General features: G+C 46.5%; 39 protein-coding genes, 3 pseudogenes and 1 riboswitch. Of the genes and pseudogenes, 26 read left to right on the top strand and 16 right to left on the bottom strand.

The genetic code is table 11. The annotated features are described in order from the left end of the window. Nucleotides 1–143: 143 nt before the first annotated feature. Nucleotides 144–332, top strand: a complete 189-nt coding sequence (locus FU659_RS26315; RefSeq protein ID WP_147950292.1) for a hypothetical protein — start codon at nt 144–146, stop codon at nt 330–332. Between the two features lie 231 nt (nt 333–563). Here FU659_RS26315 and FU659_RS26310 read toward each other — a convergent pair whose 3' ends face one another. Beyond that, complete coding sequence (locus FU659_RS26310) at nt 564–1,697, bottom strand: DNA alkylation repair protein (RefSeq protein WP_147950291.1); 1,134 nt, start codon at nt 1,695–1,697, stop codon at nt 564–566. Between the two features lie 248 nt (nt 1,698–1,945). Next, a riboswitch (TPP riboswitch) is annotated at nt 1,946–2,056 on the top strand. Nucleotides 2,057–2,259: 203 nt separating this feature from the next. Between FU659_RS26310 and FU659_RS26305 the strand changes: the two genes are divergently transcribed. From FU659_RS26305 to FU659_RS26295, 3 genes are read left to right on the top strand one after another with little or no spacing between them, the layout of a single operon-like run. Continuing rightward, a complete protein-coding gene (locus FU659_RS26305; RefSeq protein ID WP_147950290.1) occupies nt 2,260–2,856 on the top strand; it encodes an ECF transporter S component in 597 nt (198 codons plus the stop codon). A 4-nt stretch (nt 2,857–2,860) separates the two neighbouring features. Continuing rightward, nucleotides 2,861–4,342 (top strand): ABC transporter ATP-binding protein, encoded by a 1,482-nt coding sequence (locus FU659_RS26300; protein WP_147950289.1) that lies wholly within the window; start codon nt 2,861–2,863, stop codon nt 4,340–4,342. Next, nucleotides 4,333–5,127, top strand: a complete 795-nt coding sequence (locus FU659_RS26295; protein WP_147950288.1) for an energy-coupling factor transporter transmembrane component T family protein — start codon at nt 4,333–4,335, stop codon at nt 5,125–5,127. The genes FU659_RS26300 and FU659_RS26295 overlap by 10 nt, the downstream gene beginning before the upstream one ends. Before the next feature lie 76 nt (nt 5,128–5,203). On the opposite strand, the gene FU659_RS26290 is transcribed toward FU659_RS26295, so the two are convergent. From FU659_RS26290 to FU659_RS26280, 3 genes are all read right to left on the bottom strand, one after another. Next, the gene (locus FU659_RS26290) at nt 5,204–5,599 is read right to left on the bottom strand and encodes a YuzC family spore coat inner layer protein (RefSeq protein ID WP_147950287.1); all 396 of its coding nucleotides are present in this window, start codon (nt 5,597–5,599) and stop codon (nt 5,204–5,206) included. A 148-nt stretch (nt 5,600–5,747) separates the two neighbouring features. Beyond that, on the bottom strand, nt 5,748–5,999 hold the full coding sequence (locus FU659_RS26285) for a hypothetical protein (RefSeq protein ID WP_147950286.1): 252 nt from the start codon (nt 5,997–5,999) through the stop codon (nt 5,748–5,750). Between the two features lie 157 nt (nt 6,000–6,156). Next, the gene (locus tag FU659_RS26280) at nt 6,157–7,395 is read right to left on the bottom strand and encodes an S-layer homology domain-containing protein (RefSeq protein ID WP_187274409.1); all 1,239 of its coding nucleotides are present in this window, start codon (nt 7,393–7,395) and stop codon (nt 6,157–6,159) included. Between the two features lie 559 nt (nt 7,396–7,954). On the opposite strand from FU659_RS26280, the gene FU659_RS26275 reads away from it, so the two are divergent. Next, the gene (locus FU659_RS26275) at nt 7,955–8,530 is read left to right on the top strand and encodes a nitroreductase family protein (protein WP_147950284.1); all 576 of its coding nucleotides are present in this window, start codon (nt 7,955–7,957) and stop codon (nt 8,528–8,530) included. Between the two features lie 62 nt (nt 8,531–8,592). Here FU659_RS26275 and FU659_RS26270 read toward each other — a convergent pair whose 3' ends face one another. The 5 genes from FU659_RS26270 to FU659_RS26250 form a co-directional block, all read right to left on the bottom strand. Further along, entirely contained in the window at nt 8,593–9,504 is a 912-nt protein-coding gene (locus FU659_RS26270; RefSeq protein ID WP_147950283.1) for a pseudouridine-5'-phosphate glycosidase, read from the bottom strand. Between the two features lie 8 nt (nt 9,505–9,512). Beyond that, nucleotides 9,513–10,607, bottom strand: coding sequence for a carbohydrate kinase (locus FU659_RS26265; RefSeq protein WP_147950282.1), 1,095 nt, complete (start codon nt 10,605–10,607; stop codon nt 9,513–9,515). Between the two features lie 153 nt (nt 10,608–10,760). Further along, a complete protein-coding gene (locus tag FU659_RS26260; RefSeq protein WP_147950281.1) occupies nt 10,761–11,159 on the bottom strand; it encodes a hypothetical protein in 399 nt (132 codons plus the stop codon). Between the two features lie 163 nt (nt 11,160–11,322). Beyond that, entirely contained in the window at nt 11,323–13,929 is a 2,607-nt protein-coding gene (locus FU659_RS26255) for an Ig-like domain-containing protein (RefSeq protein ID WP_147950280.1), read from the bottom strand. Between the two features lie 158 nt (nt 13,930–14,087). Beyond that, nucleotides 14,088–15,377, bottom strand: a complete 1,290-nt coding sequence (locus FU659_RS26250) for a glycoside hydrolase family 18 protein (RefSeq protein ID WP_147950279.1) — start codon at nt 15,375–15,377, stop codon at nt 14,088–14,090. A 222-nt stretch (nt 15,378–15,599) separates the two neighbouring features. Here FU659_RS26250 and FU659_RS26245 point away from each other — a divergent pair, with 222 nt between their 5' ends. From FU659_RS26245 to FU659_RS26225, 6 genes and pseudogenes are all read left to right on the top strand, one after another. Then, nucleotides 15,600–16,373 (top strand): hypothetical protein, encoded by a 774-nt coding sequence (locus tag FU659_RS26245; protein ID WP_261808063.1) that lies wholly within the window; start codon nt 15,600–15,602, stop codon nt 16,371–16,373. 11 nt (nt 16,374–16,384) lie between these two features. Next, nucleotides 16,385–16,837 carry a hypothetical protein gene (locus FU659_RS26240; RefSeq protein ID WP_147950277.1) on the top strand — a complete coding sequence of 151 codons (453 nt, stop codon included), beginning with the start codon at nt 16,385–16,387 and terminating at the stop codon, nt 16,835–16,837. A 157-nt stretch (nt 16,838–16,994) separates the two neighbouring features. Beyond that, nucleotides 16,995–17,195, top strand: a pseudogene (locus FU659_RS38420) (YiaA/YiaB family inner membrane protein); the annotation flags it as partial. Nucleotides 17,196–17,237: 42 nt separating this feature from the next. After that, nucleotides 17,238–17,444, top strand: coding sequence for a YiaA/YiaB family inner membrane protein (locus tag FU659_RS26235; RefSeq protein ID WP_397356586.1), 207 nt, complete (start codon nt 17,238–17,240; stop codon nt 17,442–17,444). 964 nt (nt 17,445–18,408) lie between these two features. Further along, nucleotides 18,409–18,714, top strand: a complete 306-nt coding sequence (locus FU659_RS26230; RefSeq protein WP_147950275.1) for a CBO0543 family protein — start codon at nt 18,409–18,411, stop codon at nt 18,712–18,714. Between the two features lie 180 nt (nt 18,715–18,894). Continuing rightward, nucleotides 18,895–19,368, top strand: coding sequence for a CBO0543 family protein (locus FU659_RS26225; protein WP_147950274.1), 474 nt, complete (start codon nt 18,895–18,897; stop codon nt 19,366–19,368). A gap of 83 nt (nt 19,369–19,451) precedes the next feature. Here FU659_RS26225 and xylA read toward each other — a convergent pair whose 3' ends face one another. Continuing rightward, nucleotides 19,452–20,771: a xylose isomerase gene (xylA, locus tag FU659_RS26220; protein WP_147950273.1), complete on the bottom strand. Its 1,320-nt coding sequence runs from the start codon at nt 20,769–20,771 to the stop codon at nt 19,452–19,454. Nucleotides 20,772–20,987: 216 nt separating this feature from the next. Here xylA and FU659_RS26215 point away from each other — a divergent pair, with 216 nt between their 5' ends. From FU659_RS26215 to FU659_RS26205, 4 genes are all read left to right on the top strand, one after another. Continuing rightward, a complete protein-coding gene (locus FU659_RS26215; protein WP_147950272.1) occupies nt 20,988–22,166 on the top strand; it encodes an ROK family transcriptional regulator in 1,179 nt (392 codons plus the stop codon). Nucleotides 22,167–22,336: 170 nt separating this feature from the next. Then, nucleotides 22,337–22,831, top strand: a complete 495-nt coding sequence (locus FU659_RS26210) for a hypothetical protein (protein ID WP_147950271.1) — start codon at nt 22,337–22,339, stop codon at nt 22,829–22,831. A gap of 458 nt (nt 22,832–23,289) precedes the next feature. Continuing rightward, the gene (locus FU659_RS35825; protein ID WP_187274408.1) at nt 23,290–23,583 is read left to right on the top strand and encodes a hypothetical protein; all 294 of its coding nucleotides are present in this window, start codon (nt 23,290–23,292) and stop codon (nt 23,581–23,583) included. 55 nt (nt 23,584–23,638) lie between these two features. Further along, nucleotides 23,639–24,178, top strand: a complete 540-nt coding sequence (locus FU659_RS26205) for a Crp/Fnr family transcriptional regulator (protein ID WP_147950270.1) — start codon at nt 23,639–23,641, stop codon at nt 24,176–24,178. A gap of 16 nt (nt 24,179–24,194) precedes the next feature. Here the strand turns inward: FU659_RS26205 and hmpA are convergent. Continuing rightward, nucleotides 24,195–25,411, bottom strand: a pseudogene (gene hmpA, locus FU659_RS26200) (NO-inducible flavohemoprotein). Nucleotides 25,412–25,440: 29 nt separating this feature from the next. On the opposite strand from hmpA, the gene FU659_RS26195 reads away from it, so the two are divergent. From FU659_RS26195 to FU659_RS26175, 5 genes are all read left to right on the top strand, one after another. Further along, nucleotides 25,441–27,558 (top strand): dihydroorotate dehydrogenase, encoded by a 2,118-nt coding sequence (locus tag FU659_RS26195; RefSeq protein WP_261808064.1) that lies wholly within the window; start codon nt 25,441–25,443, stop codon nt 27,556–27,558. A 16-nt stretch (nt 27,559–27,574) separates the two neighbouring features. After that, the gene (locus tag FU659_RS26190) at nt 27,575–28,312 is read left to right on the top strand and encodes a metallophosphoesterase family protein (RefSeq protein ID WP_147950269.1); all 738 of its coding nucleotides are present in this window, start codon (nt 27,575–27,577) and stop codon (nt 28,310–28,312) included. Between the two features lie 150 nt (nt 28,313–28,462). Next, nucleotides 28,463–29,491, top strand: coding sequence for an agmatine deiminase family protein (locus FU659_RS26185; protein ID WP_147950268.1), 1,029 nt, complete (start codon nt 28,463–28,465; stop codon nt 29,489–29,491). A 15-nt stretch (nt 29,492–29,506) separates the two neighbouring features. Continuing rightward, complete coding sequence (gene aguB / locus FU659_RS26180; protein WP_147950267.1) at nt 29,507–30,382, top strand: N-carbamoylputrescine amidase; 876 nt, start codon at nt 29,507–29,509, stop codon at nt 30,380–30,382. Between the two features lie 228 nt (nt 30,383–30,610). Continuing rightward, nucleotides 30,611–31,042 (top strand): YkvA family protein, encoded by a 432-nt coding sequence (locus tag FU659_RS26175; RefSeq protein ID WP_147950266.1) that lies wholly within the window; start codon nt 30,611–30,613, stop codon nt 31,040–31,042. 937 nt (nt 31,043–31,979) lie between these two features. Here FU659_RS26175 and FU659_RS26170 read toward each other — a convergent pair. Next, nucleotides 31,980–33,050 carry a branched-chain amino acid aminotransferase gene (locus FU659_RS26170; RefSeq protein ID WP_147950265.1) on the bottom strand — a complete coding sequence of 357 codons (1,071 nt, stop codon included), beginning with the start codon at nt 33,048–33,050 and terminating at the stop codon, nt 31,980–31,982. 132 nt (nt 33,051–33,182) lie between these two features. Here FU659_RS26170 and FU659_RS26165 point away from each other — a divergent pair, with 132 nt between their 5' ends. The 6 genes from FU659_RS26165 to FU659_RS26140 all read left to right on the top strand — a co-directional run bounded on the left by FU659_RS26165 (nt 33,183) and on the right by FU659_RS26140 (nt 39,100). Beyond that, nucleotides 33,183–34,064, top strand: coding sequence for a LysR family transcriptional regulator (locus tag FU659_RS26165; protein ID WP_147950264.1), 882 nt, complete (start codon nt 33,183–33,185; stop codon nt 34,062–34,064). Nucleotides 34,065–34,207: 143 nt separating this feature from the next. Continuing rightward, the gene (locus tag FU659_RS26160; RefSeq protein WP_261808062.1) at nt 34,208–35,353 is read left to right on the top strand and encodes a S1C family serine protease; all 1,146 of its coding nucleotides are present in this window, start codon (nt 34,208–34,210) and stop codon (nt 35,351–35,353) included. A gap of 16 nt (nt 35,354–35,369) precedes the next feature. Beyond that, nucleotides 35,370–36,482 (top strand): copper amine oxidase N-terminal domain-containing protein, encoded by a 1,113-nt coding sequence (locus tag FU659_RS26155; protein ID WP_147950263.1) that lies wholly within the window; start codon nt 35,370–35,372, stop codon nt 36,480–36,482. Next, nucleotides 36,479–37,267: a hypothetical protein gene (locus FU659_RS26150; RefSeq protein ID WP_147950262.1), complete on the top strand. Its 789-nt coding sequence runs from the start codon at nt 36,479–36,481 to the stop codon at nt 37,265–37,267. The genes FU659_RS26155 and FU659_RS26150 overlap by 4 nt, the downstream gene beginning before the upstream one ends. Nucleotides 37,268–37,501: 234 nt before the next feature. Continuing rightward, nucleotides 37,502–38,098, top strand: coding sequence for a TetR/AcrR family transcriptional regulator (locus FU659_RS26145; RefSeq protein ID WP_187274407.1), 597 nt, complete (start codon nt 37,502–37,504; stop codon nt 38,096–38,098). A 33-nt stretch (nt 38,099–38,131) separates the two neighbouring features. Further along, nucleotides 38,132–39,100 (top strand): TRM11 family SAM-dependent methyltransferase, encoded by a 969-nt coding sequence (locus tag FU659_RS26140; protein WP_147950260.1) that lies wholly within the window; start codon nt 38,132–38,134, stop codon nt 39,098–39,100. A gap of 2 nt (nt 39,101–39,102) precedes the next feature. Here FU659_RS26140 and FU659_RS26135 read toward each other — a convergent pair whose 3' ends face one another. The 4 genes and pseudogenes from FU659_RS26135 to FU659_RS26125 all read right to left on the bottom strand — a co-directional run bounded on the left by FU659_RS26135 (nt 39,103) and on the right by FU659_RS26125 (nt 41,487). Beyond that, entirely contained in the window at nt 39,103–39,711 is a 609-nt protein-coding gene (locus tag FU659_RS26135) for a DUF3298 and DUF4163 domain-containing protein (protein WP_147950259.1), read from the bottom strand. 209 nt (nt 39,712–39,920) lie between these two features. Next, nucleotides 39,921–40,082, bottom strand: a complete 162-nt coding sequence (locus FU659_RS35820; RefSeq protein ID WP_187274406.1) for a hypothetical protein — start codon at nt 40,080–40,082, stop codon at nt 39,921–39,923. 218 nt (nt 40,083–40,300) lie between these two features. Next, nucleotides 40,301–41,191 (bottom strand): annotated as a pseudogene (locus FU659_RS26130) (IS3 family transposase); the annotation flags it as partial. Beyond that, nucleotides 41,176–41,487, bottom strand: coding sequence for a transposase (locus FU659_RS26125; RefSeq protein WP_147950257.1), 312 nt, complete (start codon nt 41,485–41,487; stop codon nt 41,176–41,178). The pseudogene FU659_RS26130 and the gene FU659_RS26125, both read right to left, overlap by 16 nt. Nucleotides 41,488–41,719 lie beyond the last annotated feature (232 nt).

Raw genomic sequence — 41,719 nt, 5'->3', positions numbered from 1 at the left:
GGGAGAAAACCAGTTAAAGTATTGAATTTTTCGTAGTATTTGATCTATTCGCAACAGTAGTTTTGGGGACTGAGATATCTACAATGAATCGACAGCCTCCTAAGGTTCGTTAGCGTAGACAACACAATTATGGAGTTGCGTAAATGTTCGATTGGCTTTTGTTGTGGATACTTAAGCAAGCGACGGTTGCTTATTGTTCGTTAGCGCCGGGGATGGAAGGTTATGTAGAAAATGAGCGAGATCTGTGGTCGTATCTCTCGGGTGAGACGATATTAGCGGGAATAAGAACATCTAACTTGCTTATGTATTTATTGGATAAAAACGGTGAATAAGATAGCTTCAGGCTATGTATTACATGGTACAAAATGGTGAAAAACCTAGCCTTGGCTAGGTTTTTCTTAGTAGAAGTATATGTCTATACACTTGCTTCGCATCTACCTAAACAAACTCGTTCGTCCCTAAAGGACGACGAAGTCGTTTATCCTTAACATTATAGAAAGTACTGGCTTTCAGGAGAGGACTGAGGGGTTACCCCTTTCTAAATTTCTCGCTGTGCAGGTTTTTTAGCTTTGTTTATTGTCGGCTAGATGTTTTTCCTCTTCGAGAAGGACAGTCGTGCTGGCAATCTCCCGTCCGTTCACGAGCAGAACGATCCGATGCTCGCCCGGGTAATGTAGGCGGGTTGTCAGATCCGCCCATCGGTGGGTTCGGGTGCCGGTCAGGTATGAGCCGCCCGACACAGTTTTGTCGGATAACAGAAATAACTTGCGCGATGTTTGCATCCTGGCCTTTACGAAATAGATCCCGTATTCGATGCGAATACGTACCGGTTCGCCTTCCCGGATTTGAAGCTCATAGGCGAGTTCGCAGCTGCCGCCAATCGGCAGTACGGGCGGGTCAGCTGAAATGGAGGAGAAAGTCGTTAGCGGCATCTCATCGACTGACTCCGCATAGCCGAATAGAGCCAGCACCTCTGGATCAGCCTTGCGGATCAATGTACGGCAAGCATGCCGAACGATCCAGTCCGTGTCCGGATGAACACCCTTCCAGCGAATAGCTGTATCCAGTACGACCGAGGGATGATCTTTGGCGATATCGTTCAGGTTGTTGGCAACGCTCTTGCGTACATACAGCGAGGGGTCATTTTTCAATAGTTCCAGCACCGGCAGCAGCGGAGATGGGTCACGTTTGAAGATGGGGAGCGCCTGTCCCCAAGGCAGACGTGGACGGCAGCCCTCGCTTGCAAGCCGGCGAACATGCTCAGAGGGACTCCCTGCCCAAGCTGTCATTTGGGGCATAGCTCGCTCCGGATCACGCAGCAGGAAAGATCGGATAGCGAATTCCGCGGACGATTTTGACGTAAACCGCTCCAATGCCTGCATGGAAAGCTCCCAGTGTTCCTGAGCCTGACCGTGTACCTCCACAAAGTCAGGAAAAAACAAGTAGGGGAACCCGACGCAAGTCCCATCAATCGCAAATAATACGTTCAGTGAATCTTCGTAACGCGGAGGCAAATGCTTTCCGAGTACGGTAGAAATTCGTCGAATTCGTTCTTTTAAAGCAAGCTCGTCCCAATTGTCGTCCATGGTTGCGGCGATGAAATCTTCTGTATCGAAAGCGTCATATACCTTATGCACTTTCTCACCGAATTGGCGCAGAAATGTCTGGTGAAACATATCTTTTAAAGGCTCTGCCATTGTCTAACTCCTCCGAATGACGATCTTAACAGATCGTGCTTTTTTATTCTCTAACAAACCGATTTCTGAACCGGCAAATGATAATATCAATAGCTCTGTATGACTATTATTTGCTTGTTTCAACAGCTTATCATAACGAATATGCCATCTGTATGTCATATTTATTTTGGCGAAAATAAAATGTGAGGGGAGTCAAATGTTTCCTTGCGCAAATGACTAGGTTGGTGTATATTTCTCGTGAGAACCGAATAAACCATACCGGGAGCTTGAGTAGTCAGGCTGAGAGTGCGGGATATACCGCTGACCGTTCGATCTGATCTAGATAATGCTAGCGCAGAGAATGATTGTACACGATTTTTGTGTGCTTATGTCAACGTACAAGCCGCAGGGGACTTTTTTGTCTTTGCGGCTTTTTTGTATCTTTAGAGACCTTGGGTAATGCCAGCATAGAGAATGACGTGCGCTTCGCACTAAGCTTATGCCTGCCGCTACCCGGTGGCTTTTTTTCGAGTTTGCCTATCTCATTCCAAATCGTATCCAAAGAAAGGGAGTCGAAGAACAGATGGCACAAAAGGAAACAGCTTCTAAAGGATTGAAACTCACCGATATTTTGATCACAATCGTAATCGCTGCGGTGTTTGGCGTGATTTATCGCATATGGGGGCCGATGTACGACATCCTGAAGCCAATCGGTCTTCATGCGGAACAATTGAGCTACGGCATGTGGTTCATGGCGGCAACATTCGCCTTCCTCGTTATTCGTAAACCGGGGGTTGCTCTGCTGGCAGAGGTAGCCGCGGCTACGATTGAGGCGCTATTTGGCGGATCATGGGGTGTTTCCACCCTCGTTTATGGCATTTTACAAGGCTTAGGCGCTGAGATTATTTTTGCTTTATTTTTATATCGTCGTGTGAATGTGGGCGTGACGGTCTTAGCGGCTCTTGCCTCTGCCATTTTATCGCTATTCGTGGACCAATATTACGGATATATTGATCAACTGACATTGTGGAATTATTTTTTGTTTATCGGATTGCGTCTTTTGGGAAGCGCGCTGATTGCAGGTGTTTTCGCTTACTATTTAACGGGTGCCCTTGCCCGTACAGGTGTGTTGAATCTCGTACGTCCGGTGTCGAAGAAGGACTACGAAGCATTGGGGTAAAGCCATGAAAACAAGTGAAGGAATCGGCGTTACGAATCTTAGATGTAAATATCCCGGAGAAGATGCCCCCCTGTTATTTCAGGGGGTTTCCCTTTCTATCAAGCCGGGCGAGAAGGTTCTGCTGCTTGGACCCAGCGGCTGCGGGAAATCGACGCTGCTGCAAATCTTAAGCGGTATCGTGCCAGACATCGTGGAGCTTCCGCTGAAAGCAGATGACATTCGTACACCCAGCCGCTGGGGTTATGTTTTTCAAGATCCGGACACACAGTTTTGTATGCCTTATGTAGATGAGGAAATAGCTTTCGTCTTAGAAAATTTGCAAATTCCTCGCGGTGAGATGCCAGCCCTTATTCAGCACTATTTGGAGATGGTAGGGCTTCACTTGGCAGATACCCATACGCAGATTGCGCAGCTGTCGCAGGGAATGAAGCAGCGGCTGGCTATTGCAAGTGTTCTTGCGTTAGAGCCGGAAGTGCTATTCCTCGATGAGCCAACGGCGCTGCTCGATGAAGAGGGCACAAAGCTAGTCTGGGACACCATACGAAAGATTAGCAGCGATAAAACACTCGTTATTGTAGAGCATAAAATACAGGGTATTCTTACCTTGATTGACCGTCTTATTGTCATTGCGCCGGATGGAAGTCTGCTTGCCGACGGTAAACCGCAGGAAGTGTTCGAAGATTACAAGAAGCACCTGATGGACTATGGGATCTGGTATCCAGGTGTGTGGGAAGACGCTGAAGCTCCAGTAGATGCTTTTTCTGTGAGTCTCTCATCCCTTCCAATCATGACCTTTCAGGATTTCGCCGGCATGCGGGGAGGGAAGATCAAGACCTTTGTCGATAACTTGAGCGTCCATCCCGGCGACTGGATTACTGTTGTCGGGGCTAACGGGGCGGGGAAAAGCTCGCTGCTGCTAGCCATCATGCGTCTGATCCCTACACAAGGTGCCTGCTGGATAGAAGGCGTGAAAGGATATAAGGTAGAGCAGCTCGCGGAGCGTGTTGCCTTCGTGTTCCAGAACCCTGAATTCCAGTTTGTGACCCATTCGGTAGAAGATGAACTGGCCTACTCCTTGCCAGGCATCGAACAGGCCAGTGCAGGACAGCGCGCAGCCATCGAAGAGCTGCTTAGTCTGTATAACCTGCAAGCATTGCGCAATAAACACCCATTTCAATTGTCGATGGGCCAGAAGCGCAGGCTGAGTGTTGCGTCCGCGATGGTCCGTGAACCCAGTATCCTGCTGCTGGATGAGCCTACTTTTGGGTTGGATGCACACGGGACGATGAGTATGCTTGAGCAGTTGGCACAGCTGCAGGCTAAGGGGACGGTTATTATCATGGTCACACACGATCCTGAGATTGTGAGCCGATACGCAACGCGTGTATGGCAGGTCGAAGCGGGGCGGGTTTCCGAAAGGGAACCCAAGCCGTTTTCCACAGAAGCTGAACATGCCGCGGAAGGAGACTCCTTGGTATGCAAGTAGTATTCGCCTATCGTGAAACTTGGCTGCACCGCGTGAATCCGGTTGTGAAGCTTGTCCTGTCCGTTCTACTGTTCATCCTCGTCGTATTTACACACGACATCAACACGATGTTATATTTAACCGTAGGGGCGTTACTGCCATTAGCGCTGTTTTCGGGTCATCCCTTGAAAAGGCTGCTGCTCTATGCATCGCCTTTTCTGCTCATCTTTATATCGTCATCGACGGGGATGATGATGTTTGGCAATGGACATACGACTTGGTTCCAGCTTGGCTTTATTCGGGTCACAGAGGAAAGCTTTTACCGCGGTATTCATTTGGGCTTGAGGGGTCTCCAAGTCGCAGCAGTTGGGCTGCTGTTCAGTTTAACGACACGACCGGTCGCTTTATTTTATGCGATGATGCAGCAGTGGAAAATCCCGCCTAAGTACGCTTATAGCTTTCTTGCGGCATTACGAATGCTTCCAATCATGCTCGAAGAGTTTCAGACGCTTCGCCATGCCTTGAAGGTACGCGGTAAAAAGAAACGCAACCCACTTACAGGCTGGTACACGACTCTTCGCATGTTTGCGATTCCCTTGCTGGCGCAAAGTATCCGTCGTGCACACCGGACAGCTGTGGCGATGGAAGCGAAGCGTTTTTCCTCTCAAAAACAGCGCACTTATTATTACGTCATGACGTATTCAAGCTTGGATATCATCTATACCTTATTCATTGTTTTCCTTGTAATCTTCTCGTATGTATTAGGCGAAACATGGCCGATCTTGCAAGCAACGGATGTACGGTAAGGGAATAACGATTAGAAAAAGCAATCTCTATCAACGAAAGTTGGTTTAGATTGCTTTTTTGTCTATGCAGGCCATCTTACTCTCCCCATTGAAGGGACATGGTTAATGTACAGCAAGGTTTTCCTTCCGCATGAGGATTGATGGTGAATTGAACACTGCTGGGGGTATAGCGTGTTGCCACAACCGACTCCAGACCAAAAGAACGGACAATATGATCGACTTCCTTTTGATTGCCGTTCTGCGCGTTGGCCATTAATTGCTGCGCGATTTGAGCATTGCCCAGCTTGTTGAGCACGAGCGAAGCATCATGGAGCAGCTTGGGATAAGCAGTTATAGAGTGTGACAGGATCTTCGTATTCACAGGAGGGTAATCCCGAGGCCATAACGGATAGGGCTCATAATAATAAAAAGAAGAGATATATCTTGGATAATCAGAAGTAGGATAGGTGAAATAGGAAGGGATGCCATACATAGGAGGAAGCCCCTTTCATGATATTGAGCACTAGCAATATATGTGAAATGCGGGCTATTGTGCATAGGAGAATGGGAAAAAGCCCCCAATCCCACTTATCCAGTGGGGCTTGAAGGCTTCGTGCCGCAGGAACGGCTATTATCGTAAATTATTGTTTTACATTCACGTAGCTTGTCACTTTTTCGCTGCCCGGCGTAGCAGCCGTTAGCTCAAATGATTTTACATTCCCTGTTACTTTAACAATACCAGCGGAATTAACCGAAACGGTTCCAACCGCCCCATTTGCAGGATCCCCTACAACCTCATTGATTAAGAAAAGTGTGCCTAATGCAAAGTTATAGGACTGGATTTCATCTTTTTTATAAGTGATCCCATAGTTATCGGTGATCGCAAGATCCATTTCATTATAAGCATCAAAAGAAACGTCATTCGTTGCAGCATTTAACTTTGATCAAACGTTATGTTGCCTGCTTTTATTTCTTTTACAGCCATTGCATCGTTTTTCACGGTGACGCTCACGTGCAATTGCTTGGCTTCACCATTTCCAATTTGAACCATCAGACTAATGTCGGCGTTCCGGCTTTATTGCCAATGACATAAGCGCGATGGTCTGCAGAAATACTCGCTTTGACAATGCTTGCATCTGAAGAATGAATCGATTGCACAATACCCGGAGTGGCAATGGTTTGACCGGAACTATCGGTTACTTTCACTTCAATTTCTTTCCCGAGCTTACTGAGCGTTGGATCTTCCGCAGTTTCTTTCGTTACCTGTCCGTTTGCTCCTGTTGCAGAGCCTGTCAAGCCGCTATCCATGACATTAGCCAATGTGTAAGTCCCATTAATCGTAATTTTCCCCGCACTTGTCTCTGCACTTGTCTCTGTGCTTGGAGCAGCTATTGTCAGTTTGCCCGTAGCTGTCTTGATCAAGGAAGCATCCAGCCCTGCAAGAGTAACCGTGTAATCACCCGCGGTTAATGCTGTAGTTGCTGTTAACGTTGCAGATTGAGTATCACTAGCCCATTCTGTCTTAGTAGGAATGACCTCTGTGCCTTTATTCAAGGTGAGAGTTGCTGCACTGGTATTCACGGGAGTGTTCAAAGTCACTTGGACCTTAAGAGAATCAGATGTGGCTTTAACGCTATTTATGGATACGAGTGTTTTTTTCGAAATGATTTGTAAAGGTGTATAAGAGCTCTGAACGAGGTCAGCACGGTTGGCAATTTGGTCCCCAGTTTTACCGGCAGCATGAATGCCTAGTTCTGTTGCCTGTTTCACAGCGTCCGTATACCAAGGAGAACCAGTCATACTAACCTTTTTCCCTAATCCTTTAAGCAGAACGGTATCCAGTTGACCTAAAGTGACCGAGTCGCCAGGAGCAAAAGTAGTGTCTGTTACCCCATCAATCAGTCCCGCTTTCTTTGCGGCTTCAATATAAGGAATCGCCCAGCCATTGGCTGCATCGTTAGCATGAACATCCGAGAAACTAGACACCTTGATCGTAGGGTCTACGGTCACTCCATAAAGGAGAGTAGCGACTTTGGCGAATTGCGCGCGTGTCATATTTTCTGTGATGCCAAAGGAGTTATCCGATACACCTTCGAAAATACCAGCTGCGATCATAGTATCAATTTTACCTTTAAGCGCTGCATCGACAGTAGCGAGATCCGTGTAATCCGCTGATGTCTTGGGTGTGGCTGCCAAAGCAGAATGAGTAAGTGTAACAGATGCAAATAGTGAGAAAGCCATAGCAGATATGGCAACCATGGAAAGCTTATTCGATTTCTTGGAATTCATAAATACCTCCTGGTATGTGGGATTTATAGCAATAATTTTCCTGTGAAAAGGGTCTATCATCTAGCAAAATAATCATACGTCTTTCAATTGCTATAACTATACCTTGCCTCAAGGAGTACGTCATTGTCAAATTCTTGACAATCCTTGCAAGAAAGCACCAAGTTAAATAGATCTATCAACTGGCTTCTAATGAGAATGATAACCAACCTCATGCACTAATTAATAGTGAGAATGATTATTATTTTCATTTACTAACTTTAAATATATAACTTTACAAATGTAAGTGAATTGGGTATAATACAGCTAACAAAACAAATAGTAAAGGAGGTTGAGACCATGGGTAAATGTGCATGCGGAAACACTCAAAACACAGAAGGAAATTGCGACGGTTCACACGCTAAAAAAGACAAATAATGCTTGAACATAGATGAGAAGGATTTCACGAATATAGATTCGTGAAATCCTTTTTTGTATTTGTTTGGATAAGATATTTGCGAAAGCCAAGTTCGTCGTGGCACAATAGAGGGATAGACTGGGTTACGAATGGGAGAGATGGTTCATGGAAATCATGGAAGCGATTCGCAGTAGACGCAGCATAGGGAAAGTGAAGCCGGATGCTGTGGATCATACGCTGATTGAACAAATACTTGAAGCGGGTATATGGGCGCCTAATCACTGTCATACAGAGCCATGGCGATTCTGGGTGCTCACAGGGGAAGGCAGAAGACTTCTGGGACGCGGATATGCCGAAGTCGCTATAGCGGAGGCATCTAGTACGCTGTCTGATGATGAACTTGCACAACTAAGATTTGCCCAAGAGAAGAAGGCATTCCGTGCCCCAGTCGTTATTGCGGTAGGGGTAGTACCTTCCCAAACAGCAATCGTACCGGAAATTGAAGAATATGCAGCTGTTCATGCTGCTGTCCAAAATATGATGCTTGTCGCTCACGCGCAAGGCTTAGGTACGATTTGGCGCACCGGTGCACCGACCTACCATGCGAAGATGCGGGAGGTCTTCAGCCTTAATCCGCGGGAGGAGCTGGTCGGGTTCATCTACATCGGATATCCGGATGTAGATCCCCCTAAATCAGCGCGGACGCCTTTCCAGCAGAAGACAGAGTGGGTAACGGAATAACAATAACCAACGACAAAAAAGACTGTTTTTCACCTTGGTGAAAAACAGTCTTTTTTAATAAATTATTTTTTTAATGCAACCGCAATTTGTGCAGCAACTTCTGCGTTGTGGTAGACAAGTGCGATATTGGTTTCCAAGCTGCGACCTTCTGTCAGCTGTTTAATGCGAGCCAACAAGAACGGAGTTACCTTTTTACCGGTTACGTTCTGGTCTTTCGCTTCAGCCAACGCCTGCTGAATCACGCCCTCGATTTCGCTGTGCTCCATTGCCGCTTCGGCAGGAACCGGGTTAGCGATCAGCGCGCCGCCTGCAAGGCCAAGCTCCCATTTCGTGCGAAGCACGTCCGCTACTTCAGCAGCTTCTTCCAAGCGGAAGTCAACACCATAGCCGCTTTCGCGTGCATAGAAGGAAGGGAACTCGCTCGTTTTGTAGCCGACAACAGGCACGCCGTGCGTTTCCAGGAATTCAAGCGTACGGCCGATGTCCAAGATAGACTTCGCGCCCGCGCAAACGACGGCAACGTTCGTTTGTGCAAGCTCCGTTAGGTCAGCGGAGACGTCCATCGTCACTTCGCCTTCGCGGTGTACACCGCCGATGCCGCCCGTAGCGAACACTTCAATACCGGCTAGTGCTGCGCCGATCATGGTTGCAGATACAGTGGTTGCTCCAATTTTGCCGGAGGAGAGAATGTAGGGGAAGTCGCGACGGCTTACTTTTTCAACATGACTGATCGTCGCGAAAGCTTCCAACTCCTGCTCATTTAATCCAATCTTGATTTTACCATCCATGATTCCGATTGTAGCCGGTACCGCGCCATTGTCGCGAATGATTTGCTCAACTTTTTTAGCCATTTCAATATTTTGCGGGTAAGGCATACCGTGGGAAATAATTGTTGTTTCTAAAGCAACGACTGGTTTGTTATTGGCAAGGGCATCTTTCACTTCGTCTGTAAATGTTAGGTAGGATGTGTTCATGATAAGGGCTAGTCTCCTTTAATCGTTATGGTTTGTTTCAAGCGTTCCTCGGTCAACTCACTTGCGACAGATTGAGCGGTTTGCAAAGTAATATGCGATGCTGCGAGACCATACGAACAGGCCTCCATATAGGAAGAATCGTGCAGAATTCCATAGGCCAGACCAGCGACGAAAGCATCACCCGCGCCTGTTACATCGACGACATTGGTTGGAAGCGGTGAAAAAAACTGGCTGCCTTCTTCTCCTTGATACATAACACCCTTACTGCCAAGCGTAATGAACACGTGCTTCACGCCACGCGCCTGAATGGCTTCGGCAAGCTTGCCATAGTCATGCGTAGTGTCAATTTCAACCCCAGCAAGCTGGCAGGCTTCCTCTAGATTTGGGAATATAGCTGTAACACCCGCTAACTCTTGAGGGAGCTTCTTGGATTTTTCCGAAGAAACAGGATCGATAAATAATGGAACGGCCTCTTCGTGACAGCGTCTCACCAAGTCTTTCAGTGTGTCAGCTGGTAAGTTTGTATCCGCGATAACCAACTTGGAAGCGGCGATATGAGACCATTTGTCCATGAGTAGAGCTGGCGTGCATTTATTATAAATTTCCATGTTGGCAAAAGCGAGAAACATCTCGCCTGTGTCATCGAGCAGCGCGGTATAGGTGCCTGTTTTCTCGCCCTGAAGGACGATGGACTGACTGACATCTACACCGCGTTTCCGTGTCTCTTCAAGTACCCATTGGCCAGCTTTGTCATCACCTACGACGGTTAGCAGCGTAGCCCGACATGAAATGCCAGCAAGTGTCTCGGCTATGTTGCGGGCAACACCGCCGCAGGATTCAGAGACAGTAACCGGGTTCGAAGAGGCAAGACGAATAGCCTGTTTGCTGACGGCCTTACTGTCCAGGTTCGCTCCGCCTATGCACATGACGGTGCTTTCATCGGATGTGACATAAGCACGACCGCGTATCGTCCCCTTCTTCGTCAGAACGGCAATATAGCCGGCGACAGCTGATCGAGAGATACCGATGATGGTGGCCATCTCATGTTGCGATATGAACGGATTTTGACGTATGAGCGCTAAGATTTGCTGTTCGCGATCCATGTGCAACTCCTTTCCATCTAAGAACTACTCTTAGTCTAATACATTTTAAAACAAAAGTCTATATCATAAACATTTGTTTGGAAACATGTGGATAAACGAAAAAGAGCCTGTCCACGAGGGAAGAACAGAACTCCTTTTACATTAACATCCCAGTTAGTTAGCATGTGAATGTTTGGTGAAACCAAGTATGCCGAGCAAGCCAAGCAGCCCGAGGTAATTCCACTTGGATGGAGGCTTTGCAGACACCAAATCGGCGTCACTCACATTAACAGAAAATGATTTCAGAGACGTCGGAGGCGTTAGTCCATACGCAGCCGCATAGCTATTCATGTCCGATGGGCTATTTACCACAGAATCTGCACCGGGCATACCGAAGGGATTCGTATGGAAAAAAGTTGGCGAGCCTTGTTTAGCAGCTTCCCAGTTCTCCTTTTGAGAAATCGCTTGTCGGACATTTTGATGTGCGTCGTAATCATGAACTTCGAGCGATAGGGCTAATAGGCCCAGCAAAAGCAAAGATAGCGAACCTATTTTAATAAAGCGAGAATACATGATCCATACCTCCAGGTACAGGTGTGTATTGTGTATTGGTGCAAGTGCAGATAAAAATATCGTTTCCTGCTTCGCATCGGATTATGTATGTGTAACAGAGCAACCAACAGCAAAAGCCGCTGCTCCCTAACAGGGGAACAACGGCTTGCCAATTCAGTTCTATTTATTTGGTAACTGTTACAAGCACAGTCGTCTTCATGTTGGAATACGAGATAGTAATTCGAGCCGAACCTTTGCCCGTAGCTTTAATGACGCCGTCTTTTACATCTGCAATCATAATGTTTGAAGAGGTCCATAATGCCGGTATGGTCACGTTTTCCTCGGAACCGTCTGTATAGGTAGCCAATGCTTCAACTGAGGCGGTTTTGCCTTCTTGAAGGTCGACTTTTACGACGTCTGTTTTCAAATATTTCAGTGAATCAATTTCGATCGGAATAGCGATCATTTTGCCTCCGAACGAACCTGATAATGTCGTTTTACCTGAGGCAGTAGCGGTAAAGAGTCCGTTTACGACAGTTCCCAGCTTGTAGGATTGGACTTTCCAAGTGGCTGCTTCTGTGACATCTTTGATCGTGCCATCGGCCAAAGTTGCTGTTAATTTTACTTGCACTTTATCGCCGCTTTTCGTGACAATGAAGGATTTATCAGCGGCCAATGTTTGAATAACTCCGATTTCTACTGAAATCGAGACGCTTTTTCCGCCATAGAGGGCGGTGATGGATGTTTTGCCTCGGGAAACACCTGTGACTACCCCTTTGGTAACTAGAGCGATGGTTGGGCTGTTGGATTTCCACTCCGCTTCGCTTGTAACGTCACGTTTAGCGCCATCCGAGTCGACGGCTGTCAATGAGATGGATCTCGTTTCATTTAAATCAAACACAAGACTTGTCACGTTCGCCGATAGATCGCTTGCCATATCAATCTGAACAGGAATAGAAATGGTTTTCGTATCTAATTGTGCCGTGATGGTTGTTTCACCGGAGGCAAGAGCCTTTACTTTGCCTGCTTCAACAGTAACATACTTGGTGTTACCGCTTGTCCAGATCACATCGGAGGTAACCTCTTTGGACGTATCATCTGTGTATAAAGCAGTTGCGTTTAGTGTGACGGAAGCCCCTTTTTTCAATACTAGCTTGTCTACTGCCTGCTTGTCCTGATTAACCGTTAAGCTTTTCAAAACGCCAACGGATACTTGAATGACAGCGGTACGTGTACCGTATTTTGCAGTTATCGTTGCTGCGCCAGTGTCTGTTCCCGAGATATACCCGTTATGCACGTCAGCAATATCTTTGGAGCTGGTGGTCCATTCTGCTTTGGAAGACACATCGGCTTCGCTTCCGTCTTTGAAGATAGCCGTCAGTACGACATTTTTAGAACCGCCTATTTGTAAATTAACTATTTTATCGCTTGGTTTGATAATGTTGGGAATATCAACTTCTACTTTTATAGTAGTCGTTTTGCCCCCGTAAGTTGCCGTAACTTTTGCGATACCTGCTTTATATGCCTTGACGTTGCCTTTGGAAACATAAACGATCGCTTCGTCATCTACTGTCCATACCGCGCTATCCTTCACATTCACAGTCGTGCCATCAGAATAGGTTGCCCATAGAGCAAGCTGCTGCTCTGCGCCAGCTTTCAAAGAAAGCGAATCGGAATCCACAACTAAGCGACGGGGAACTTCAACATCAACCATGGTTGAAACAGTTTTGTCTCCATATTTAGCTGTGATGGTCGCTTCGCCGATGCTTGTGGCAATCAGTTTGCCTTTGGATACGCTAACTACTTTCTCATCGGAAGAAGCCCATTCAGCAAGCCCGGAAACGTCTTTCGTCGTATTATCCGCATAGGTTGCTGTCAGCTTCAACTCACCTGAAGCATCTTTCTTTAGGAGTACATTTTGTTTGTCCAAATCTAGCTTAACCGCACTGTCAACATCGACCACAATCGTTGTTGTTTTCGTACCATAACTGGCAGTGAGGGTCGTTTTACCTACGCTGTAGCCTTTGATTGTGCCTTTGATCGCATCGGCGACTTTATCCTTTTCGGAAGTCCATACCGCTTTTTCCGATACATCGGAAACGGTACCGTCCGGGTAAGTAGCGAGCAATTTAATTTTTTCTGTTCCATTAAGAAGCAAAGATATTTCTGATTTCTCGGCGTCGATCCGTCTGACTACTTCGACGTCCACGTAAAGTTTAAGCGATTGATTCATATATTTGACTGTTATTGTTGCACTGCCCGGATTTTGTCCTTTGACTAAACCATTGGTCACGGATACGATGGAACTGTCATCGATCGTATAATCCGCTTTGCTTGTAACGGTTTCGGATGTTCCGTCATCATAATAAGCTGTGATGGTAAGCTGTTCTGTCGTATCAAGCCGCAAATCCAAAGAAAGCTTATTGCTTGTTAATGATTTGACCTTCTTGGTCACAGTGACATTCACGATTTCGGTTTTACCCATATAGGTGGCTGTGATAACGGCTTTACCTTCTTTTTTAGCTGTTACAACACCTGCATACACGGATGCGGTGTCTGTTGTTCCAGAATTCCAATCGGTTTTGACCGTTGCATTCTCCGTTGTTCCACTTACGAAGATAGCTGTTGCTGTCAGATTCGCTGTATCGCCAACTTGCAGAACAAGTTCATTTTTGTTTAGGACGAGTTTGGATATTTCATCAGCTGCATACGCGCTTCCGGCTACTAAAGATTGACTGGCTAAGATAAAAATGAATAAGAATGATAGCCACTTGGTGTACCTAGATTTCATGTGTAATTACCTCCACGTTTTTATCCTTATCTAAGCTGAAATGAAAATACTGGGACTCTACTATTATCGGCTCTCAGCGATCCAAAGTGAATAGTTGGCGCAATAAATACCCGAATTCACCTCGTGGATGATAAATTCGGGTAGTTGAAGCAAGAGTCTTAAGAGCGTTTTACGACTTTAAAGTTATCTTCTAACAACAGCCAATTTTGCGGGAACTTCAAACCGAGCTTCCAATAACTGATTCCACGCAAGCCAAGCTCCTTCAACAAGCGGAACTTCGCTTGGATAGAGCGAGCATCCTCGAACCAGACTGTATGCTCCTTGCCGGCATGATCCCAGTAGTTGAAATGCGGCGCTTGGGCTGTATGATCGTACAGGATTTGCGCGGAGTATCTGCGGGCGAGTTCAATAGCTGCTTGGGGAGAGACCGCTTTGGCAAAAGCGCCTCCTTTGACATAAGGCAGCGTCCAATCGTAGCCATATAAATTCTGACCCATCATAATCTTCGAGGCCGGCATCTCGGTAAGGGCGTACTCCAGCACTTTACGGACGGGACCAATGGGGGAGACAGCCATCGGAGGGCCACCGCTGTAGCCCCATTCGTACGTCATGATGATAACGAAGTCAGCGATTTGGCCATGCGCTTTGTAATCGTGCGCAGTATACCACTCGCCGGCTTGCGCCGCGCTTGTTTTGGGTGCGAGTGCGGTGGAGATTAGGAAGCCTTCCTTGTGGATTCGATCGGCCGCTTTTCGCAGGAAGCGTGTATAGGCATCACGGTCTGCCGGGAGCAGGTGCTCAATGTCGAAATGAATATCTCGAAAGCCATATTGTTTGGCTGTACGAATAATCTCCTCCAACAGACGGTTCTGTACCGCGGTATCCGATAGGATAATATGACCGAGATCGGCACTGAACTGAGCATGTTCCAAATTGGTCACAACCATCATGAGCGTAACGCCTTGCGTCGCGGTGATTCCTCCGAGATTATCAAGTGGAGGCGCCTGAAGTGTGCCATCTCGTTGGATGCGGAAGCTAAAAGGGGCTAAGTAGGTGAGATGCGGAGCAGCTTCACGGGCAGCTTGAGCCAGTTCTGGAGATACATCCTCACCCCGAGGCTCCAAATAAGCATTTACTTCTGCTTGCGTACGCGGCATTGGCGGAATGTGAATCCGAAAGCCGACAGGCAGAGGCTGGTAAAGCCCAATACCATTGAAAGAGGCTAATTTCTGCTGATCGACACCGATTTTGCTTGCGATAAGATAGAGACTATCACCAGGCTGAACCCAATAATAAGAGCCAGCAATCGGAATGACCAGTGCCTGTCCGATGACGAGTGTTTGACTGGGGGTCATTTCATTGGCAGTGGCAATCGTGCCTAGGGACACGCCATACATGTGTGAGATCCGATACAACGTTTGCCCTTTTTGGACAACGTGAATTTGCATGAGGGTTCCTCCTTATAACGAATATGCATTTTCTTTACCTTATTCGGTTCAGGTGGAATAGGTGCATGCCTATTTATGTTTGTAGCGACCTGTTGGAGCTTCGCTTCGTCTTTTGATAGATCTTTTCCTTGTCTCTCATATTTTTCTTAGTAGATGTATATCCTACAGCAGAGTGAAGATAATAGGGGAACTGGAAAACTTTTCATAAGGATGCTGAGCGCTATGATTCAAAAGCCGCGTCGTCTACTGGCCTATCTCAGTTTATTAGGCACTACGCAATTGCATTTGCGAAATCCCCTTATTATCGCTTGGTGGTCAGCTGCTTTCCCCGGATTTGGCCATCTGCTGTTATCCAAATATTTGCGTGGCTTTATACTCATTGGCTGGGAGATGCTCATCAATTCGCAAATGCACCTAAACGAAGCGATGGTGTACACCTTCATCGGTCAATTTGAGCGTGCAAATGAAATTATTAATCTACAGTGGATGTCATTCTACGCGCCCGTATATCTATTTTCTATTTATGATAGTTATCGCACCTCCGTAGATATGAACCATCAATATATATTGGCCAAAAGAGAAAAAGCACCCATTGATGTGCTGACTCTGGGAAGCATGGAAGTGAATTATCTGGATAAACGTTCGCCTTGGCTTGCTATCGCATGGTCTCTTTTGATGCCGGGAATAGGACAACTGTATACACATCGTATTATTAATGCTTTCTTTTTGATGGCGACCTGGATTGTGCTTTCTTATTTAGCGCATTTGCTTGAAGGCATTCAATTCTTATTTTTTTGCGACTGGAGTCAGGCAGCGAGCGTTTTGGAGATGAGGTGGCTGCTCTTCTTGCCGTCCATTTATGGTTTTGCCGTCTATGATGCTAATGTAAGCACGGTTGAGTATAACAAGCTATTTGATCATGAGCAGATCTCGATGCTGCAAAAGGGTTATCAGCCTTCCCGTTTCAAATTTCCCACATCTCCGCTTCGAAAATGAGGGCGATTAACATGCATGTAATTTCATCCTTTGAACATTCTATTTATTTGGAATTGGCAATCACGGCTTTGGAAGAGCTTGGTGTTCAGAAGGAGCGTATCTATGCGGTTCCTTTGCGTCAGCGCACAAGAAAGCCAGCCATGTTTGACAGTATCCATCACTCGGACGGAATCAGTTTGTTTGATGGGGGTGTCGCACTGGCTACAGCTTTAACAGTCGTAGGCTCTTCCTATGGGTTCATTCTCAAAGGTGGGCCCATTTTATGGGGGATTATCGGCGCGATAACAGGATTTTTCATAGGATATCTGATTGATTTTATATGGAAAAAGAAGCGTCGACGTAAGTCAGTACGAGGCACAAGAACGGAAGTGGTTGTGCTCGTATCATGTGCCAGAGAAGAAGTAAGGCAAATAGAGGCTATTCTGTGGGAGCATTTTGCCTTTGGAGTTGCAGTATGCGAGTAAGTCCAGGAAGTCCCGGCTTGTCGTTGGCTCGAATAGCAGATACCTTCAGCAGGTACTATCGGTAAATAGTACTATTTGAATAAGGAAGTATCTTCTATACTAAGAACAACAGCAAGTTAATAACGCGTTGCGAGCAGCAACCGAGGGGGCCTTTTACATGATAAATCGGAAACGAAATACAGCAGCTTTCACTTTTATGGCTTGGGCATCATTCATTGGAGCTTTTCTGGCTATGTTTATAGGGATCTACACCTTGGAAGAATCATTAAGTGTTAAAGGCTATTTCGCTGTATGTGCGCTGTTCCTGACGATGTCCGCTTTCGTTCTTCAGAAGGTCATCCGTGATAATTTAGAGGATGGCAGCGGAAATCGTCCGCGGAACACATCCGCGTTTACCTTTTTGGCATGGAGCTCCTTTGCTTTGGCACTTCTGGGGATGTTCATCGGCATTATTAATTTAGAGCAATTGCTGTCTGTGAAAGGTTACTATGCGGTCACCGCCTTGTTCTTGACAATGTCCTCCTTTGTCCTCCAAAAAACGGTACGGGACAACAATGATGACGAACCCTTACTACCGAATAGTGAAGCTAAATTTGAAGAACTTTAAAAGCTTTTAGCTTACGATAAAATAAGCAGCCCGATCCTCGTTAGAGGGCGGGCTGCTTTTGCGCGTGCGCCCATAAGATTGATTGAACGCACTGACGCCAATGCTGATCGATGGTAGTGGCTTGAGGACTGTCCGCTTTTCTTTACATTGACCGTTTGACTGCAAAGATAGCTGAGAAAGACTTCAAGCGGACACCGCTAGTTACTCTTTTAATGGAGAAGCTCTGGGTATCCAGAAAGTCTCGGCTGTCTAAGATTTCCCTGTAAATGATGCGGGGAGATGGTTAGCTTCTGAGCATGTTATCCAACTCCGAACGTGCTTTTGGCGTCAGGTTCGGCTTTCAACATGTGGAGAGTCTCCTTTTTTTGACGGGGACTTCTAACGAACTCAGCAAACCTTATTTGATCAAAATACAAAGAGTTATCGTTTTAACGAACTCCAGACGTGTTATTTCAAGTAAAAGTGCCACATTTCACTCATCAATGACTCCATAGCGTCGCTTCAGTTCGTTAGATGAATGGACAAGCTAATTTCTCCTAGATAAACACTATACGGTTCGTTAGCGGAGACAGCCTCAGTCAAGGACCACCCGAGGACTCACCCAAGGAGCCACCCGAGGAGTCACCCAAGGACCCGCCCACGGCAATTTTCGCGCTATCTCCTCCTGTCCAACATGTTTACAAAGCTCTGAGTAGCCGAGTCACCATTCCATTGGAACTGACCAGCACGTTCTCGGCAGCTTGAGAAAATTAAACCTATCACTATTCGCCAGCTATTCTCCCGACCTCGAAAAACAGCAAATGAGAATTGCTGGAACGCAAGCTGGTATCCTCAGCGGTGAAGCGGATGATATCAAACTTACCTGACGGTTTTTTAACCTATGCTTGCCAGAAGGGATAATCAACGGCAAACGGGGCATATTGGGAAATAGTGTTTGTATGTACGAAAGAAAGGAGGATCATTCATGACCGTTGATCGAACCATTTTAATTACGGTTTGGGTGGTCTGTCTCATCATCATTCCCCTCACGGTTCCTAAAAAACGAGCACGTGAAGCAGCCCTGCTCTTTCTTTGCAATCAAACGATTACATGGACGCTTAGTGTCTTGTTCGTGGAAATGAATCTATATGTAAACCCTATACGTGAATTTCCGTTTGCAACGGGGAGCAATTTTACGAATAACTATCTGTTCTTTCCACTCTTATCGGTGATTTTCAATCTGTATTATCCAAAAACAAGCCATTTATCATTAAATTGCTTTACCATATAGGTTTTGTGCTATTCTCTGGATTGTATATGCTAACGCTTGAAACCTACACCAATCTTATCAAGTACGTTCACTTCAATATTTATGCCCATATGGTTTTGGTTCTGGTGGGGATAAGTATCACGCGGAAATATAGAGATTGGTTTTACCGGAAGTCGGACACGAAAGGATAGGTATATCGCTATGATTGTAAGCTGGGAGCGAATAATCCTTATCGCTGTATGGGTGATCGCTATTGCTGCTTTTTTCTTCATACCAAAACGTCATAGACGCGAAGCTCAAGTTATCTTCTTATTCCAACAGTTTTTAAGCTGGATATTAGGGCTTATCGTTGTACAAAATGGCTGGCTTCAATATCCGGTAAGAGAACTTCATGAAAATCGGACGAGCTTTACGTTTGAATTTATGGGTTATCCCATTATTGCTGTTTACATGAACCTGTATTATCCTGTCAAAAAAAGTGCATGGGTCCGCTTTTTATATATGATGGCTTATCCCGCGGCTATTACCGTTATTGAAGTCATGATTGAAGTTCATACGGAGTTAATCGAATACATGACTTGGACCTGGTATTGGTCGTTTCTAAGCATCTGGGCAACTCTGTATATTTCTTTTTTATTTTATCGGTGGTTTTTTCGAAGTGAATTCGTGAAGTAGATGCGAAGCAAAAGTTATACACATATACTTTATCTACTCAAAAAGCCCGTTCAACCAATGGCTGAAGCGGGCTTGCCTAGCAATTAAGCATTAATTAGATATCGGTTAACAGTTGCTTTAATTAATTCTAAACGACCGGATTGGTTCACAATGTTGTTACTGTTCTCGAGGGCATAAGCTTCAAGGCTCTTAAAGTCTGCTTTGCCGGAGACGATATCAGCGCCGATACCGGATTTGAATGAGGCGTAGCGTGTATCGAGAATGTTCTCGAATACGCGATCTTCAATCAATTTGGCTGCTACTTGCAGACCACGAGCGAAAGAATCCATACCCGCGATATGAGCATACACCACATCTATCGGTTCGAAGGAAGAACGACGAACTTTTGCGTCGAAGTTTACGCCTCCGCGGCCGATCCCACCTTCGTTAAGCAGGATTTCATACATAGCAAGAGTTGTTGCGTAGAGGTCGGTTGGGAATTCATCGGTATCCCAGCCGAGCAGCAGGTCACCTTGGTTAGCATCGATGGAGCCAAGAATGCCATTGATACGGGCTACACGAAGCTCATGTTCGAACGTGTGACCAGCCAGTGTAGCATGGTTCGCTTCAAGGTTTAATTTGAAATGCGGCAGCAGATCGTATTTCTGTAAGAATGAAAGTGTGGTTGCAGCGTCAAAGTCATATTGGTGCTTGGATGGCTCTTTTGGCTTAGGTTCGATCAGGAATTGTCCGTCAAAGCCGATTTCTTTGGCATAGTCCACAGCTAAGTGGAGGAAGCGGGCTAAGTTGTCGAGTTCCAAGCCAAGATCTGTATTCAGAAGAGTCTCGTAGCCTTCACGGCCGCCCCAGAAAACGTAGTTTTCAGCGCCAAGCTCTTTGGCATGATCAAGCGCTTTTTTCACTTGTGCTGCGGCATAAGCGAATACATCCGCGTTATTCGTCGTAGCTGCGCCGTGTACAAAGCGCGGGTTTGTAAACATGTTGGCGGTGTTCCAAAGCAATTTTTTGCCGCTGGATTGCATGTTTTGTTTGATGAGCGCAACGATTTCGTCAAGGTTCCTATTCGTTTCTTGCAGGGTGCTGCCTTCAGGAGCAATATCCCGATCATGGAAAGCAAAGTAGTCGACGTCAAGAATGTTTAGAAGTTCAAAACAAGCCTCAACGCGAGCTTTGGCCAGTTCTAAGCCGGTGTATTGATCCCAAGCGCGAATGGCAGTCCCGCTGCCGAAAGGGTCAGAACCATTAGCCGAGAAAGAGTGCCAGTAAGCGATTGCAAATCGCAAATGCTCGCGCATGCTTTTGCCTAAAATGACTTCATCAGGGTTGTAAAATTTGAAAGATAGCGGGTTCGTTGATGTGCGGCCTTCGTACTTAATTGTTGGAATGTTATCAAAATAACTCATGCATCCAGCCTCCATAAAGTAGGTTATTAGTCCTTATGCAGACATCATAGCATCAATTGAATAGTTTGTAAATTCATTAAACAAACTTAGTTAATGCATGAAAAAGTCTTTCATGTTAAAATCATTTCATTCAGAAGCTACTTCGTTGCAGTCTTTTTATAGAAGCAAGCTCTTGCTTAGAAAGATGGGCCATTTGGGAGCCCAATGGGGGTCAACATGAAGCAAACAGGCGATTTAAATTTGGTTAAAAAAATAAATAAATCGATCGTGCTGCACCATATTCGCACGGATTCACCGATCTCGCGTGCTCGAATCGCAGAAATTACCGGTCTTACGAAAGCAACGGTATCCAGCCTAGTGAATGAGTTGATTGAGAGCAGTCTGGTCGATGAAATCGGCGTCGGTCAATCCAGCGGCGGGCGTAAACCGATGATGCTGCTATTTAATGGAACAGCGGGTTATGCCATCGGTGTGGATCTGGGTGTGCATGATATTCTGGCCGTCTTAACGGATCTGACCGGCAAGGTTGTTCATGAACATAGAGTTCAACATGACAATTCTTCTGTGGAACAAGTCACCCAACTGCTAAAAGCAAGCATTAGAACGTTAATCGGACATGCCCCTCAGAGCGTTTACGGCATTATTGGCATTGGCATTGGCGTACCCGGTATTTGCGACGAGAACGGCAATCTGCTGTTCGCACCGAACCTTGGGTGGGAGAATGTGCCGCTGCAGCAGCAGGTGGAAACGGAATTTGGCATTCCGGTTGTCATCGATAACGAAGCGAACGCAGGGGCTGTCGGTGAAAAGCAGTTCGGCGCGGGCAAGGACACGGCAAATCTGGTCTATATCTCTATTGGGATCGGGATCGGTGCGGGCCTTATTATGAAGGGGGAACTGTACCGTGGAGCTACCGGATTTGCCGGCGAGATCGGACATATGTCGATTCAGCATGATGGGCCTAAGTGCCGCTGCGGCAGCTTGGGTTGTTGGGAGCTTTACGCCTCAGAGCTTGCTCTGCTGGAGCAGGCCAGACATGAGTTCGGAAGCGGCTCGGCAAATCTGGAGTGGCTGCTTCGCAAAGCGGATGGCGGCGATCAGGCAGTCATTGGTTTGTTCGAGCGGCTTGGTTATTATCTTGGTGTAGGTGTTGTGAACATTATTAACGGCTACAATCCCGATTATATTATTCTTGGCGGCCGATTAGCCGGAGCTGAGAAATGGTTGATGCAGCCACTCCTGAATCTGCTGGAGAAGCGTTCAATCCCTCACCCACGGAAGCTGCTTAATGTAGAATTCAGTACACTTAGCGATCGTTCGACGGTATTGGGCGCTTCATCCTTCGCAGTGGCGAAGTTTTTTGCTTCGACGACCGTGTCGGTAGAGCGGAGTTAAGGTCATTTGCCAAATAAACGATTGACCTATAGTTTGTATGTTTTGTAAAATAAATATTGCCGATTAATTTACTGGGTTTTTCTGAGGTTCTAATGAAGAGATGAAGAAATGAAATAAAGATATAATGAAATAAAGATATAATGAAATAAGAGAAAAGGACGGGAACCACAATGTTTCTGCGTTCGTTTGTCATCTGTTGTTATCTGATGGGCGCTTATTGGGCATCCTATCATTTCCCATCCATGAAGATGGTGTTCTATCCGACTCTTGGCGCGTTTAGCTTTTTGTTTATGCATCGCGTAGATCAAATTAAAGATGTCTGGCGCATTACAATTGGGGCAATTATCGCGGTATTATTAGGTAGCTTGTTATACAGCATTAGTCATGGTGCTCTTTCATTTTTTGTAACCGCATTGATTACGATCTCTCTCATTCAATTCTTCAAATGGAACGCAGCTCCCATATTGGCGGTTTCATTCGTTCCTTATTTTGCTCATCCAACTTCATTTTGGGCCCTGCCCGCAGCCGTACTTATATCACTCTTGGGACTGATGTTGTCTGTTTGGCTTATTGGGAAGGTAGAACAGGTGGCTTGGGTTTCAAAATGGTCCTTGTCACTGGAACTAATCCGCGACAAGATGATGCCTATGAAGAAAGAATTATAAATAAGGTGAACTAAAAAAAGCGATCAGCATCTGGAAATGCTGTCGCTTTTTTTAACTATTTATATGTGTAACTGGGAGATTTAACGGTCACCGTATATGGAAAAAAGCAGGTGTCCGCACATTACTGGATAAAAGAGAAAGCTCCAACTAGGCGATCGTTTCCACAATTGATCTGGACATCAGCTGTAAGGTCCCTAATAACATTATGCTTACAAGCGGTCGGGAGCTGATGAGCGGCTTTGTAGAAGGAAAACGTGAAAAAGGAGAGAGTGGACGAGAACTTGAGATGTAAAGCTGTTTTTCAGCGTTATAGAAGGAGAGAAGCCTGGGAAACGGTTCTGTAAGAATGAAAAACCTACTTACAGAGATGAAAAAGGAGAGAGTGGGCGAGAACTTGAGGTGTAAAGCTGTTTTTCAGCGTTAAAGAAGGAAAGAAGCCTGGAAACGGTTCTGTAAGAATGAAAAACCTGCTTACAGAGGTGAAAAAGGAGAAAGCGGACGAGAACTTGAAATGTAAAGCTGATTTTCAGCGTTATAGAAGAAGAGAAGCTTGGAAACGGTTCTGTAAGAATGAAAAAGAGACTGTTGAACCACACTCTTTTAGGGGTCCAAAATTTGACTGGAAAACAGATAAATGGGCTGTCAGATCATTTGCAATCGATTATTTACTTTGTTGTTATGAACCTCGTCAGCTATATATATCCACCGACATAGCCAAGAATATCGAGGATTTTTCCCATCAACCAACTTGAATTGGTGCTTGGAAGGATGCTGCAAGGTCAATCATAAATAATCAGGAGACCAAATATGAAGGTACATAAGGGAGAGACGTTGTTCCGTCAAGGAGAGACGGGGGCATTATATCGCATTCAAAGTGGTCTTCTGAAAATCGTCCGTGTCCATGAAGATGGCACCCCGACACTTGTAAATATTATCGTGCCGGATGAAACGATTCCGCACCACTCTTTGATCAGTCCAAGTCCTTACTATGGAACGGCTGTTGCTCTAATAACAAGCGAAGTTGAGGTGCTTCCAGCAGCGTCGTGGTATAGGGATTTGGATGAAAACCCGGAGCACTTCCGTGCGATAGCAGCTCAACTCCAAGATAAATTACGTATGATGCAGCAGCGAATCGATCAATTAACGTCAGTCTCACCTGCGACTAAGCTGATAAAGCTCCAGCGCTGGTTTCAAACCTATTTGGGGACGATGACACTTACGGACGTGTTGACGCAAGAAGAAATCGGTCAGTTCATCGGGCTTCGCCGTGAGACGGTTAATCGTCTCTTGCGGGAGCAGGCCGCGCAAGCGCGGAATCGATTGGAATCTGAAAAGGATGAAAGATGATCAATGTCTGCTTGAATTACAGGCTGCCCGCAGGACCGAAAAACTCATAGTGACGATCAGCTTCGGGGATCCCCCAATCTCGAAGCGCGCCGTTCACGGATTTCATAAATGGAGTCGGCCCACAAAAATAGAAGCTTGCCGCAGGGGATGGTACGACTTCTTGCAGCCAAGCTAAATCGATATAGCCTTGCTTATGAAAAGCGGCACTGGCTTGATCGACCTCAGTCGGTCTCTCATAGCACCAATAAACGCTCAATTGCTTGTGCTGTTCGGCCAGTTCTTCTACTTGCTTGCGGAAAGCGTGATGATCGCTATTTTGTGCGGCGTGGATAAAGGTGACTTGTCGGCTAGGATGCGTTGCTGCCAATGTGTTCAGCATACTGAGCAGAGGAGTAAGGCCAACTCCACCGCTAATTAACACGACAGGTCGAGTATCTTGTTGATCCAAGGTGAAATCACCAGCCGGAGCGGAAAGCCACAAAGCATCTCCTTCTTTGGTCTGGTCGTGTAAATAAACTGAAACTTTCCCCGCAGGTTGTTTCGCCGCAAGACCATCTTCCTTTTTAACAGAAATACGATAGTAGGGCTTTCCCGAAGCCTCCGATAGGCTGTATTGGCGAATATGGGTGTTGTTTTCACCTGGAATTTGCACCTTTACACTGACATATTGCCCAGGCTCGAAGTCAGGAACCATTCCGCCATCTTGAGGAGATAAATAAAAGGATGTAATTACATTGCTTTCTTTAATTTTGCGCACAATGCGAAAAGGCTTGAAATCCGCCCAACCGCCCTCTTGCTTCTCAGTCGTCTCGTACATCTCAGCTTCAACACCGATAAAAGCGTTTGCGATTACGCCATATGCATCAGCCCAAGCTTGTAAAATCTCGTCGGTTGCGGCATCTCCTAGTACGTCTTGAATGGCCGCCAACAGATGGTGGCGACGATAGGATAGTGTTCAGCTTTGACGCCAAGACTGCGATGCTTATGCGCAATTTGCTTGACTACAGGTAAAATGGCTTCCAATCGATCAATATGAAGGGCGGCGGCATAGACTGCGTTCGCGAGGGCAGTTTGCTGTTTACCTTGTTGCTGATTCGCATGGTTAAACATATTGAGAAGCTCCGGATGAGCTGTGAATAGCATGTCATAAAATCTTTTCGTAATGGCAACACCATGGATTTCGAGCACGGGTACGGTTGATTTGATGACTTTTATTGTATGTTCGTTTAGCATTAGGATCGCCTCATCTTCATTTGGTATGGGTGGATAGGCTAAGTATAGCGGAAAGAAAATTGGCCATGTGTGATTTGAATCACTGGAAAAACCAACAATCTGTGACGGTTCCCACCTTGATGATTAAGCGTTATACTAGAATGAAGAAATTTCCATTTTCATTGAACAGGAGCGTTTGCATGCCTGACTGGTCTTATCACGGTATATTTCGGCCTTTACTTTTTGGTTTGCCAGGACGCATCGCACGGGATCTTACTCTCGGGGCCATAGGCGGTTTAAGCCGTATTCCCGGAGGCACGCTCGTGATCAAAACAATGGGGCATATGGAGCTGTCGCCCATCTTGGAAGATGAGCTGGCCGGTGTGCCAATCACGTGCCCAATTGGACTTAGCGGGTCACTCGACCTGCATGGCGTCGCACACAAAGCAATCGCGCAATTCGGGATCGGCTTCATCGAAATCGGACCTGTCACGGTCCGTGAGGTGAGAAGTGATGAGCCGATTCTAAGGGAATTGGAGCATGAGGCCATCGTCTACCCCGATGGCTACTCCAATGATGGCGCGGACGCAATTGCCACGCGCCTACGCAAGGGAACGGGGCATCGCCTGCCGCACTTCGTGCGGCTGCGGCCGATGCCGGGCAGCTCGCCGCGCGAGGCGCTGCTTGAGCAGCAGGAGCTGCTCTCGAAGCTAGCGCCGTACGCGGCGGGGTTCTACATCGATGGCCTCGCCGAAGGCTGGCCATCGGATGAGGCTGTGGCGTACCTCTCGGAGGTACGCCGATTAGCAGCGGCAGCGGCCCCGGGGAAGCCGCTGCTGCTTTACCTGCCGCAGCATTATCCCATCGGGATGCTGCGTGAGCTTGTGGACGACGCCCAGCTGGACAGCTGGAGCGGTGTCGTCGTCGGCGAAGCGCTGAGCGAGGAGGGCACCCGCCGCATTCGCGTCGGCGGTGCGGATGCGCTCAGCGCCCAGCTGAGCCGGGTTCGCTTGCTGCGCGAGACGCTCGGCGAGCGCAGTGCCATTGTTGCGGCTGGCGGCGTTCATCAGCCGCAGGACGCGCTGGAGCTATTGGAAGCCGGAGCCAATAGCGTCCAACTGCACAGCGGTTTGGTCTACGCCGGCCCCGGCCTGCCGAAGCGAATCAACGATGCGATCCTATATGAACGCATCCGGAATACGGAAGAGCCGAAAGCGCCATCCTTCTGGGCGAATTGGGGCTGGATGAGCTTGCTTGGCATCGGCATGATGATCGGTGGCGTGCTGGCTTTGCTCATCGCATCAACGAGCGTTCTTTTACCCTACGATGAAACCTTTCTTCGAATGAATCGAAGTGTCATAAATCGTTTTAATGGGCATATTATTCATTTCATGTCGCATGACCGTATGACCTTAGCCGGGACGATGGTTTCTATTGGTATCTTTTATAATCAATTAGCTCGCCATGGTCTTCGCTTAGGTTTGCATTGGGCGCGTACTGCCGTATTAACTTCATGTGCAGTGGGGTTCAGCAGCTTTTTTCTTTATTTGGGTCATGGTTATTTCGATCCTCTTCACGCAGTGGTAGCCGTTATTTTACTGCCCATGCTGCTGCTGACCTTGCGGGGGCTGAGAGATCGTCCCTCACGAAAGCCGCCCAGCCTGCGCAATGATACAATTTGGCGAAGAGCGCAATGGGGACAGTGCTGCTTCGTTATATTAGGGTTTGGTTTGGCTGTTGGGGGAGTAATCATATCTTTAGTCGGCATCACAACCGTTTTTGTAGCCTCTGACTTAACGTATTTGGGAGTGGCGACGGAACAGCTCTCGGCTTGGAGTGATCGTATCCTTCCTCTTATCGCACATGACCGCGCAGGCTTCGGCGGAGCTCTTTTTTCGTTGGCGATAGCGATTGTTGCTTCTGCATTGTGGGGGGTAAACCAAGGGGAAAGCTGGTTATGGTGGACATTCCTTTGGGGTGGATTGCCAGGGTTTGCTGCGGGACTGTTGGTTCATTTTCACATCGGTTATACTGATTTTGTCCATCTGCTTCCCGTGTATGTCGCTGGTATGCTGTATGTGGCTGGGCTTTACTTAATGCACCCGTTTCTGGTGCTTCGCGCGAGCGGACAGGGCAGCCATCAAGCTAAGAAGGAACTTTTAACATAAAGGCAGGTACAGGTTAATGGAGAAGCTAGCTATTATTTCAGATATCCATGGAAATATGCCTGCTTATGAGGCGGTTATGGAGGATATACGACAGCGTCACGTAACACGTATCTTTTGCCTCGGGGATTCAGTAGGAAAAGGTCCGCATTCGGATCTTATTGTCGATCTCGTGCGGGATTCATGTGAAGTTGTCATCATGGGCAACTGGGATGATTTTATTGGGAATCCGACGAACGATTCTGTTCTGCTATGGCATCAGGCGAGGCTTGGCAGAGCGCGTATAGATTACTTGAAAGGTTTGCCGTTTAGCTTCGAGTTTTGGATGAGTGGAAAGTTTGTAAGGCTGTTTCATGCTTCTCCTAGAAGTGTCTATGAACGTATTCAGCCATGGGATTCGATGGAAACACGGTTGTCGATGTTTGATGCTTCGGATTCCTGCACAGAGATAGGTCAAGCCGATGTGGCGGGTTATGGTGACGTTCATAACGCCTATTTGCAGATTTTAAAAAGCAAGCTGTTGTTCAACACCGGCAGCGTAGGCAATCCTCTTGATATGACGCAAGCCTCCTATGCCATTCTTGAGGGGCATTATATGAGTAAGCAGGCTGCGGCATTTAGCATTCAACACGTGCGAGTGCCTTATGACATTGAACGGGCTGTACAGCAAGCCAAGGATGAGCAAATGCCTGATCTTGAGGCTTATATCTTGGAATTGCGGACAGGTCAATATCGCGGAAAAAAGAAAAACGGGTAAAGCTGGCGTGAGCAGCTTTATCCGTTTTTTCATGCCATTGACATTGAGCCTAAGCTCCTTTTGGGTTATGATGAAAGACGGTACAATTTGCGTCCATGAACGCATCCTAGCTGCAACCAACAAATTTATATATAAAGTGAGATGGATGAGATGAAACCTAAAGAATTACACTATACAATGCCCGCAGAGTGGACAACTCATGAGCGTACCTTCATTTCTTGGCCGGTTCAAGCGTCGATGGTTTATCCGGAAGATCATGCCGTAGTGACGAAAGGTTATGCCGATCTAGCGAAGGCAATTGCTGAATTTGAACCCGTGACCGTGATCGTGAATCCTGAGGATGCCGAGCAAGTGAAGGCTCTTTTCGAAGAACCGAATGTCGAGTTTTTAACCATCCCGCATAATGATGCTTGGTTTCGCGATAACGGACCGACTTTTCTGTTGAATGAGGCGCAGGAAATCGCAGCTGTCAATTGGAAGTTCAACGCATGGGGAGGCAAATATGCCCCGTGGGATCTGGATGATCAAGTAGCCCCACAAATTTTGGAGCATCACCGTGTCAAACGCTTTGATGCACCCTTGGTCATGGAAGGCGGTTCTATCCACGTGGATGGCGAAGGTACGCTGCTGACCACCGAGGAATGCCTTTTGAACACGAACCGCAATCCGGAGCTGAGCCGGGAACAAATTGAAGAGCATGTCAAAAGTTTCGTTAACGTCGAAAAAATCATCTGGCTGAATAAAGGACTAGATGGTGATGAAACAGACGGTCATGTGGATAATATCGCTTGCTTTGCCGCTCCAGGCAAGGTGATTATCCAGGTTTGCAACGATCCCGAGGATGCTAACTACGCGATTACGCAGGAAAATTTGCAGATTTTACGCGAGGCGACAGATGCGAAGGGACGCGCTTTCGAGATTATTCAGATCGAACAACCGCCGTTAACCTTCTTTGAAGATCAGCGTCTGACGTTGAGCTATTTGAACTTTTATTTTGTGAATGGCGGCATTATTTTGCCGATTTTTGGCGGTACCGCGGAAGAAACGGATCGTAAAGCGGAGCAAGTATTGAGCGCTGCTTTCCCAGATCGTCGAATTCGGACGATTAACGGCATGTCGATTATTAAAGAGGGCGGAAACGTCCACTGCACGACACAACAAATGCCAGCGAGCAAGTAAGAAAGGGTGAGTCGATTGAGAAATGTAAAAGTAGCAGCGACCCAAATGAGCTGCTCTGCCGATATAGATGAAAACATTCGCAAAGCAGAAGCGTTGGTACGTGAAGCGGCTGCCAAAGGCGCACAAATTATTTTAATCCAAGAGCTGTTCGAGACGCCTTACTTCTGTCAAAAGGAGAAATCCGACTATTACCGCTATGCGACTGAGTTAGAGAACAATAAAGCGGTCAATCATTTCCGCGAAATTGCCAAAGAGCTTCAGGTCGTACTGCCTATCAGCTTTTACGAGAAAAAGAACTACGCTCGCTACAACTCGCTTGCCGTGATTGACGCTGACGGCGAGGTGCTTGGCCTTTACCGCAAAAGTCATATCCCGGACGGCCCTGGGTATGAGGAGAAGTTTTACTTTAATCCTGGGGATACTGGCTTTAAAGTATGGAAAACGCGTTACGCCAAAATTGGCGTAGGCGTATGTTGGGATCAGTGGTACCCGGAGGCAGCAAGATGCATGGCTTTGATGGGGGCGGAACTGTTGTTCTACCCGACTGCCATCGGTTCTGAGCCGCAGGATGGCAACATCGATTCGAAGGATCACTGGCAAATGTGTATGCTCGGCCATGCCGCGGCAAACTTAATGCCGGTTATCGCGTCCAATCGGATTGGGAAAGAAGAAGATGAAGAATCGAGTATCAACTTCTACGGTTCATCCTTTATTGCAGGCCCGCAGGGGAACAAGATAGTGGAAGCTGGACGTTCCGAAGAAACGGTGCTCGTCGCTGAGTTTGATCTGGATCTGCTGGAAATTCAGCGTATTGAGTGGGGCATTTTCCGTGATCGCCGTCCGGATCTCTACAAGGCCATTGCCACTTATGATGGCAATCAAGTATTTTAAGGAATTGGACAGTCATCCTTCTGGGTGGCTGTCTTTTTTTGAGAGGGTGCGCTAGCCGACTATGTCATTCATGACCCGTCATCTACGCCATCTGGCTGTGCCAGAGGTGCTTTATTTCACTTATACATGGGTAATATATGTGGAAGAGCTTAACCTTAGGCATGGTATACTGAAAACAGGGTCTATTTGGCATATAAACAAAAATGGCATGGGAGTGAGTGATAATCAATGAACACTACCAAATATGAAAAATATTTCTCGACAGACGGATTTTGGTCAAAGCTTACCAAAGGCGCCAAAAAGGCAGGAAGTAAGGTCATTTACACTGGACTGCTGCTGTTTTATGCCTTGGATAGCCCGAAAACACCCCTTAAAGCCAAAGTTCAAATTTATGGTGCGCTAGGTTATCTCATTTTACCATTTGATGTAATTCCTGATTTTTTGCCTATCATTGGTTATGTGGACGATTTTAGTGTCCTTGGACTCGCATTGGTGGCCGTTGCAAAGAGTATCGATGATGATGTGAAGATGAAGGCGAAGAAGAAACTACAGGATTTATTTGGGGCCAATGGGGTTAGCAGCCGCGACATTCTCGATATTGACGGACAGCTTTTGGTGAAAAAGAACGAATCTCTAAAGGTGGAGCTAGAGAAAAAATAAAAAAAGCCCAGCAATTAGCGAGGCTACTGATAGAGTCTTATAGACGTTTTTCTAAGATGAAAAAGGACCGTTTTTAGCCTGTAAAATGGCTTTTAACGGTTTTTTCGTTATCTTTTCGTATCACATGAAAGATCATTCGTAAATGGCCTGCGCAACTGATCGAAATTGAAGTTCACACTAACTTTCAAACGATTCTTCGTTCAGGCTCTTCTGAGATTTAAATCAGTGGCCTCTGTGGGTTAATGCATGCTGCTTTTTAGTTCAGCGCTGCTCTTAAACTGTAAGCGTGCAGTTATTTTCGACTGTAATTGTCTTTAAGTAGGGAAATCTTGCAAATCTGCAGGTATTTCGCTTCTTTATTGTCCTAATTTGAGATGGGTGAATGAGAAAATGTATTTTCGCATGAATAATAAGCTGCTGGATACATGGCGTTATTTAAAAATGTACAATTGCAGGTTTTCTTCAACTATAGTCGCTGCATCGCACTTCGCCCAAGCTTATATCGCACAACGTGTTTGCTTTTCGCGCCGGTCATAGGAGAAAACCAGCCCTTAGCGCAGAGTAATTGCAATGGTTTGACAGCCGCGATGCGGCGGTGACACATCGCACGCCCAGGATCACCACGTTCGTTGCAATGTTCAGACAGCGGTACGATGGTTGATGTTTAAGTGAATTGCTATATCTATGAGGCACAGCGGACGGGTGATTGTGCAGGCAAGGCGAATGACTTCTCGCTCCATCATACTTTTCAAGTTGATCGGAGAGGATTTCGAATCTCACCAATCGTATACTTCAAATTCCGGATGCAAGTCGTCGAATGGACCTCGGAGTGGTCACCCTATGTTGCGGCAAAATAATTTTGCGGCATCCCGTTCTCCCCGCTCTAGACGACCTCTTCGTTCACGTAAGCCGCCAAAAGCTGCGAGGGCTTGGTCGGTTAGCAGGGCAGCATCCAGTGATGAACATCCTCGATTTTTCCTGTTTGTATGCCGGTAATGGCCTCATACATCCTAGAAGTAATTTCTCCAATTCCTCCTTGATGCATGACCAACTCTTTTCCTTGCCAAACGAGTTTGCCGATCGGCGAAATAACAGCCGCGGTACCCGTACCGAATGCTTCCAGAAGGGTGCCATTCTCATAAGCGGCAACAATCTCTTCGATGGATATTTTCCGTTCGGAGATCGGAACGCCCCAATCCTGCAACAACTGTATAACGCTGCTGCGGGTAATGCCATCGAGAATACTGCCGCTCAAGCTGGGAGTCACAATTTCTCCGTTAATATTAATAAAAACGTTCATGCTTCCGACTTCTTCCAAGTATGTTTTATGAACCCCGTCCAGCCAGAGGACTTGAGCGCAGTTATGTTTTTTGGCAATCATTTGCGCTTTAAGACTCGCTGCGTAATTGCCGGCTGCTTTGGCATTGCCAACCCCACCGGGAACGGCGCGAGCATAATGGCTTTCAACAAGAATATTAATCGGCTGAAGCCCTTCCTCATAGTAAGCGCCTACAGGAGAGAGTAAGATAGCGAACGTATACTGTGCTGACGGTCTAACGCCTAACATGGCTTCGGTAGCGATAATGAAGGGACGAATATAGAGCGAAGAACCTGCTGCCGAGGGCACCCAATCCGCATCATGACGAACAAGCGTTTGAACGGCATGAACCATGAAGGCCTCGTCAATCGGAGGTATGTTCAGTCGTTCACTGGAACGGTTTAACCTTGCTGCGTTACGATCAGGCCGGAATAACAAAATCTCATCTTGCTCTGTGCGAAAAGCCTTCAACCCTTCAAACACAGCCTGCCCATAATGAAAAACCATCGCCGCAGGATCTAGTGTAAGTGGTCCATATGCAACGACGCGCGGATCGTGCCAGCCTTGGCCTTCTGCATAATCCATGACAAACATATGATCAGTGAAATAACGTCCAAACCCGAGGCCATCCTCTACAGAGGGCTTATCTTTCGCATGTGGGTTTTGTTCTATACGAATTGTTCCATACATATCGATTACCGCCTCTCGCTACCGCGAATGAAATGATTTAACTACTAGTATATAAAATATAACCATCATTGATCAATTCCTAATTAACAATTAAAATCATAGTTAATAACTATGATGACAAGGGAGCACCAGATGGAACATCGCTTGCTAACGTATTTTCTAGCTGTTTGTGATGAGCTGCATTTCACCAAAGCGGCTGAAAAGCTCGGGATTAGTCAACCTACCTTGAGTCAGCAAGTTCGCTTGCTGGAACATAGCGTTGGGACGCCGCTTTTTCAGCGTATCGGAAAAAAGATTCATACTACTGAAGCCGGACAAATTCTTTACAGACATAGCAGAAACATGTTCCACGAGCTGGATCAGGCACAAGCGGCCATCAATGAAATTAGAGGGATGCAGCGCGGGAAATTGCGTATTGGCTGCTCAGGCAATCATCTGCTAACCGAGACGATTCTAACGTTCTACAAGCTTTATCCCAAAATAGAGCTGTCTATTACCGAATTGGCCACCGAAGAGACGAGAGAGGGGCTTCTGAGCAATCAGCTTGATATTGGCGTCGTTTTTCTGCCGGATGAAGACGAGCAGCTTCAACGAACGCCGCTTTACAACGAACGTTTGCAGTTAGTTGTTTCAAGTCAGCATCCTCTTGCAGGAGTAAACACCATCAGCTTAGCAGCGCTTAATCAATATCCGGTTGCCATGCTGCAGAAGAAATTTTATGTGCGGCAAATGATCGAGGATTGCTGCGCTCGCATTGATTGCGAACTTCTGCCTGTGTTGGAGCTCTCCACGTTGGAGTCTTTGCTGCAGATGGCTAAGCACAATGTGTGCGGCGCTATTCTGCCCTATTCCTATGTGAAGGGCATTTTAAACGACGAGATTCACAGCATTCAGATCATAGATCCCGTTCCTGAGAAAATGGTTGGTATTGTATATCGAAAGGATATGTTCTTATGCACGACGACAGATAAGTTCATCATGCAGCTGATTGAGCGGATTAGTGAGACGATATAAACCTGCGATAAAGAAATAACCTCCGACAAATTATGTGTGATTATAAAGAATTGCTAAAATAAGCACAATTTCTCACAAGTGCTTCCTTTTCTATGCAATAATAGATTTTGTGTATTTTTACTAGGAGAAAGGAAGCAAAATCATTGAAACTGACTAAATATGTTGTATGTACCCTACTCGCGGCTTCAGTTTTATTAAGCGCTGGTTATGCGGCTGCCCAAGAGCCGACAAACACGAATTTCCTCATACCTGCGACTGCGCATTGGTCCGCGAAAGAGATGGATGGAGAGGTGTATATTAAAGCCTCTGATGTTGTTCAATCGTTCGGCGGAAGCGGGAGTTACGATTCGTCATCTAAGGAATATACCTATACATCCAAATCCAATGTGGCAGCAGTCGCTAAGAAGGTATCGCCTTCCATCGTCGGAATTATTGGAAAGCCCTTAAATGAGTCAGCTTCATATTCCGATAATCGCTTTAATCTTGCCCATGGTACGGGCATTATTATTAAATCGGACGGAATGATTGTCACGAATGCTCACGTGGTTAAAGGTATGAAACAAATTATTGTCGTTACATCCGAAGGCAAGCAATACACGGGTAAAACGACACATATGGATGAAGAAAGCGATCTGGCTTTAGTGAAAATCGATGCTGCTAAGCTGCCAGTAGCTACACTAGCGAAGAGCGCCGATATTGAAGTTGGGGAATCCGTCATTGCGATTGGTACACCGATGTCCTTTGCCCTGCGCAACTCGGTAACCGTTGGGGTCATTAGTGGAACTGACCGCTCTTTGCATGCGATGTACCGTTTACTGCAGACCGATGCTGCAATCAATCCCGGGAACAGCGGCGGAGCGCTTGTGAATTTGAACGGCGAGGTCGTGGGCATCAACTCCCTTAAGCTTTCCTCAGTTGGCGTGGATGGACTTGGATTCGCGATTCCTTCTGACACTGTACAGTATGTAATCGGCCAATTCTTGACCTATGGCAAAGTTAACCGCCCTGCCCTAGGATTGGAAGTGGAGGAGAGTTGGGCTGCAGTCGTCGGTCTTCCGACGGAAGAGCCGCTCAAGGTTTCTCGTGTCGATAAGAATACCGCTGCTTCCAAGCTGGGTATTCAGGAAGGTGACGTCCTATACTCGATAGATAAGATTAACATTAAAACATTGGTAGATTTGAATGAACTCCTGAAACGATATTTGCCTGGGGATAAGGTCACATTGACTATGCAATCCAACGGGGATATCGTGCAAAAAGAAATTAAACTAATAGAGGCTAATCAATAGTCTTGGAAGGTGACTCATGAAAAAAATACGTTATACCCTGATTTATGCTATGCTTCTGATTTTGGCGCTGACGCCTGCAATAGCTTGGGCAGACAATGCCCCTGCATCCGACAAAACGATCAACATTCAACTCAAATTAGGCAACGATTATATTACGATTAATGATCAAGCAATTACCGTAGAAACACCGTATGTGAGCAAGGGTGCTACACTTGTTCCGCTTCGCGTGATTACAACTGCCTTTGGGGCAACGCTAAGCTGGGATTCGGAAACACAGACAGTTGGGTTGAAGAATGGCAGCACGGCCATTTCCATGAAAATAGGCAGCATGGCTGCTGCCGTTAATGGGACAGAAGAGCAGCTTGAGGCTTCCCCTGAATTGAAAAATGGAACAACGATGGTTCCTTTACGCTTTATTGCCGAGAAATTTGGCGCCAAAGTTGGTTATGATGAGTCCACCTCTTCCATTACGATTACAGGCAATCAATCGGCTTCGACAGGCAGCGGCGATATTGATTCTGATCTCGGAAAAACCCATATTGGCAATAGCTTCTATGGTTGGTCAATGAAATATCCTTCCGGTTTAGTTAAAGGCTATGAGAGCTTCCAAGAAGACTACGTCTCCTTCGATGATGCGAACGGTGAATTTAAGATATCAGTCTCCGTGGAGAGCGATATGAGCGAGAACATGTCGGAAGATGCTTTATTAGGCTTGCTTGCGGATGAAGTAGAAGAAGCTGTATTGGAGAAAAAGTTCGTGTCGGAAGGTAAACGTGCTTACGCGTTGATCTTATCTAAAGCGGACGGCAAAATGTACGAATATCGGGCGTACCAGCAAGGCGATAAGGTGTACATCATTTATTTTACGATAAAAAAAGAAGAGAACTACAAAATTACAACCAAATACAATGCTTACAAAGATTTATTGGATAGCTTTAAACTAACGTTCGATGCGTCAGATAAAACGTTGAAGGACTTGTCTAAGGTAAAGGATGGCAACCGTAAGTATAGTGACGAAACTTATGGCGTGAGCCTCACGCTTCCCGCAGATTGGAGCAAAGTTAACGGCAGTAATGAAGCCCTCTATTTTGCGGACCCCAAGAAACAAAAGGGATTTTCATTCGCGTGACCTCCAAAAAAGAGGGAGATACGCTAAAAAAATGGGTAGATAGAGAAGTGAAACGCTTCACCGAACGGTATGTGCCCGAGTATCAAAAGGTTGAATCGCCTAAAGAATTGACGATTGATGGCAATCCAGCCATCGAGGTAAGAACTGGGAACACCTATGACCAAACAAATTGGGATGCATCCGACAGCAACCACTTGATTAAAGGTGATTATAAATACGAGATTGCATTTCAATTTGACAAAAAAGACGATTTGTCCGAGACCTTCCTTCAATCCATACTCAACTCGGTCCAAATTACGAAACCTTCCAGCTCATTAGGTACAATTAAAGATAGCTATGACGATTATGATCGATCCAAGATGAGGTCTGTCAAAAATAAAAACTATGGCTATACGCTCCAGGTACCGGAGGAATGGAAGGCAGATACAAGAAAGAGTACGAAAGACTTTCAAGCGTTTACTTATATGACAGGAGCTTTTTTCGTCGTAGGGACAGATATAAAAGACTTAACTCCGCAGGAAACGATTCAAAAGTTTAAAGATGGTATTGGTACGAAAGTAAAAGCATCCGATATCAAAGAAACCGAAAATCGTACGGAAACCATCAATGGGGTTACTGCCGTTTGGGTGGTGTGGGAGTATAAGGATGTTGTGACGACCACGATCTCTTTCATAAAGAACGGTACAACATATATGATTTCTGATTCGCACAGTAAAGCAACCAATACCGCATTCATGAAGAAACAAATCAGTGACACTATGAAATCTTTTCAAAGCAGTAATTAATCGGTTGTTTCTTTTATGCCCTTTCCTAGTCCATGGTGGACTGGGAGAGGGTTTTTATGTGTAACAAGGAAGAGGCAAAGGAAAGGGGGATTTTTAGCAACCGGACAGATGATACGGCACAGACTGCAATAATGACTTGACCCGACCGACCGTTGGTATACAATAGAGAGTATCGTGTGGCAGAAGGACATGAACTCAATTTCAACTTGTATAGGACATAAGGGAGGCGCACTCATGACGATAGATGCTACACAACGCAGCGCAAGTTTTCAGCTCATTTTGGAAACCACGGAACAGTTAATTAAGGAAAAAGGGTGCCGTCAAACGACGCTGCAAGATATTATTGAGCGCACAGGACTTTCGAAAGGTGCCATTTATCATTATGTATCTGGTAAAGATGAATTGATGGGCTTGATTCTTAAGTCCAAAGCTGAAGCGATGAATGACCAATTCAACGAGGCCGTCGCCAGTACGAAGGGGCCGGACGCGTCCTTGCCTATTCAAAGCATCACGACGGGTATTTTTGCGCATACGGACGATGCGGATGTTTCGAATAAAATTTTTACGTATTTACTTAGTCAAAATGATCATCCTAAGGTTGCTGCTATGATGCGGGATTTGTACGATTTTTCTTTGCAGATGGCGGTTCGCTGGATTGAAGTAGGTCAAAATGCAGGCGCCATTCCAGCGTCTGTAGATGCTAAGCAAGCGGCGACGATGTTCCTTACTTACACGTATGGATTACGCGTGCAAAATGTGATCGCCAAAGACGCGGAAGGAGCCTTGAAGGGGAATGATGTTTTCCGGTTCATCCTTCGATCGCTAATGTAGGCACAAGCAAGTGAAACGAAAGTTGGAGCGAATATGAAGTATGTGTATGTGTACGCCTGCCATGAAGATGAGCAGGCGTTATGTCAGTTAGAGCTGCGCAGCCTGCTGGGCGCAGGGGTCGTTATTGGCGCGCGCCACGCCGTTAGCGCGCGCTGTGTAGAGCCAAGCCGCAGCCCGTTTCTGAAGCTGCGGCTGGATGTTTGGTTGGAGGCCGGCAGCGTAGAGGAGCTGGCCTCTCGGGTTGGCGAGTTGACCGTGCGGGGGTCAACATTCAAGGTTGTGTTCGCGGAGACGGACACGGCGGTCAGTTATGACCGCCAGCGGGACGTCGAACGCGAGCTGGGCCGGCATGTCCGCGGCAAAGCGCAGATGCGACAGCCGGACCAGTGGTTCGCCGTAACGGAGCTGGGAGGGCGATGGTTGTTCGGCGATTGCAGCTACGGCGAAGCCGTATGGCTTCAGCATCAGCAGAAGCCGCAGAACTACTCGACCGCCCTGGGTACTCGCCTGGCGCGGGCGGTGGTGAACATTGCCGTGCCAGAGATCGCGGGCAGGCGGGTCATTGACCCGTGCTGCGGCATCGGCACGGTGCTGATCGAAGCGATTTCGATGGGCATCGATATCGTTGGCAACGACATGAACCCGCTGGCCGTGCGCGGCGCGCGGGTGAACCTGGACCACTTCGGCATGCCGAATGTGGTGAGTCACGGAGATATGCGGACCCTCGGGGCCGCAAGCGAGCAGGGGCCGGAGTCATTGGCCAGCCCAGAGGGCGGTTATGATGCGCTGATCCTCGATATGCCATACAACCTCTGTTCGAAGCTGCCAGAGGATGAGCAGCTTCTTATGCTACAGAGCGCTCGCCGCTTGACGAAGCACCGGGCTGTCATCATAACGACGGAGCAGATTGATCCGCTGATCAAGCAAGCGGGCTTTCGCATTGCCGAGCGCTGTATGGTCCGTAAAGGCAACTTCCGCAGACAGATCCTTGTGTGCGAGTAATTTTAGTACATCATTTTACCCAAAGGCCCATCTTCCTTGATGATATCTTGAATCGCATAAACGGAAATGGGGAAATACAGAAACCCATACACATAGGCGGCAAGTTCATAGACTTGGAAATAAATGATCAATGCCTTGTCCGCAATATAATAATCTTGATCAGGACGGATGCTCTTAAAGTCGACCAACAAAGGGATATTTCTTTCTTTAATTTGCGCTTGAATCATGGCAGATAGCCTAGCGACGTAGTTGCTGCCTGGTTTAAATAAATCCTTTAAGGCATACAGTCTTCCATTATCGGTATCGAAGGTAAGTGATTTCTGAATCGTTAAGCCGTGCGCCCCACCAGAGAAGGCATAGTTGATCAGAGACAAGCTAAGAACGTCACGTTGATTCGTTTTGAGCTCAAAATATGCAGTCACATCCGTGGCCGGATTTTGTGGGTAGCCTTGCTCATGAAGCTGTTTGTTGACGGCGTTGACAACAGCGGTGTTAATCGCGTGTTGTGCGGCATAAGGCGTTGACTTTACAACAGTGGGGTATAAGAGATTTAGTTTATCGCGCTGCACGTGATTGGTTTGTATATTAACGGGTTGTTCCATGCCGTTCATCTTTATCATCCATTCCAACGTTTTTCCTACACATTATTCGAGAAGTGGGCGCTTGGTTCATGGTTGGATGAGTTCAGGTGGACTTCATAATAGGGAGTATCTACAGCATCCCAAGTGAAAAGAGCTCTCCTTAGGCCGAATGGTCCTGTAGGAAAGCTCTTTTTGTGCTTCGTGTTTGTATTCAAGGTTCATATTCCTGCTGCTGCCGATTACTCTTCTGTCGAAGACTCCTCAACACTGGACGTTGCAGTTGTATTTTGCAGCTCGGAGGATAGTTGCTCCACCTGCTCTTTGGATTTGCTGTCTTCGGCGTTTGCTTGAGCCGCATTAATGGCATGGCTCACTACATCGTTGTTTTCGTTTGTTGACATCTGAAACTCACCTCCTATTTTTTTCAACTAACTAAGTATGCCACTGAGGTCTCGTTTTCATGCATAGGCGGCTGAAGCAATGTGTGAGTTTTCTATTCCCCTCATAATAAGTGGTTAAGCCTCTTATTTTGAGGCTATCAATCATTGAACTTCCACTAGTTCCAGTTCTATAAGCTCGAAAATGGACCTCTGTCAAGAAAGTGGACACTCATAGGGCATTAGGATGCCATTTTATAATACTGATCTTCAAACCGATCAGGGGATAAATAGCCCAAAGAACCATGGATTCTTTTCCGATTATAGAAGAATTCGAGGTATTGATAGATCTCTTTGTGCGCTATAGCTTTGGTTCTAAAACGCGTACAGTAAATCAGTTCCTTCTTCAGAATACTATGATAGGACTCGATGCTGGCATTATCATAACAGTTGCCTCTTCGGCTCATGCTTGCAGTCATCTTGTATTCCTCTAACTTGGCACGGTAATCTTCGGAGGTATATTGCGACCCACGATCAGAGTGGTGAATGAGTCCTTCAGCTGGTTTCTTAGCTAAATAAGCCTGGTTCAATGCATCTAGTACCAAGTCGGTCGTCATACGATCACCTAACTTCCAGCCCACGATCTTTCGAGTGTATAAGTCCATGACACTAGCCAGATACATTCTTCCTTCACGGCAAGGAATATAGGTAATATCTGTTACCCAAATCTTGTTTGGAGCAGTCGTATTAAAGTTCTGATTAAGCACATTTGGTGCAATCGGATTATCGTGATTGGAGTCCGTCGTGATGACCTTATACTTCCGAGAAACGATGGAGCGCAAGGCATTCTTACGCATGATCAGGCCCACTAGACGTTCGGAAACTGTCCATCCCTCTTGCTTTAACTGATGGGTAATTTTAGGGCTGCCGTAGCGCTCCTTGGAGTCCTTAAAGTGCCACTGAATCCGCTTCAGCAATTGCTCTCTGCGGGTCTTGTTAACACCCTTTTTCTTCTTGGATTTACGCCACTTGTCATGGCCACTACGAGATACGCCCAGTACTTTGCACATCTTCTCCACGGGATACCTGGAGCAATTATCTTCGATAAGCTGGAACCTTAGTTCCTTGCTTTGCTGAAGATGTGCATCGCCTTTTTTAAGATGTCGATCTCCATTTTCAGATCTGTAATTTCTCGTTCTTGCTGCGTGATGGTGTGCGCTTGTTCGCGGAGTGTATCTCCGCTGGCTAACGGCTCGTTCTCTAACTTGCGGTACTTACCCATCCACTGGCGGAGTGTGCCAACTGGGATATTCAGTTCTTCCGCTATCTGGGGTAATGACTTCGTTTGTTCTTGTACAAATTTAACCGTCTCTTCCTTAAACGTCTCGTTGAATCTTTGTCTTCTCTCTGACACAGGCGGACACCTCATTCTCTTAGTAAGTTCATTATCTCCATGTCCTTACGTGATGTCCACTTTCTATACTAACTCTAAAAACATGCTTACAGACTCGATTTCTACATTCTGCCGAGCTGTAAGCACCTTTTGCAGCGTTCCAGCAACGCAATCTCCGAGCTGCAAAATACAACTGCAACGTCCAGTGTTGAGGAGTCTTCGACAGAAGAGTAATCGGCAGCAGCAGGAATATGAACCTTGAATACAA

It is taken from the genome of Paenibacillus sp. N3.4 (assembly GCF_008017805.1).
Taxonomy (GTDB): domain Bacteria; phylum Bacillota; class Bacilli; order Paenibacillales; family NBRC-103111; genus Paenibacillus_E.
Note: the sequence above shows the minus strand (reverse complement) of the source record. Positions and strands in the feature narration are given on the sequence as shown.

Coding starts and splice junctions, on each gene's coding strand:
- FU659_RS26315 (WP_147950292.1), top strand. CDS start 144: ATGTTCGATTGGCTTTTGTTGTGGATACTTAAGCAAGCGACGGTTGCT.
- FU659_RS26310 (WP_147950291.1), bottom strand. CDS start 1,697: ATGGCAGAGCCTTTAAAAGATATGTTTCACCAGACATTTCTGCGCCAA.
- FU659_RS26305 (WP_147950290.1), top strand. CDS start 2,260: ATGGCACAAAAGGAAACAGCTTCTAAAGGATTGAAACTCACCGATATT.
- FU659_RS26300 (WP_147950289.1), top strand. CDS start 2,861: ATGAAAACAAGTGAAGGAATCGGCGTTACGAATCTTAGATGTAAATAT.
- FU659_RS26295 (WP_147950288.1), top strand. CDS start 4,333: ATGCAAGTAGTATTCGCCTATCGTGAAACTTGGCTGCACCGCGTGAAT.
- FU659_RS26290 (WP_147950287.1), bottom strand. CDS start 5,599: ATGTATGGCATCCCTTCCTATTTCACCTATCCTACTTCTGATTATCCA.
- FU659_RS26285 (WP_147950286.1), bottom strand. CDS start 5,999: ATGGATCTTGCGATCACCGATAACTATGGGATCACTTATAAAAAAGAT.
- FU659_RS26280 (WP_187274409.1), bottom strand. CDS start 7,395: ATGAATTCCAAGAAATCGAATAAGCTTTCCATGGTTGCCATATCTGCT.
- FU659_RS26275 (WP_147950284.1), top strand. CDS start 7,955: ATGGAAATCATGGAAGCGATTCGCAGTAGACGCAGCATAGGGAAAGTG.
- FU659_RS26270 (WP_147950283.1), bottom strand. CDS start 9,504: ATGAACACATCCTACCTAACATTTACAGACGAAGTGAAAGATGCCCTT.
- FU659_RS26265 (WP_147950282.1), bottom strand. CDS start 10,607: ATGGATCGCGAACAGCAAATCTTAGCGCTCATACGTCAAAATCCGTTC.
- FU659_RS26260 (WP_147950281.1), bottom strand. CDS start 11,159: ATGTATTCTCGCTTTATTAAAATAGGTTCGCTATCTTTGCTTTTGCTG.
- FU659_RS26255 (WP_147950280.1), bottom strand. CDS start 13,929: ATGAAATCTAGGTACACCAAGTGGCTATCATTCTTATTCATTTTTATC.
- FU659_RS26250 (WP_147950279.1), bottom strand. CDS start 15,377: ATGCAAATTCACGTTGTCCAAAAAGGGCAAACGTTGTATCGGATCTCA.
- FU659_RS26245 (WP_261808063.1), top strand. CDS start 15,600: ATGATTCAAAAGCCGCGTCGTCTACTGGCCTATCTCAGTTTATTAGGC.
- FU659_RS26240 (WP_147950277.1), top strand. CDS start 16,385: ATGCATGTAATTTCATCCTTTGAACATTCTATTTATTTGGAATTGGCA.
- FU659_RS26230 (WP_147950275.1), top strand. CDS start 18,409: ATGACCGTTGATCGAACCATTTTAATTACGGTTTGGGTGGTCTGTCTC.
- FU659_RS26225 (WP_147950274.1), top strand. CDS start 18,895: ATGATTGTAAGCTGGGAGCGAATAATCCTTATCGCTGTATGGGTGATC.
- xylA (WP_147950273.1), bottom strand. CDS start 20,771: ATGAGTTATTTTGATAACATTCCAACAATTAAGTACGAAGGCCGCACA.
- FU659_RS26215 (WP_147950272.1), top strand. CDS start 20,988: ATGAAGCAAACAGGCGATTTAAATTTGGTTAAAAAAATAAATAAATCG.
- FU659_RS26210 (WP_147950271.1), top strand. CDS start 22,337: ATGTTTCTGCGTTCGTTTGTCATCTGTTGTTATCTGATGGGCGCTTAT.
- FU659_RS35825 (WP_187274408.1), top strand. CDS start 23,290: ATGAAAAACCTGCTTACAGAGGTGAAAAAGGAGAAAGCGGACGAGAAC.
- FU659_RS26205 (WP_147950270.1), top strand. CDS start 23,639: ATGAAGGTACATAAGGGAGAGACGTTGTTCCGTCAAGGAGAGACGGGG.
- FU659_RS26190 (WP_147950269.1), top strand. CDS start 27,575: ATGGAGAAGCTAGCTATTATTTCAGATATCCATGGAAATATGCCTGCT.
- FU659_RS26185 (WP_147950268.1), top strand. CDS start 28,463: ATGAAACCTAAAGAATTACACTATACAATGCCCGCAGAGTGGACAACT.
- FU659_RS26175 (WP_147950266.1), top strand. CDS start 30,611: ATGAACACTACCAAATATGAAAAATATTTCTCGACAGACGGATTTTGG.
- FU659_RS26170 (WP_147950265.1), bottom strand. CDS start 33,050: ATGTATGGAACAATTCGTATAGAACAAAACCCACATGCGAAAGATAAG.
- FU659_RS26165 (WP_147950264.1), top strand. CDS start 33,183: ATGGAACATCGCTTGCTAACGTATTTTCTAGCTGTTTGTGATGAGCTG.
- FU659_RS26155 (WP_147950263.1), top strand. CDS start 35,370: ATGAAAAAAATACGTTATACCCTGATTTATGCTATGCTTCTGATTTTG.
- FU659_RS26145 (WP_187274407.1), top strand. CDS start 37,502: ATGACGATAGATGCTACACAACGCAGCGCAAGTTTTCAGCTCATTTTG.
- FU659_RS26140 (WP_147950260.1), top strand. CDS start 38,132: ATGAAGTATGTGTATGTGTACGCCTGCCATGAAGATGAGCAGGCGTTA.
- FU659_RS26135 (WP_147950259.1), bottom strand. CDS start 39,711: ATGAACGGCATGGAACAACCCGTTAATATACAAACCAATCACGTGCAG.
- FU659_RS35820 (WP_187274406.1), bottom strand. CDS start 40,082: ATGTCAACAAACGAAAACAACGATGTAGTGAGCCATGCCATTAATGCG.
- FU659_RS26125 (WP_147950257.1), bottom strand. CDS start 41,487: ATGAGGTGTCCGCCTGTGTCAGAGAGAAGACAAAGATTCAACGAGACG.